Annotated in this window: 42 protein-coding genes and 1 pseudogene (1 of these 43 running past the window's edge); 14 read left to right on the top strand and 29 right to left on the bottom strand. The window is 46.8% G+C overall.

Annotated features, from left to right (window positions below; all coding sequences use genetic code 11):
- Positions 1-196: 196 nt before the first annotated feature.
- The 3 genes and pseudogenes from C8R11_RS15925 to C8R11_RS12185 all read right to left on the bottom strand — a co-directional run bounded on the left by C8R11_RS15925 (position 197) and on the right by C8R11_RS12185 (position 3,552).
- Positions 197-391, bottom strand: coding sequence for a hypothetical protein (locus C8R11_RS15925; RefSeq protein ID WP_146159111.1), 195 nt, complete (start codon positions 389-391; stop codon positions 197-199).
- A gap of 1,198 nt (positions 392-1,589) precedes the next feature.
- Positions 1,590-2,173: pseudogene (gene yqiA, locus C8R11_RS16520) on the bottom strand (esterase YqiA).
- 44 nt (positions 2,174-2,217) lie between these two features.
- The gene (locus tag C8R11_RS12185) at positions 2,218-3,552 is read right to left on the bottom strand and encodes a DEAD/DEAH box helicase (protein WP_107795943.1); all 1,335 of its coding nucleotides are present in this window, start codon (positions 3,550-3,552) and stop codon (positions 2,218-2,220) included.
- 862 nt (positions 3,553-4,414) lie between these two features.
- On the opposite strand from C8R11_RS12185, the gene rnk reads away from it, so the two are divergent.
- From rnk to C8R11_RS12200, 3 genes are all read left to right on the top strand, one after another.
- Positions 4,415-4,828: a nucleoside diphosphate kinase regulator gene (rnk, locus tag C8R11_RS12190; protein WP_090696725.1), complete on the top strand. Its 414-nt coding sequence runs from the start codon at positions 4,415-4,417 to the stop codon at positions 4,826-4,828.
- Positions 4,829-4,944: 116 nt separating this feature from the next.
- A complete protein-coding gene (locus C8R11_RS12195) occupies positions 4,945-5,523 on the top strand; it encodes a uracil-DNA glycosylase family protein (RefSeq protein WP_107795944.1) in 579 nt (192 codons plus the stop codon).
- Between the two features lie 156 nt (positions 5,524-5,679).
- On the top strand, positions 5,680-6,267 hold the full coding sequence (locus C8R11_RS12200) for a VIT1/CCC1 transporter family protein (RefSeq protein WP_107795945.1): 588 nt from the start codon (positions 5,680-5,682) through the stop codon (positions 6,265-6,267).
- Here the strand turns inward: C8R11_RS12200 and C8R11_RS12205 are convergent.
- From C8R11_RS12205 to C8R11_RS12225, 5 genes are all read right to left on the bottom strand, one after another.
- Positions 6,260-10,750, bottom strand: a complete 4,491-nt coding sequence (locus C8R11_RS12205; RefSeq protein WP_107795946.1) for a calcium-binding protein — start codon at positions 10,748-10,750, stop codon at positions 6,260-6,262. The two genes, C8R11_RS12200 and C8R11_RS12205, sit on opposite strands and share 8 nt — an antisense overlap.
- Positions 10,751-11,376: 626 nt before the next feature.
- Positions 11,377-11,706: a quaternary ammonium compound efflux SMR transporter SugE gene (gene sugE, locus C8R11_RS12210; RefSeq protein WP_107795947.1), complete on the bottom strand. Its 330-nt coding sequence runs from the start codon at positions 11,704-11,706 to the stop codon at positions 11,377-11,379.
- A 350-nt stretch (positions 11,707-12,056) separates the two neighbouring features.
- Positions 12,057-12,620, bottom strand: a complete 564-nt coding sequence (locus C8R11_RS12215) for a phosphate-starvation-inducible PsiE family protein (protein ID WP_146159112.1) — start codon at positions 12,618-12,620, stop codon at positions 12,057-12,059.
- A gap of 169 nt (positions 12,621-12,789) precedes the next feature.
- A complete protein-coding gene (locus C8R11_RS12220; protein WP_107795949.1) occupies positions 12,790-13,104 on the bottom strand; it encodes a chaperone modulator CbpM in 315 nt (104 codons plus the stop codon).
- A gap of 2 nt (positions 13,105-13,106) precedes the next feature.
- Entirely contained in the window at positions 13,107-14,060 is a 954-nt protein-coding gene (locus tag C8R11_RS12225) for a DnaJ C-terminal domain-containing protein (protein WP_107795950.1), read from the bottom strand.
- Between the two features lie 228 nt (positions 14,061-14,288).
- On the opposite strand from C8R11_RS12225, the gene C8R11_RS12230 reads away from it, so the two are divergent.
- Positions 14,289-15,158: a formylglycine-generating enzyme family protein gene (locus tag C8R11_RS12230; protein WP_219908599.1), complete on the top strand. Its 870-nt coding sequence runs from the start codon at positions 14,289-14,291 to the stop codon at positions 15,156-15,158.
- A 155-nt stretch (positions 15,159-15,313) separates the two neighbouring features.
- Here C8R11_RS12230 and C8R11_RS12235 read toward each other — a convergent pair whose 3' ends face one another.
- The 8 genes from C8R11_RS12235 to C8R11_RS12270 form a co-directional block, all read right to left on the bottom strand.
- A complete protein-coding gene (locus tag C8R11_RS12235; RefSeq protein ID WP_107795952.1) occupies positions 15,314-16,180 on the bottom strand; it encodes a YicC/YloC family endoribonuclease in 867 nt (288 codons plus the stop codon).
- Positions 16,181-16,209: 29 nt separating this feature from the next.
- A complete protein-coding gene (locus C8R11_RS12240; RefSeq protein WP_107795953.1) occupies positions 16,210-17,811 on the bottom strand; it encodes a peptide chain release factor 3 in 1,602 nt (533 codons plus the stop codon).
- On the bottom strand, positions 17,801-19,870 hold the full coding sequence (locus tag C8R11_RS12245; RefSeq protein ID WP_107795954.1) for an ABC transporter ATP-binding protein: 2,070 nt from the start codon (positions 19,868-19,870) through the stop codon (positions 17,801-17,803). The genes C8R11_RS12240 and C8R11_RS12245 overlap by 11 nt, the downstream gene beginning before the upstream one ends.
- The gene (locus C8R11_RS12250; RefSeq protein ID WP_107795955.1) at positions 19,867-21,408 is read right to left on the bottom strand and encodes an ABC transporter permease; all 1,542 of its coding nucleotides are present in this window, start codon (positions 21,406-21,408) and stop codon (positions 19,867-19,869) included. The genes C8R11_RS12245 and C8R11_RS12250 overlap by 4 nt, the downstream gene beginning before the upstream one ends.
- A gap of 345 nt (positions 21,409-21,753) precedes the next feature.
- A complete protein-coding gene (locus C8R11_RS12255) occupies positions 21,754-22,953 on the bottom strand; it encodes an ABC transporter permease (RefSeq protein WP_107795956.1) in 1,200 nt (399 codons plus the stop codon).
- A 9-nt stretch (positions 22,954-22,962) separates the two neighbouring features.
- Positions 22,963-24,165, bottom strand: a complete 1,203-nt coding sequence (locus C8R11_RS12260) for an ABC transporter permease (protein WP_107795957.1) — start codon at positions 24,163-24,165, stop codon at positions 22,963-22,965.
- Positions 24,162-24,836: an ABC transporter ATP-binding protein gene (locus C8R11_RS12265; RefSeq protein WP_090696756.1), complete on the bottom strand. Its 675-nt coding sequence runs from the start codon at positions 24,834-24,836 to the stop codon at positions 24,162-24,164. The genes C8R11_RS12260 and C8R11_RS12265 overlap by 4 nt, the downstream gene beginning before the upstream one ends.
- A complete protein-coding gene (locus C8R11_RS12270) occupies positions 24,833-26,059 on the bottom strand; it encodes an efflux RND transporter periplasmic adaptor subunit (protein ID WP_342352474.1) in 1,227 nt (408 codons plus the stop codon). The genes C8R11_RS12265 and C8R11_RS12270 overlap by 4 nt, the downstream gene beginning before the upstream one ends.
- Positions 26,060-26,169: 110 nt before the next feature.
- Between C8R11_RS12270 and C8R11_RS12275 the strand changes: the two genes are divergently transcribed.
- From C8R11_RS12275 to C8R11_RS12285, 3 genes are all read left to right on the top strand, one after another.
- The gene (locus C8R11_RS12275; protein ID WP_244907664.1) at positions 26,170-27,843 is read left to right on the top strand and encodes a MutS-related protein; all 1,674 of its coding nucleotides are present in this window, start codon (positions 26,170-26,172) and stop codon (positions 27,841-27,843) included.
- Between the two features lie 250 nt (positions 27,844-28,093).
- Positions 28,094-30,484, top strand: a complete 2,391-nt coding sequence (locus C8R11_RS12280; protein ID WP_107795958.1) for a Lon protease family protein — start codon at positions 28,094-28,096, stop codon at positions 30,482-30,484.
- Entirely contained in the window at positions 30,465-31,301 is an 837-nt protein-coding gene (locus C8R11_RS12285; protein WP_181258246.1) for a universal stress protein, read from the top strand. The genes C8R11_RS12280 and C8R11_RS12285 overlap by 20 nt, the downstream gene beginning before the upstream one ends.
- A gap of 40 nt (positions 31,302-31,341) precedes the next feature.
- Here C8R11_RS12285 and C8R11_RS12290 read toward each other — a convergent pair whose 3' ends face one another.
- Together C8R11_RS12290 and C8R11_RS12300 are read right to left on the bottom strand one after the other, a co-directional pair.
- Positions 31,342-32,394: a hypothetical protein gene (locus C8R11_RS12290; RefSeq protein ID WP_244907665.1), complete on the bottom strand. Its 1,053-nt coding sequence runs from the start codon at positions 32,392-32,394 to the stop codon at positions 31,342-31,344.
- An 868-nt stretch (positions 32,395-33,262) separates the two neighbouring features.
- Positions 33,263-34,285 carry a ketopantoate reductase family protein gene (locus tag C8R11_RS12300; protein ID WP_107795960.1) on the bottom strand — a complete coding sequence of 341 codons (1,023 nt, stop codon included), beginning with the start codon at positions 34,283-34,285 and terminating at the stop codon, positions 33,263-33,265.
- A 343-nt stretch (positions 34,286-34,628) separates the two neighbouring features.
- On the opposite strand from C8R11_RS12300, the gene C8R11_RS12305 reads away from it, so the two are divergent.
- Together C8R11_RS12305 and C8R11_RS12310 are read left to right on the top strand one after the other, a co-directional pair.
- Positions 34,629-35,741 (top strand): zinc-binding metallopeptidase family protein, encoded by a 1,113-nt coding sequence (locus C8R11_RS12305; protein WP_107795961.1) that lies wholly within the window; start codon positions 34,629-34,631, stop codon positions 35,739-35,741.
- 254 nt (positions 35,742-35,995) lie between these two features.
- Entirely contained in the window at positions 35,996-36,817 is an 822-nt protein-coding gene (locus tag C8R11_RS12310) for a transglutaminase family protein (RefSeq protein WP_107795962.1), read from the top strand.
- 128 nt (positions 36,818-36,945) lie between these two features.
- On the opposite strand, the gene C8R11_RS12315 is transcribed toward C8R11_RS12310, so the two are convergent.
- Entirely contained in the window at positions 36,946-37,839 is an 894-nt protein-coding gene (locus C8R11_RS12315) for a hypothetical protein (RefSeq protein ID WP_107795963.1), read from the bottom strand.
- Positions 37,840-38,289: 450 nt separating this feature from the next.
- The gene (locus tag C8R11_RS12320; RefSeq protein ID WP_107795964.1) at positions 38,290-39,048 is read right to left on the bottom strand and encodes a proteasome-type protease; all 759 of its coding nucleotides are present in this window, start codon (positions 39,046-39,048) and stop codon (positions 38,290-38,292) included.
- Between the two features lie 159 nt (positions 39,049-39,207).
- Between C8R11_RS12320 and C8R11_RS12325 the strand changes: the two genes are divergently transcribed.
- The 4 genes from C8R11_RS12325 (at position 39,208) to C8R11_RS12345 (ending at position 44,785) form a co-directional block, all read left to right on the top strand.
- Entirely contained in the window at positions 39,208-40,662 is a 1,455-nt protein-coding gene (locus C8R11_RS12325; protein WP_107795965.1) for a circularly permuted type 2 ATP-grasp protein, read from the top strand.
- Positions 40,659-41,585, top strand: a complete 927-nt coding sequence (locus C8R11_RS12330; protein ID WP_219908600.1) for an alpha-E domain-containing protein — start codon at positions 40,659-40,661, stop codon at positions 41,583-41,585. The genes C8R11_RS12325 and C8R11_RS12330 overlap by 4 nt, the downstream gene beginning before the upstream one ends.
- A gap of 397 nt (positions 41,586-41,982) precedes the next feature.
- Positions 41,983-43,347, top strand: coding sequence for a magnesium transporter (mgtE, locus tag C8R11_RS12340; protein ID WP_090696922.1), 1,365 nt, complete (start codon positions 41,983-41,985; stop codon positions 43,345-43,347).
- Between the two features lie 106 nt (positions 43,348-43,453).
- Positions 43,454-44,785 carry an HD-GYP domain-containing protein gene (locus tag C8R11_RS12345; protein ID WP_107795967.1) on the top strand — a complete coding sequence of 444 codons (1,332 nt, stop codon included), beginning with the start codon at positions 43,454-43,456 and terminating at the stop codon, positions 44,783-44,785.
- Positions 44,786-44,866: 81 nt separating this feature from the next.
- On the opposite strand, the gene C8R11_RS12350 is transcribed toward C8R11_RS12345, so the two are convergent.
- Positions 44,867-45,382 (bottom strand): lipocalin family protein, encoded by a 516-nt coding sequence (locus C8R11_RS12350; RefSeq protein ID WP_107795968.1) that lies wholly within the window; start codon positions 45,380-45,382, stop codon positions 44,867-44,869.
- Positions 45,383-45,761: 379 nt separating this feature from the next.
- On the opposite strand from C8R11_RS12350, the gene C8R11_RS12355 reads away from it, so the two are divergent.
- Positions 45,762-46,835, top strand: coding sequence for a type I restriction endonuclease (locus C8R11_RS12355; RefSeq protein ID WP_090696776.1), 1,074 nt, complete (start codon positions 45,762-45,764; stop codon positions 46,833-46,835).
- 356 nt (positions 46,836-47,191) lie between these two features.
- Here C8R11_RS12355 and C8R11_RS12360 read toward each other — a convergent pair whose 3' ends face one another.
- The 8 genes from C8R11_RS12360 to C8R11_RS12390 all read right to left on the bottom strand — a co-directional run.
- Positions 47,192-48,472 carry an O-acetylhomoserine aminocarboxypropyltransferase/cysteine synthase family protein gene (locus tag C8R11_RS12360; protein WP_107795969.1) on the bottom strand — a complete coding sequence of 427 codons (1,281 nt, stop codon included), beginning with the start codon at positions 48,470-48,472 and terminating at the stop codon, positions 47,192-47,194.
- A 270-nt stretch (positions 48,473-48,742) separates the two neighbouring features.
- Entirely contained in the window at positions 48,743-49,576 is an 834-nt protein-coding gene (locus tag C8R11_RS12365; RefSeq protein ID WP_181258247.1) for an efflux RND transporter permease subunit, read from the bottom strand.
- Positions 49,521-51,860: an efflux RND transporter permease subunit gene (locus C8R11_RS12370; RefSeq protein ID WP_107795971.1), complete on the bottom strand. Its 2,340-nt coding sequence runs from the start codon at positions 51,858-51,860 to the stop codon at positions 49,521-49,523. The genes C8R11_RS12365 and C8R11_RS12370 overlap by 56 nt, the downstream gene beginning before the upstream one ends.
- A complete protein-coding gene (locus C8R11_RS12375; RefSeq protein WP_107795972.1) occupies positions 51,857-53,089 on the bottom strand; it encodes an efflux RND transporter periplasmic adaptor subunit in 1,233 nt (410 codons plus the stop codon). The genes C8R11_RS12370 and C8R11_RS12375 overlap by 4 nt, the downstream gene beginning before the upstream one ends.
- A 38-nt stretch (positions 53,090-53,127) precedes the next feature.
- Positions 53,128-54,516 (bottom strand): efflux transporter outer membrane subunit, encoded by a 1,389-nt coding sequence (locus C8R11_RS12380; protein WP_244907666.1) that lies wholly within the window; start codon positions 54,514-54,516, stop codon positions 53,128-53,130.
- Positions 54,517-54,640: 124 nt separating this feature from the next.
- Positions 54,641-55,408: a MotA/TolQ/ExbB proton channel family protein gene (locus C8R11_RS12385; protein ID WP_107795974.1), complete on the bottom strand. Its 768-nt coding sequence runs from the start codon at positions 55,406-55,408 to the stop codon at positions 54,641-54,643.
- A gap of 105 nt (positions 55,409-55,513) precedes the next feature.
- Complete coding sequence (locus C8R11_RS17020; RefSeq protein ID WP_280523904.1) at positions 55,514-55,645, bottom strand: hypothetical protein; 132 nt, start codon at positions 55,643-55,645, stop codon at positions 55,514-55,516.
- 237 nt (positions 55,646-55,882) lie between these two features.
- Positions 55,883-57,671, bottom strand: the 3' portion of a protein-coding gene (locus C8R11_RS12390) for a TonB-dependent siderophore receptor (RefSeq protein ID WP_244907667.1). The gene runs 665 nt beyond the window's last position; only the last 1,789 of its 2,454 coding nucleotides appear in the window; the start codon falls outside the window, past its right edge; its stop codon occupies positions 55,883-55,885.

The following is a 57,671-nucleotide window of genomic DNA, read 5'->3' on the forward strand; positions in this document are numbered from 1 at the left end:
ATAAAAAAGTAATTGTGGAATGAGGCACGACTTGCTAAAGTGATTATGACAAAGTCGCTCGGTAATTAGACCGACAGTTTCCCTTGGTAATCACAAACCCTCATGACTCATACTAATGATAAAACACAGAATTGGCATGCTCAATTTAGCCGAAGAACTTGGTTACTAAACCTAAATTCCGACGCAGAAACTGCAATTATTGTCTGATGCTGGCACGTCGTTTAAGCCTGGCAGGCTCAGAGCCTATCTTGACAACCGTTCCGATAAGTGCGCGGCTTCTTTTTGTGCGGTCCAACGGCGAGGATAAGGTCTTATGGTAGCTCTCAGCCAGATCATCCCATGACGTGCAAACGCTTAGCTTTACTTGGCGATTGTTGGGATCAAGTATCATGTCTGGTGCGCATCAAACCCTTAGAGGGTAAATTATTTTTGTCGTTTATAGCCACTCAGAGTGCGCAACTTTCGGGGTTATTTCACTGATTTGCGTGCACTATTGTGCCAAAATTCGCAACATTTATCTATACCATCAGTCGATTATACGTTCCGAATAAGCTCTGTTTGCTAAATGTCAGGTGCTACATTCATTTAAATTCTGTTGTTGCCGAATTAATCATCAACTCAGACGGTATATATACCCAACATTTCGCGTGACTGGTTGGTGATGTTAGCATGTGCATGGATGCGACAACTTCTAAGTTTTGCTATGGCTAATATAGAAGCTCATAACTATTTCTTCGCTACCAACAACAGTGCGCAGACAAAAGAAACTAAAAGACCCGACAATATCGGCGCCAATACTATTTCATTATCAGTTACCATGAAATATAGGTAAAGAATCAATGAAAATAACAGTGAAATAGTCATGAAAAGTTTTATCATATTTAAGCATCTTTTTTGGTAATTAATTTGAAACTGTAGCTGTTAAAATTAACCAGATCAATATTTAACCTCATTAATTATTCTTTTATTCTTTAATGATTTTTTCCAGTATTCCTTACCGGTATAAAAATTGTTTTCCGTCTGTGCATAAGGCATTCAAAGAACCCAAATATACGTTTCTTAAAAATCCTGAGTCGCTCTCAGAAACAAAACAACAGCAATTACTGACTCAGGTTATGACAAGAATGTTTTATAGAGCTAATTTGACTAAATTGGGTAACAGTGAAGGCACTGGTGGCGAAGATGATAGTCGAACCCGCAGTGAGAATGTATAATCTATTGTATTACAATAACTTATTATTTTATGTTGCCTGGAAATAAGCATAGATAGGCATCTTTTAGCATAGCCGGTCAGTAAACGGGAAAGCCATTATACAATATCATAGTGCCCACAGGCTACGGTAGGTTTCGTCATCTCCAGTGCTGTTCTATTCAGATAAGTGCCGCTTAATGCGCTTAAGTAGTTCACACCAACCGGTTCAATCCTGTAAACAATAACTTTTCATTTCTTGCACTTTCCAGGCAAGCGTGTCGCTGATTGACACTTCATGTCGGACGTTCCTCTCTTGTCTGGTGGTTGATACACCATCACTTTGGTACCTCGATGCCGTTTTGGGTAGTGAGCGTCCATTCCATTAGAACAGTCCGACCTAGAGTTGCAGGAAATCAATGATCAGGGATGGGTAACGTTCAAACCCAACAAAACTATGGTTGCCGCCGATTTCAATGGTTTGTTTGCTGAGCGCATATTTCTTTACTGCCTCTCGATAATCGAGCACTTCATCTCCTGTTTGTTGCAGCAGCCAGAAATCCTCAGCTTGATTAAGCACCTCTATGTAAAGATCTCTTAGCTCTTGAATGTGTTTTTTTTTAGAATATAGCTCTCCTGGCTATAGGGATTGGTCTGTTCGCCAAGATAATTTGTCAATAATTCAAAGGGCTTGACTGCAGGATTTACCAAGACTGTTTTACCACCATACTTGTAATTGAGCCAAGTTGCTAAATAACCGCCTAGTGAGCTGCCCACTACACCTATTTGACATTCGTGCTGGTGCTGATCGACAAGGCTTTGGGCAAGCAAGGCCGCTTGCAATGGGTAATTAGGTAATTGTGGGATGATTAATTTGATATCAGGTCGGTGCTGCTTACAATACTCGCGCATGACACTCGCTTTATGTGATTGCGATGAACTGTTAAATCCATGAAGATAAAGCAGCAAAGGTGACTTGGGCATCGAAATTATCTCGTTGACATTCACAAAGTCAATTTATTATTTAATTAAGTTGTTGGCGTATTAGCATGGCGCCGCGATGATGAACGATTTGCGGTTGCTCGAGCAAAACCCGCTGTTCTATTGGCTGTTGACTTTGGTACATTATTTCTTCGTTTTTTTGCTTGGCTAGGTACAGGTTTTTCGTCACTTGGTCTGGTACCGCGTCCAGTCCTTATAGGTTCGGCTGTAATGCTTGGGTCGGGTTCGAAACCTGCGACAATTTGGCTAGGCAAAGCGCGTTTGACTAACCGTTCTATATTTGCCATTAACTTGAGTTCATCCACGCACACCAGTGAAACCGCATCACCTTCTGCACCTGCTCGACCAGTACGACCAATACGGTGAACATAGTCTTCAGCCACGTTTGGTAGTTCAAAATTGACGACATGCGGTAAGTCGTTGATATCAATTCCGCGCGCAGCGATATCTGTTGCGACCAGAACCTGCAGAGTACCTGTCTTGAATTTAGCTAATGCTTGAGTGCGTGCCGTTTGACTTTTATTGCCGTGGATAGCAAGTGATGGGATGTCATTTTCTGTCAGAAATTTTGCCAGTTTATTGGCGCCGTGCTTAGTGCGGGTGAAGACCAATACCTGTGACCAGCAGTGTTTCTTTATCAAGTGAGCAAGCAGGTCGCGCTTGCGGTTTCGATCTACCGGATGTACCATATGTGTCACTTTATCGGCAACTGCGTTGCGATGGGCCACTTCAATTAATATCGGTTTGTTGAGAAGATTCTCCGCCAGCTCCTTGATTTCATCAGAGAAGGTGGCCGAAAATAATAAATTCTGTCGCTGCTTTGGCAGTAATGCAAGAATCTTTTTGATATCTCGAATAAATCCCATATCCAACATGCGATCTGCTTCATCTAGGACAAGAATCTCCACTTGCTCAAGAGAGAGCGTTTTTTGCTGTATATGGTCAAGCAGACGTCCAGGTGTAGCAACCAAAATATCCACACGGCTTTTCAAGCGACTGATTTGCGGGTTGATGTTGACACCACCAATCATCATCATTGAATTCAATTTCAGATATCTGCCGTAATTGCGCACGCTTTCTTCTACTTGTGCCGCGAGTTCACGGGTAGGTACAAGAATTAATGCACGTACTGGCGGACGTCCACTGGATGGCCCTTTGACTGTTTTATCAGACAGGCGGTGCAGAATAGGTAGCGTAAAACCAGCGGTTTTACCGGTGCCTGTTTGCGCGCCTGCAAGTAAATCAGCGCCTGCGAGTACTGCTGGGATGGCTTGCATTTGAATTGGGGTAGGTACAGTGTAGCCACATTCTGTGACAGCACGAATAATATTCTCGGACAAGCCGAATGATGAGAAAGACATAAAACTCCAACGGGGATAAGGTCGGTCTGTTCTACTGGTTCAGTATGACAGTCATGGTGAGTAGGTGATGAATAATGCAAAAAACCTAAATCATCTGATAAGAATTATAATATGGATTGATATAAAAAATAACTAACATTGTCTAAACTTACCAGTAAAAAAACAAATAATGAAAAAAATGTTGCCAGTGAATGTTGTAATAGTCGAATAAAAGCCCAAAAAAGATCATGCTCAAAATATCCCTTTCTCGATCAACCTGGTTTTCTTTTGTTCTCGGTCTCGGTCTGTGATTTCTGGTGTTTTCAATGTGGACACAAACGCCGATGTGACTGGTAGAATTCGCTATGCGGCGCATCGTCGTCGATGGCGGTGAATGAATGCTGGCACTCTTTCTCGGTGTTTCGGCTTTGCTGATGGCATTGGCGTGCTTAAGGGTGACGGTGACTCAACGTGCCCGGCGCTCATATCTATCCTGCTCGGTATTCCTTGCAGCACTGGTTCCTCTTTCAGGCTGATTGGTGCTGATTGTGAGAGAGATTCTATGAATATTTGCAGTTGTGCAAATCCTATGGAAGGCAACATTTTGTTCAAAAAACTTTTTTCTGTGTTGTCGCAGACGCTTTTTCGGTGCTAACTGAAACGAGCCAATTATGCAGGTGAACATTCCAGCTTTTCCGGTGACTAATTGTGTTGAATTAACACTGCGTTATTCCTGAGATTCTAAATTCACATTACTTATAGGAAAGTGGTATGGGCGCTATAAGCCTGTATCAGGAGAATAATTCCGCTACGTCTCATTGCCGCCGGCGCGCTTTGCCGTTACACGATAATAAATATAAGATTTTTATAGGTGGAAAACAATATGAACCAAAGACCCGAAATTATTATTTCATCACTTGATGCAGAACGTTTAGACAGAATGCTTGATTCCTTGGGGGATAAACAATTTCCGGGGAAGGATGCGCTTCTTGCTGAACTGAATCGTGCAGATATCGTTGCACCTGAAGAAATGCCGCCTGATATTGTTACGATGAATTCGACGGTTAATTTTAAAGAAATTGCATCCGGTAAAGTGTTTTCTTTAACGCTTGCCTATCCACATGGAAACCATAATAGTGATGCAACCGTTTCTATACTTGCGCCGGTGGGCAGTGCATTACTCGGGCTTAAAGAGGGTGATCAAATAGAATGGCCGAAGCCCGGTGGCGGCTTGTTGTCAGTAGAAATCATTGAAGTCGTGTATCAACCTGAACGTGAAGGTATATTTCACAGGTAATCAAGACGTTTTTACCGTACCAGGAGATGCTGCTATACCGAATAGTTTTTCATTGCTTCGCAATTACAAACTGACGTATGGTGGCAACGTTATCCTGCTTTGCGAGCGTTGAGTTCATGAGGCCATTTTCGTCATTGCTGGCTGAAGTGCGTGCCTGCACCATTTGTGAGTGCCATTTGCCGCTTGGCCCACGGCCTGTGCTTCAATTGCATCCAAAGGCAAAGATTCTGATCGCGGGTCAGGCGCCGGGTAGAAAAGCTCATGACTCGGGTGTACCTTTTGATGATGCCAGCGGTAAACGCTTACGTGAGTGGCTGGGTATGACCTGCGAAGTGTTCTACGACCCGGAGCTGATCGCCATACTGCCAATGAGCTTTTGTTTCCCCGGTACAAGTGATTCAGGAGATGTGCCGCCGCGATCCGAGTGTGCGGCTGCATGGCACAGACAACTTATGGCGCAGCTTTGTCATCTGGAACTCACCTTGGTGCTTGGACAGTACGCACAGGCGCATCATTTCGGTGAAACTGGTTCATCCCTAACCGAACGGGTGAAGTCGTGGCGTACTTATTGGCCGCATATGATACCGCTTCCACATCCTAGTCCGAGAAACAATCTTTGGATACGCCGCAACCCCTGGTTTGAGATCGAACTACTTCCGTCGCTTCGAGAGCGAGTGTCAGAAATTCTTATATGACGAACAGCAACAAAGCATGAAGCTAACGCAGTGTATCTGGATTCACTGAATTGGCTTAAATTATGTGCTGGTTTCGGTATTTTTGCTTAAATTGATTTGCGATTAAATGGGTGTTGACGGACACTGTTGGTTTGGACATTGAGGCTAATCAATATCATGAGTATCACTCATCAACTGCTGTTATTGATACGCATCACAAAATCCCGTAATATCGCGCGCCGTTATTTTGTGGTCAATGGATTTGATGGTGCGCTGACTATGTTGGGGTTACTAACCGGATTCTACGTGAGCGGTCAGAACACATTGCCCGTGGTGATCAGTGTGTGCCTGGGTGCTGCTATTGCATTGGGCATGAGCGGAATGACCAGCGCGTATATCAGTGAAGCGGCGGAAAAAAGGCGCGAGTTGAAGCGACTTGAAAGGGCCATGATTGCAGACCTAGGCGAATCAGCTTATGGGCATGCAGCTCGTTTGATGCCGTTTCTCATCGCTATTGTGAATGGCCTGGCGCCTTTCCTGATAGCATTGCTTATCATATCGCCACTGGCATTAGCGCACTGGCAGCCACAGCTTGTTCCCAATCCATTGGAAACTGCAGCAGTGGTTGCGTTCCTGATCATATTTTTGTTGGGTGTATTTCTTGGCCGTATTAATGGCCGTTTCTGGTTATGGTCAGGATTGCAAACACTAATTGTCGCAGCGATGACTGCGTTGCTGATTTATGTTCTGAGTCCGCTTAAATAGAATATTCAATACCTGTATTCGATAAGCCAATCAGATCAATATTCACTGCATTCAGATCGGTTTCGGCGGCAAGTACGCCGAGTTCCCCCGTTGTCATGCCATTATTCAATACATCGATAAATGGCTGTGCTTGTCCTGCTGTTGGTGGCGATCCTACGAGATTAGTCCACAGCAATGTGACGAATTTTTCAGGTGTGTTGCCACCGGCTATTTTGATTGCCAGTTCTGTAAGTTCTTCATAGGTCATGCCATCGTCCAGCAAATCAAGGCCAACGCCGACGAATTCAGGATTGCGTACATGCTCTCGGCCAAAAGCTGCACCCAGCACTCTGGCAACTTGCCCTGCGCTTGTGTTCAGGTCATATGCGATTCCAATGTCGGAAAACTGCAGTCGCTCAACATTGATCAGTGTATCCTGACCATCATCATTGGTTGTGCTGATGACCTCAAACCGATCACTGCTGCGTGTAATTGTATAACTTGCGATTGGATTTGAAAATATTGCTGTGTCCGATCCACCTTTACCGTCAAAAATATCGTTGCCCTGTAATCCTTCGAATATATTGACGCCGTCATCTCCGTCGAATTGATCATCAGCCGATGAGCCGATAAGTTGAGCAGCGCCAGCAACAAATTGTTCGATGTTGGTAAATGTACCAGCTGCTGACTTTGTATCCGTTATGAAATCAATTTCAAGATCAGTGTCTGTGCCGCTATTGTCTTCAAACACAGAAAAAAATGCGAGATCGTTGGTCGAATTGGCATAAGTTGCTTCTGCCTCAAGGACACCCTGCGGTGTGAGCATGACGTTTCCTGAATTGCGGGGTGCCGTGCCGGAGTCGTCTTTCCAAACGGGCTTGTCAAATTCAAGTTCAGCAACATAAGTACCTGCAACAGTATCAATACGTATTGTGCCGCCTAATGTGCCGAAGTCCAATACATCAATACCGTCACCGCCGTCAATTGTCATGTTACCCAGACCAATCACAAACTGGTCGTTACCTGTTCCGCCGATGGCGTTATCATCGCCGTCGAGTACAAGCACATCATTGCCTGCACGGCCATCAAGCATATCCGCACCCGCGCCACCGGAAAGCATATTGTCAAGATCGTTACCCAGTATCGTATCGTCGCCGTCTCCGCCGATAATATTCTCAATACCTGAAAGTGTGTCATTTTCCTGACCGCCGTCGAACAATCTGAAGCGTGCAATACCATCAACCAGATCAGCAAAAAGATGGCCGAAACTGGCGGTCTCAATTTCACCAAGATTACCACCTGGCGCAGCAAAAGCCCATGTAGCTGTATCAATGCCGGTGCCGCCGTTGATGTCGTCATTGCCCGCGCCGCCATGCAGTAGATCGTCACCGGTATCTCCGAATAATATGTCGTTGCCCGCGCCGCCATAAAGTGCATCCTCGCCGCTGCGGCCATAGATAGTATCGTTGCCACCGGCACCGATAATCCGTTCGCCCGCATTGCCGCCAAGCAGCATATCAGAATGGTTATCTGATCCGATGAGTTCTTCGATACCGGTTACAGTGCCGGAAAAGCGATCGCTGCCGTCGAAGGTGTCGACTGTGCCGGCAAGCAGGTCAACATTCAACCCTGCAAAAATACTGCGCTGGTTAGCTGAAAGGGTGTCGCGATCTGTGCCACCGTCAATTCTGACTTCTCCGCTTCGGAGGATAAAAATATCGTTACCCTGACCGCCCTTTGCCTGTACCAGATGGCTGGAGCCAGAGTCAATTTCAATGCGATCGTCACCTTCACCGCCGTCTACAAGGCCATCATCTTTTATCATGATGGTGTCGTCGCCCAGTTCTCCAAAGAGGTTGAATGAAGGATTGTTATCGCCGCCATTGTTTCCACGGATAAAGTCATTGCCGCCGCCACCGTAAACGGTGATTTCTCCCCGGTCACGCAAATCAAAATGGTCGTCCTGGTCGCCTGAGACATAAACGTCAAAATTTCCCACGTTGCCCGATGCAATTACTGAAGGACCAAATTCATTTTGTAAGCTGCCGTCAGGTGTTGCCAGTTCATCACCTTCCAGCGCATTGAATGCACGAAGCGTGGAACCGATAGAGCCGTCCAGCCGCACCAGCCAGCGCACATCAGGATTTTCCGTTAAATAGAGCGTATCAAAACCGCCGCCACCGTCGTAGTTGGCGCCGCCTGTGCCGGCATAGACAATATCATCGCCACTGCCGCCACCGACAAATCTTCCGGCAAGCTGTCCATATAATGTGTCATTACCGGCGCCACCGTCAATTTCGATATATTTGCCGGGCCCGCCGTATAAAATATCATTAAAATCAGAACCGATAAATTGTTCAATATTAATGGCTGTATCGGTTGCAATAACGGTGTTGCCGTTGGCCGACATGCGTTCAATTTTACCTGTTTCGGCAAATACCTGAACCGGACCGGGGGCTTCCTGAGAACGAGCTTTTGACCTTGTACCATCATTGATATATTCACGCTGGAGTATATCGAAAATATCGGAAGCATAGGTAATCGCATCAAAGTCACCTTCGCCGCCGTCGTAATAATTAATGAGTCCCGGAATTGTCTGGTCACCGGCAACCAGCGTATCGTTGCCTTCGCCGCCAAACAGTGCATCGTTCCCGGGGCCCCCGATCAGAATATCCTGGCTGGGTCCACCATCGAGTATGTCGTTGCCACTGCGGCCGTCCAGTACATCCCGGTCGGACGAAGCTACCAGACGGTTATTGGCGGCATCGCCAAATTGCACGGTCTGGCGGTGATCTTCAACTACGACGTTTTCAACGGAGCTTAACGTGGATGTGTTATTGCTGCCCGCAAAGATGGTGCCACGTTCCATATCGACATCAATCGTTGGGTTGCCGGATTCATTATTAACGGGAAACCGCCAGGTATCACTACCGCTGCCACCGGAGAAAAAATCTTCACCGCCGCTGAAAACGAGCATGTCATCACCTGTGCCGCCGTTCAGAATATCGTTGACGGGGCTGCCGGAAAGCATGTCATTACCACCGAAAGCGTTAATGGTAATGGTTGTGGAACCACCAAACAGAAAGTCTCTGTCCTCGGTACCATCCAGTACATTTTGCCCGGTAAGTGCCCTGAACACACTGTTCAATAATAGTGACGGTGTCAGGCTGAAATCTGCAAAAACAAATAATTCAATGTCTCTGGTTTCATCAACTCCATCAATGACCTTTGGGTTTGTTGGATACAGGTGGTTGAAGGTTAAGGCTTGACCGTCGTCTGATTGAGAATAACCATATTCAAGGAAATTACCACGGAGGACTGCGATATCGGTGCCATTACCGCCATCCAGAAGATCGTTGCCTGAGCTGCCAACCAGTATATCGGTGCCCGCTCCACCGCTTAAGGTATCATCGCCATCGCCCCCATACAATAAGTTATGACTGTCGGTACCTGTTATCGGATCGTCCAGTGGGGTGCCGATGCCAATCGGGCCGGTCTGTGTGTTGCCGACCGGTTCCGTCACCTGTTGTGTCAGACTGTCCAGCCAGGCGGAGATGCCCAGATGGTCTTCAAGCCGACCCAGTGGATCAATTTCCAGGAATGCTGTATCGAAATCATCCAGAATAGTGTCAAAAATGTCAGGATTGGGTAACAGTTTGTTTATTTTGTCTGCAGCCGAATTGATCACTCGGTTAATACCGAGTGTATCCATGATGTATTCGATTACCGGGCCGACAGTAATTTTAAAAATGAATCCGACTGCATCCAGTACGCCTTCAATCGGTTTGAGTACTTTCGAGACGGCATTCAGCGGTCCCCGCAAGAAACCGAGTGATGACGAGATACCATCGAATGCCAGTCTGACACTGAGCACCGGCAGGAAGGTCGCGCTGGGCACCGCGTTATCGAGTACTTGAGTTTTTTCTTTGACTTCAGCGAAAGTATCGTTGATTGCGGATATTGCTGCATTGGGTGGTGTCACTAATGCATCGGCGCCTGCTGCTGCTGGTGCTGCCGGATCGCCGTCAGGATCAAATTCATCCACTTTATCCAGCGCAGTGATTAACTGACTGACAGCGAGGGTGTTTTTGGTCAATATTTGTGCGGTGCCGGCAAGTTTCAAGTCAAAGCTTTCCAGCTTTTCCTGTGCCGCATCCAGCTTTTCTTCCAGCTTGCTGTCATCAATTTTCCTGGCCAGTTCCTTTGCCTTGTCTCTGACTTTTTTGGTGACGTTCTGGACACTGTCGAGCACTTTAGTGCCAACCTTGGCCAGAAACTTCAACGGCCCGGTCTTATCCATCAGTTTTAAGGTAAGTTTAAGCTTGGAGATGGTGTCGCTGAATTCGTCGGCCTTTCGCTGAACAGCATCAACGGCATCTATGGCCATCTCAACTCTGTCTATTTTATTATCAATATCCGCGACAAGTTTGCGAATATCACCAACATTAGTGTTTGCCTGCTTTAGATTATTTCCATACTCGCGTAGTTCTGGTCCTGCTGACATTTGTTCTCCCTGTTTTTTTGATTATGTGAGGCAGCATCAGTCATAATCAATTTTTGGTTTATTTTTTAACAGTATTGATTTTAATCTTTGTTTTCAGATACATTAGCCTGAAAGGCTGAGTGTTTTTTTGCTCGTTCTTGCGTGAGCGATTACCATGAGATCACATTGACTTAATCACATGGTTATTAAAAACTGCCGAGTTATAGTTGTAACTGCAGTTGATTGAATTATTGATTGCTAGCGATGTTGGAAATAACAAGCAAAAAACATGCCTGTATTTCAAATTGTTGAATTGTAATTGTTTTGTATTTTTTGCTGATGATGGGGCGTATTATGTGTAAAAGTTTTTTACACTTTTATAGTGTTTCCAATGTGCGGAGAAACACTATTGTTAAACAATGTAGCCCGGTGTTGGAATGTAGGAAGTTCAGTTGCGGCATTCAACAGGCTGGTGAGAATTTTTATGCGTACAGCAAGTTACAGAAAAAATTGCTGAATAAACGGAATTTACAGCATTTATTAAGCAGTCAGGATTTGTTGTGAATGCCGCAAAGACAACACAGATGTTTTCCCTCAGCCTGCCAGACATACTGTAAACAAGTGAAAAAAGTGTCGACTTGAATGCTTCATGAGACAGGGGAGCCAAGCTTGAGACCCACAATACCCGTCACTATCAAGCCAAGGCAAAATAACCGAAAAACATCTGCGGATTCGCCGAATAAAACAATACCGAATATCACTGTACCGATGATACCCACACCAACCCAAACTGCGTATGCTGTTCCCACAGGCAGTGATTTCATCGCTGTGCCAAGTAAAATGACACTTATTATTATTGCAAGCACTGTCCAGACGGTTGGCCAAAGGCGCGTAAGGCCATCGGAGTACTTAAGGCCAATCGCCCAACCAATTTCGAATAAACCTGCAACAATAAGAATAAACCAATTAGCATTCATAGAAACCTCTCTGATTTGTGGGGCCGTCCCCAATTGAAATAGAGAGGCGAGGTCGTCCTCACTTCTACAAACCTGGCGGATATCATATACGCATTTAAACATGATTATATATTAAGAAAAGAAGCAAAATCTACAATACCGGCCCAGTTGAAGCACTGCATGTTATTCCAAAGCAGAACCTACAGAATTTCGGGGATTAAATTCCGAGTATTTATTCTGAATCAGATTCATACGGTAATAGTCAAGCAGTGTCAGGTGGCACGAAAATCAATAATTTCCTGTTCCAGCACTGTCATATTTATTAACCCCGAACGATCTCTGATATTTTCAACAAAGTAAGGAAACAACAGCTATTTTGCTGTCTGATGGGATGCGACTTGATCCGGTTTTTGTTCTGCTATCAATGAGTCTTCCGCAAATTGTCTATGGATCTGTTTGTGTACATCAACCTGATCACGCTCCCGGAGCATCCAGTGTACAATTCCCAGCGCCAGTACCGCAAAACCTAGGGCGGCAATTTTGCTGGCCTCAGTGTTGACGAAGTCGAGTATGATGAATTTACGGGCCAAGGCCAATTGCGCAATTAAAATGACGGTTTTCACTTGGATGATATGGGCTTGGCGTTCCAGAACCTTGATGATGGAGTGATTGAATTCCATTGCAATTAACAATGTCATTATCATACCGAATATAACCTGGAACACCTGGTGGTTTAGAAGGCCAAACGACCCCAGCATCAACAGGTTAAATACTTCGCGCGCCAGATCCCACAGAGCGATCAAAATAATAATACTGATCAAGCCACTCAAAATCATCGCAACACTGTGTTCGAAACGTTCATAGAAGGTCATGACGTTCCAGTATTTCCAGGTATGGGGAACAGGTTTGCGCTTACGATCCGCAATATTTTTCATGATCATCATTGAGTTATTGAATTCCATTGAACAAGTTTGTCCATAACTGCGGATATGGATGCGGTTCAAAAATTTTCAAATATTCATGTAGAAAAAACTGTCTGAGTATGCGGTACCGGAGTTTTGGACTGGATTCACAGGGATGTGCATAGTGCTGTAAATTCACGCACTAGCTTTCGAAGCGGTGCAGTCGCATGCGCAGCTGTTCGATTTGTTCGAGCAGATCTATTGCTAATGCAGCGCCTGCAGTATTGACGCCGAGATCTCTTTCCAAACGTTGCGCACAACGAATCCGTCGGACACTGACGCCACGGAAACGCCAGCTACCGGGGTTGCGGCCATGCGGTTCAATGACGCCAAATTCCACCAGTGAGAATACTGTCTCCGCGGGTAATTGGCAGGTGTCACATAACTCCGCCAGTGTCAACTCCACATCCTCTTCCAGGATGTCGCCGGACAATAACTTCTGTAATTCTTTACTCATCGTCATATCTCCAGGTGGGCGCGCGGATTGAATTTGAGTGCCTTCTCGAACTGCGTATAAGCAGCTTTTGCCGCATCCGTATCCGCTTTCGGCAGAACAATTTTCAGCACAACATACAGATCGCCCGGTTCACGGGCCGGAATGCCGCGCCCCTTCAGACGCAGTTTGCGATCGCCCGGCGAGTTCGCCGGAATTTTCATGTCCACAGTGCCGGATGGCGTTGGAAGCTGGATGGTCGTGCCAAGTGCCGCTTCCCAGGGCGCTACAGGCAGAGTCAGATAAACATCTTTTCCTTCCACCTTATAAAAAGGATGCGGTTGAAATGCTATCTCCAGATAAAGATCACCTGCATCGCCCTGGCCGACACCGGTGCCACCCTGTTTCGTCAGGCGGATGTTTTGCCCTTGACGTATGCCCCTGGGGATACGCACATTGAGTGTGCGTTCTTTCAGTTGCGGCCTGCCGTCAGGCCCCAGTTCGGTATGCTTCAGGGTGATGGTACGGGTGGTGCCATTATAAGCGTCTTCCAGATCGATCATTATTTTGGCATGGGTATCTTCGCCGCGCGCATGCATCTCGCGCCGTGCACCGTGGGTATATGTCCGGTCGAAGCCGCCACGGCCGAACAGGCTTTCAAAAAAATCGCTGAACTGCTCGGCACCGGCACCGGTAGAGCCGCCGCCATGAAATTCAAAACCCTGATTCCAGTCGGGCGGCGGCCTGAATTCCTGCCCGGTTTTCCAGTTGGCGCCGAGTTGATCGTAGGCGGTTCGTTTCTCCGGGTCCTTCAGTACTTCGTAGGCTTCGCCAATTTCCTTGAACCGTGCTTCTGCATCGGGTTCCTTGCTGACATCCGGATGGTACTTGCGCGCCAGTTTGCGGTAGGCGCGTTTGATTTCATCCTGAGTCGCATCGCGTTTAACGCCTATAATTTGATAATAGTCTTTGAATTCCATGTCTGATCAGTCTCATATAACTTTGGGGCACTGTTGCCCGGCACTACGACAATCGCCTGGTATCAGCGTGTGGCATCTGAATAGTCAGTATAAGCACTAAAATAATATAAACAATAGGTTTGGGTTATTCAATTATTTCATGGTGCGCAGATAATGACGGCCTTGGGAATCTGGAATAAATACTTTATGATTAATTTCGTCAGCTAAAAGCATTTATCCAGAGAATACGTGAGTTCGCCATTCTTAAAAAATGACATGGTTGAGCGCGTAAACAATCTATGTAATTCTAAAAAAATGTATATTCGTAAACACACCATAATTCCTGAAGAATTCCCTGAAGCCTGGGTATCCGACTGGGGCGAGGATGAGTTCGGGTTATGGATGGCGTTTACCTACCAAGGCGTGCGGCAGGTATTCCGCTGGTGTGAGCCGGGGACGTTTTTGATGGGATCACCGGAGGATGAGCCGGAACGATATCACGATGAATTGCAACATGAGGTCACATTGACTAAAGGGTTCTGGATTGCCGACACGCCGGTGACACAGGCATTATGGCAGGTATTAATGGGTAATAATCCTTCTGAATTTAAAGGTGAAGAGCGTCCGGTTGAAAATATTGGGTGGCAGGATGCGCAGGCGTTTATCGCCAAAATGAACGGATTGAAACCTGAACTGAAACTCTGCCTGCCGACTGAAGCGCAATGGGAGTATGCCTGCCGTGCCGGGACGACGACACCATTCAGTTGGGGCGAGCAGATTGATTCAACACTGGTTAATTTTGATGGAACGCGCCCTTATAACAATGGCAGCACAAGCGAATACCGGAAGCAAACCGTCGAAGTGAGCGCACTACCGTGTAATGACTGGGGTTTATATCAGATGCATGGCAATGTATGGGAGTGGTGCCAGGATTGGTATGCGGACTATCCGGCGCAGCCGGTCATTGATCCGCAAGGTCTGGAATCAGGAAAGAGCCGTGTGCTGCGCGGCGGCTCGTGGATCCGCCTCGGCGGGTACTGTCGTTCTGCCCGCCGCCTTCACAACGAGCCGTCTTACCGCAGCTTCAATACTGGCTTTCGTCTTGCCCGAGGTCACTGAGCTCAGGTCAGGTTAAGGAGCAGGCCAGCAGCCGGTTGACCGTAGCGCGACGGAGCGCGACGGAGCGCGCGCAGGCTCAGGCGGGGGATGGGCTGCAAAGCCTGCTATTGAGTCTTTTTTTGATCTTCGGGTTGTCCTGGCTAGGGTATGAAATGTTACTCTATATTCTGCACCTGCTCGCGCATCTGCTCAATCAATACTTTCAGCGCCATAGCGGTTTTAGAGATTTCGATATCAGTGGATTTTGAGCCAACGGTATTGGCTTCCCGGTTCAGTTCCTGCATTAAAAAATCGAGCCGTTTCCCGACGGGGCCGCCTTTGTTGAGAATGCGATCGACTTCATCCAGGTGCGTTTGCAGACGGGTGAGTTCTTCATCAATATCTATTTTTGCCGCAAAAATTGTGATTTCCTGTCGTATCCGGTCATCGTCCGGGTTGTCGAGCGCTTCCTGCAGGCGTGTGTTCAGTTTTTCTTCAAAAGCGGCTATCAGCGCAGGAATTCGCGGTGATGCCGCGGTAAGTTGTTGATGCATTTGTGCTGCACGTTCTAATAATATGGCCTTTAATTTGTCGCCTTCACGCGCGCGTGCCGCCTGAAAATCCTGCAGTGCGTCCTTTAATAATGCCAGGGTGCTGTTGTGTAATTCATCTGTCGAGAGTGTATTGCCGCCAAGCATGCCCGGCCAGTTGAGTATGGTGGCAACAGACAGGCTGTGTGCATCGGGCAGTGCGGATTTGACTGTCCGATCCAGTTCCACCAGCTTTTGCAAAAGCGCTGTATTGAGCTGCTGTGGGTTTTCAGTGCTTGCCAGGGGTGTGAAATTGAGGCGGCATTCTATTTTTCCGCGATTGAGTTTTTGTGCGATCTGTTCCCGCATGACGGGTTCCAGTGCGCGAAAATCATCGGGCAGGCGCAGCTGAATGTCCAGGTAGCGGTTGTTAACGGCGCGCAGTTCCAGGCTAAGGGCACCATAGGGTGTTGTCCGTGATAGTGCGGCATAGCCGGTCATGCTGTTGATCATTGCAGATACCTGTTCCTGTGAATGATTGACTACTGGGTCTGGAAAACCAGTCCGGCATGTTCGCGCATTTTATGAAACTGTATCTTCGGCCAGTTTTCTTCAGCAACACTGATTTCAGCGCCAAATGAGGCAAGAAATGTCGGTGCATCGACTGCGTCATAGGCAATACGATACGCATTGGCTTCAATAAAACGCTGCAGTTCACGGGGGTCATCTGCGGTCACCCAGCGTGCCAGCTGATACTTGGCAGGCGCTATGCGGGCTGCCACAGCATATTCATGCTGCAGGCGATGGGTGACGACTTCAAACTGAAGTATGCCGACAGCGCCCAACAACAGCGTGTTGCCGATATGCGGCCGGAATACCTGGATGGCGCCTTCTTCACCCAATTGGGTGAGCCCCAGTTTAAGTTGCTTGCTGCGCAGCGGATCAGCGATTTCAACTGTACGGAAAATTTCCGGCGCAAAAAAGGGCAGGCCGGTAAATTGCAGCGATTCGCCCTCGGTGAGCGTGTCGCCCAGTTGCAATGTGCCGTGATTGGGAATGCCGATGATATCGCCTGGATAAGCTTCCTCAAGAATGTCCCTGCGTTGTGATAAAAACGAGACGACAGTGCTGGTGCGAATTTCCTTGCCGCTTCGCGCGACTTTTAAATTCATGCCGCGTTTGAACTGGCCCGAACAGATACGCAAAAAAGCGATGCGGTCGCGGTGCGCGGGATTCATGTTGGCTTGTATTTTAAACACCACGCCGGAAAATTTCTGTTCGTCGGGTAGAACTTCGCGCTGCATCGCTTGACGGGATTCGGGAGGGGGGGCCAAATCAACCAGTGCATCCAGTACTTCGCGTACGCCAAAATTATTAATTGCCGAGCCAAAGAATACAGGTGTCTGGTGACCGGCGAGAAATTCATCATGGTCAAAATCAGGTGTGGCGCCCTCAATCAGTTCGATTTCCTGTTGCGCCTCATCCAGACTTGCGCCAAAGCGCGCCTGTACAGACGGATCATTCAGCGCCGTGATCAATTCATCCTGAGAATCAACCCGGTCGGCGCCGGGTTTAAAGACACGCATGCCTTTTTTACGCAAATCAAAAACACCGTGAAACTGACGACCCATGCCAATGGGCCAGGTAAAGGGTATTGCATCCATACCGAGCGTGCGTTCAATTTCATCAATGAGATCAAGCGGTGGCTGTACTTCACGATCCATTTTATTGACAAAGGTCAGGATCGGCGTATTACGCGCACGACACACTTCCAGTAAGCGCAGCGTTTGCGCTTCTACGCCATTGGCGGCATCAATAACCATGAGCGCCGCGTCAACGGCAGTCAGTACACGGTAAGTATCTTCCGAAAAATCCTGGTGACCGGGCGTGTCAAGCAGATTGATAACACAATCGCGGTATTCCATTTGCATGACTGAGCTGGCCACAGAAATACCACGCTGCTTTTCTATCTCCATCCAGTCGGATGTGGCATGGCGGCTTGCTTTTCGCGCTTTGACGCTGCCGGCGATATGTATGGCACCGGCATACATTAACAGTTTTTCTGTTAAAGTTGTTTTGCCTGCATCCGGATGCGAAATGATGGCAAAGGTGCGGCGGCGCGCGACTTCATTTTTAATGCTCATGATGGGTAGAACAATGCTCCTGTGAATAAAGATAACAATGGGTAATATGTGTCGGGCTGATAGCGCTGGCCTGCGGATACGACTGGCGGCAAACTGGCATGGCATGCGGGCAGCGCGGATGAAAGTGACAGCCGGCTGGCGGTGAAGCGGGTGAGGGCAAATCACCTTTAAGCTTTATCATGTCTGGCCTGGATTCTTTGGTGATATGCGGCACGGCAGATAATAAAGCCTGCGTGTAGGGGTGTCTGGGATTGGCGATGACCTCGTCGATATGACCATGTTCGACGATCCGGCCCAGATACATTACCGCGATTTCATCGGCAAGATATTCAACAACCGCGATATTATGGGTGATAAATAAATAAGCGAGTCCCAGGTCGCTTTGCAGCGATTTCAACAGATTTAAAATCTGCGCTTGAACAGAGACATCAAGTGCACTGGTGGGCTCGTCACAAATCAATAGTCGGGGATTAACAGCCAGTGCGCGGGCAATTGCAATACGCTGCCGCTGTCCACCTGAGAATTCATGCGGATAGCGCCACTTTGTTTCTTTAGGCAAACCAACGCATTCCAGCAGGGCGTCGACCGCTTTCACATGTGAATATGAAGGCAATGGTGTTGCCTGGATGTCTGAGGCCGGTATTTGAATATTGAGTGCATCCATGCCTTCCTGGATAATATCGATAATGCGCATGCGCGGATTCAAGGAAGAATAAGGATCCTGAAACACGAACTGAAACTGAGCGCGCATCTGGCGCAATTGCTGGCGTTGCATATCGACCAGTTCATGGTCGTTATACCGAACGCTTCCGGCGGTCGGTTCAATCAACTGTAGAATACTTTTGCCAACCGTGGTTTTACCGCACCCCGATTCGCCGACAAGGGCCAGTGTTTTTCCTTCGGATATTTTCAATGATACACCATCGACCGCCATAACCTGTCCGACTATGCGTTTGAAAAATCCTTTGCGGATCGGAAAATGTACTTTCAGATCAGTAACCTGCAATAGCGGTTTGTCGATTCTATGGGGTTTTGCTGTTGTTGTGTTCCCGGTCGTAATTTCGGACAATGGCTTCTTTTCGACCCACTCGGCGGCAGTATCGTAAAGATGACAGCGTACTTTGTGGTTGGCCGCAATGGTATGCCATTGCGGCACATGCTCATGGCAGTACGCTGTTGCATGATTGCATCGGTCTGCAAATCGGCAGCCGGTAAATTTACGGGCAAGTGAAGGTACGGTGCCGCTGATTACCGCCAGCGCCTGATCGCGTTTTTGTTTCTCGGGTAAAGATGCAAACAGTTGCCGTGAATAAGGATGTGCGGGCTGGCTAAAAAAATTTTCCCGTGATGTTTGCTCGACTATTTCACCGGCATACATCACAGCAACCTGGTGTGCCATTTCACTGACAACCCCGAGATCATGCGTAATCAGCAAAATAGCCATTTGCTGTTGTTGCTGAATTTGACGCATCAGATCAAGTACCTGCGCCTGGATAGTGACATCAAGCGCGGTGGTAGGCTCATCTGCAACCAGTAACTCGGGATTTCCCGCCAGTGCCATGGCAATCATTGCACGTTGCTTCATACCACCTGAGAACTGAAATGAATATTCATGCATTCGCTGGGACGCATCGGGTATGCCTACCTGGTTCAATAGTTCGAGAATACGGTTTTGCGCTGTTTTTTTATCAAGTTTGAAATGATGTCTCAACACTTCATTAATCTGTTCTGCAATTGTCATGACAGGATTGAGGTTCAGCATCGGTTCCTGGAAGATCATGCTGATCAGCTTGCCGCGAATCTGACGCATACTTGCTTCCGGCAACTGGAGTATATCAGTGCCATTCAGCTTGATTGTGCCTGACTGAATTTCTCCTGAGTCGGGCAGCAGCCGCATGATTGACAGCGCAGTCATGGATTTGCCGCAACCCGATTCACCCAGCAAAGCGAACGTTTCGCCTTTTCTGATTTTTAAAGAGAGCCCATCGACCGCCCGCACCGGACTATCACCGGTATGCAATATTGTTTTTAAATGATCAACTTCCAGTAAAACACTCATGGCTGCCGTGTCGGTTTTATGTCGGGAGCGGATGTCAGAGAAGGGACAGCTGATTTTGCTGCAGCATGTGCGGTCGTTATTGTGAAATTGCTATTGTCATCCGCACCTGGGTCGTCATTGTTTTGCGTGAACGTTCTCACACGCGGGTCCAATGCTTTCTGAACTGCATCGGCGAACAGGTTTGCACTCAATACCAGAGTGAGCATAAAGCCGAACGCTGCCAGCAAAGACCACCAGACCATCGGTTCACGCGCCATTTCCATCCGGGCGGCATTAATCATGGTGCCAAAACTGATCATGGATGGATCAACACCCACACCGACATAGGACAGCACGGCTTCAGCGAGTACCAGTCCACTGAAGTCCATTACAGTTGCAATTAAAACAATATACATGACATTCGGTAAAATATGACGGCTGATAATACGCCAGTGCGAGACACCGAAGGCATGAGCCGCCTGAATATATTCCATTTCACGTAACTTGAGCGTCTCGCCGCGTAGTAACCGGCAAAGGCTGGTCCAGCTGGTAATGCCAAGAATGACGCATAAAAACAGCAAGCGCAAATCTGCACGCGCGGCGATTGTTTCAAACAATTCCGGGTGTGTTTCAATATAAACCTGCATCATGAGCACGGTTGCGGCAATAAGCAGGACGCTGGGAATAGAGCTTAGCGTGGTATAAATATACTGGATGACATCGTCAATCCAACCACGGAAATATCCGGCCGTAATGCCCAATAACAGTGCAAAAGGCAGCATAATCAACGTTGTCAATGTGCCAATGATCAGTGCGATGCGTATGCTTTTCAGTGAGAGATAAAGTACATCTTGTCCGACCTTGTCAGTGCCCAGAACATGATAGTGAGTGGAAAGCATGGACAGAATGCCGATAAAAACCGAAATGACGGCCAGGGTAATTAATATGGCGTACCACGGAATTTCGGTGCTGCGCTGCCAGACAGACTGGAAGCACCGGGCGACACGCCGGCCTGAACGATGCGCCATGATAAAGCATAGCGCTACGTGCAATATGCACCATACAAATAACCCTAACGCAAAGCCCAGGGCCGCTCGCCAGCCGATATCGGGCAAATGCTCTGTTTCCGGATTTTGCAGATGCGCACCGCCAAATTCAAGCCTTGAGAAAGCGCGTATCTTGCTGCCGTCAGGCATCTCAATGGTTTCTTTGGCGTATAAATGTGTCGCCAGCGGCGCGGAATAGGTTTTTTCGACATGGGTGCGCAAGGGGGTGACCAGCACATCCAGCACGCTCAATACTTCAACACTGTAAACCGCTTCTCCCTGCAAGTTTTTATGTTCCAATGCAGGTCTGAAATGCAGCGTATCCAGTAAACCGATGGTAATAAAAACAAGTAGAACTGTAAGCGCTGACATACCGCTGGCGCTGTGACCCACTCTTCTCCAGGGCGCTGTCAGGTGTTCATCGTCGCGTACATACCAGATAAAGGCGAGCACGATAACGACCAGCAGAAAAATGAGTGCGTCAGTCCATAGAATAACGGGTTTAAATGACATGTCGGTTAATAATACAAATCGGAGTCAGAAGTAGACGAATATACGCGGCCTGTTTTTATAACATAAATGTAGCGTGGTGTTTATAAAATATTCCAGATAAACCGTGGTGTTAATGTTTTCAAAAAACGTATTGGTTTATATTTTTCTCTGTATAAGATTTAAGTATCGCTGGATTCGTATGATTAGCACAATTTTCCGGGATAACGGATCGGCTGTTATATTTGATCATTTTGTTCGCTTAAGAAAGAAGTCAAGCAAGATAAGATATATACAGTCGATCGCACATGAAAGATATCAGATATACAGCTTAAAGAAACCAGGACATAAAAAACAGGAAATAAAGGTTCATTCAGTACGCAGCGCGTCGACCGGATTAAGCCTGGCAGCGCGCATGGCAGGCAGGACACCGGCAGCAAGTCCTATAAATATTGATATAACCAGTGCACCCAGAACATAGTCCCAGGGGATGTTTACCGGCAGGTTGGCTACAAAAATTTTCAGGATCCAGGCGATGCCTGCACCAAAAATCAACCCAGCAAGTCCGCCAAGCGTGGACAATGTCATGGATTCAATCAGAAATAAAACCCGGATGCGCGCGCGCGTTGTTCCCAACGCGGTCAGCAGACCAATTTCAGCGACGCGCTCGGCAACAGCGATGTGCATCAGCGCTATCATGCCCACTGCGCCAACCAGTAATGAAATGCTGCCTAATGCAGCAACGGCAAACGTCAGCACATTCAGTACGGTTGAGAGTGTGCTTAACATTTGCTGCTGTGGTGTGACGGTGAAGTCCTCACGGCCATGACGTGCAACTAGAATGTTCTGGATGTCGTCAACAACAGCCTCAAGCGGCGCGCCTGCTTTGTAGGAAACATTCACTTCCATGACACCTTCGCGGTTGAATACTTCCAGAGCGCGGGTTGTCGGTATGAATACAGTATCATCCAGGTCAAATCCTAAAACATGGCCTTTTGATGCCATTACACCGATGACGCGAAACCGAGAGCCGCCCACTTGTAAAATTTCACCCAGCGGGTTGGTGTTGCCAAACAATTCGGCGTGCACTTTGGAGCCCAGCACAACATAGGCACGCGGACTGCGTGGGTCATCATCCGGCAAAAACCGGCCAATGGCTACCTGCATGTTAAAGGCACGTGAAAAATCAGGGCCTTGCCCATAGAGTGTGATGCGCCTGCTCAATCCATTTGCGCGGATCTCGGCATTACCTACTACGCTTGCATTGGTATATGCCACATATCGTGAATTTTTAAGTGCCAGGGCGTCATCGATCGTTAGCAGCCTGGCGCTGCCGATTGCACCGAGAGAGCCGCCATGCGTTGTAATTTTGCCTGGTTTGATGGTGATGATGTTAGTCCCAAACTGTGTAAACTCGGATAATACAAAGCGCTGCACGCCATCGCCAATCGCGGTTAACAGGATAACTGCAGCGATGCCGATTGCGATACCGGATGCCGACAAAACAGTACGCAGACGATGCGCGGTCAATGAACGGAATGCAAAATGGAATGTATCAATCGTTTTCAATTGTATACCCTATTTTTTACCCAGTGCCTGAACGGCATCCAGCCGGGCGGCACGATTTGCGGGTAGCATGCTGGCCAGAATGCCGGTTATCAGCGCGACCAGAATACCGGACAGGCTGGCCCAGACGGGTGCCCAGGCCGGTAACTGAGGATAAGCCAGTCGTAGAACAAGGCTGCCTACTTGTCCCAATAAAAAACCGATGACTGCACCAGTCAGCGACAGCCACAGCGCTTCCGCAAAGAACAGGTGGCGTATATCTGCAGAACGCGCACCGATTGCCTTGAGCAGACCGATTTCGGATGTGCGTTGATTGACAGCGACCAGCATCACATTCATCACAAGAATGCCGGCGACAATCAGACTAATGGCGGCAATGCCTGCAACTGCCAGCGTCAGCGCGTGCAATATGCGGTCAAATGTCTCCAGAATTGCATCCTGGGTAATGACGGTGGTATCTTCCTCGCCATCATGGCTTTGCTTGAGCGTTTCCAGCATTGCTTTTTTAGCGGATTCAATTGCGTTGTGACTTTTAGCTTCAACCAGTATGCGAAACAGGGAAGTGGTGTTGAACAGAGACTGCGCATGTTCAACGGGAATGATCACGATTTCGTCAGTATTGTAACCCATCGATTCGCCCTGGGGCGTAAGTACCCCGGACACCAGAAAACGGTTTTCCCCCAGTCTGACACGTTGACCGATTGCGTTGTTGCGCGGAAAGAATTCATGTGCCAGCTTGGCGCCGAGCACGATTTGTGCGCTGTGTGCTGAACCCTGGGTAAGAAAACTGCCTTGTGCCAGTTTCATATGCCGAATGGGTATCAGTTCAGCGTTACTGCCAAGTACCGTTACTTGGCGCAAACGATTGGCGGCGGAAAGTTCGGCTTCACCGACATTAAGCGGGGCGTAGCGTTTGACTTGTGGCAGTCTGCCTAATAATTGCGCGTCTTTTAACGTTAAATCACGGGGTGTTTGCCCTAAAACTGCACCTGGAAATGCGCCGGAAGTTTCCGCACGGCCGGGCATAACAACCAGTAAATTGGTGCCAATTGACGAGAACTGATTGACTACATAAAGACGAGCACCATCTCCCAGTGCGGTCAGGACGACAACGGCTGCCACCCCCAGTGCCATAGCAATGATGATCAACAGTGATCGTATACGGTAACTCATGACGGTCTTGAAGGACAGTTGAATTGTATCGGTCAGCGTCATATGTTTTTGTCAGTTAAAATTTTACCGTCGCGCATAATAAGCTGCCGATGCGCCCGATTGCCAAGTTCACGGTCATGCGTTACAACAAGGAGGGTGGTGCCGGACTCATGCAGATTTTCCAGTAATCCCATCACTTCCGCACCAATTTGATGATCCAGATTTCCTGTCGGTTCATCCGCCAGAATAGCGGTTGGCTGCATGATCGTGGCGCGCGCGATGGCAACACGCTGGCGTTGCCCGCCGGATAATTCGGATGGCCGGTGCTGTGCCCGATCATACAGATCAAATGCATGTAATGCTTCGTCGACGCGCGATTTTCGCGCTTTGGGCGCTACGTCTCCAAGAATTAAAGGCAGTTCGATATTTTCTGCGGCCGTCAGCCGTGGTACCAGATGAAATGATTGAAAAACGAAGCCCACCTTTTCGCGGCGTATCCGTGCTTGTTCCGGTTCGGATAAATCGGTAACCATTTTGCCGTCCAGTTGGTACTGGCCGCTGTCAGGTCTGTCCAGCAGGCCAATTACATTCAGCAAGGTGGATTTTCCGGAACCGGATGGTCCCATGATAGAAACATACTCGCCGTTTTGTATGCTGAGATCAACGTTGTCCAGTGCACGAATCGTTTGGTCACCCATATGAAAAATACGCGTAATACCGGTTAGATGAATCATGATTCAGATGCTTCAGATAGCGTGGGGTGGACGGTAACGCCAGGCTTGATTTCATCCTGATCAAATGAAATCACAACCTGATCGCCGTCCTTCAACCCACTGATTACTTCCGTAAAACTCCAGTTAGCCAATCCGGTTTCCAATTGCCGTTCCACCAGTTTATTATCCACACCCAGCAATAAAACCATATTATTCTGCCGCAGAGCCTGTGTCGGTATGCGCAGTACATCTTCCCGGTTGTCCAGAATCACTTCCACATCAGCGCTGTAACCCGCCAGTAAAATATTATCGGGCGTTTTGTCGAAACTGACTTCAATGTCAACGGTCCTGGCCTGTTTCTCGATTTCGGTCACGTAAGGCGCGATGCGTTTGACTTTGCCATTGAAAACCTTGTCCGGCATGGCATCCAGTGTGACGCGCGCAGGCTGGCCTAGTTCAATTTTGGGCGCATCGACTTCATCCATCGGAGCACTTACATATAGACAGCTGTCATCTATCAGATCGATTACAGGCGGCATGGGGATACCCGGTGGTGAAGGTGTTGCGTATTCACCCACTTCCCCGGTTATTTTTGCAATGATACCGGCAAATGGCGCTTTAAGGACGGTGCGTTCCAGCCCGGCCTGGGTCACCCGTATCTGGGCATTTGCACGTTTAATATCGGCAAGTGCCGCGTCGCAGCTGGCCTGACGGGCACGTGCATTGGCGTCGGCATCTTCAGCCGCCTGGGAACTGATAAACCCTTTGTCGACCAGTTGTTGCGTTCGCTGCGACTCCCGCCAGGCATTCTCGGCAAGAATGCAGGCCTCACGATGACGCTCCTGAGACATGGAAAGCTGGCGCTCGGCCAACTCACGCTGTGCGATCAGGTCTGTATTCCATAATTCAATTAAAATCTGATCTTTTTCAATACGATCGCCTTCTTCGACTAGAATCTTTGTGATTTGACCGCCTAAAGTAGGCGCCAGTTTTGCGCGCTGACAAGCTTTGATGGTACCTGCGCGTGTGTTGACAATGGTTGCTTGCACATTGCCATGTCTGACAACAGTCAGTTCAACTTCGAGAGGAGCGGTGCGGCTAAAATACCAGATCGCAGCAACCATAATGGCAGCACAGCCACCGAACAATAATAGACGAAAAGATTTTTTGGATTGCTGCATAATTAATAATGGGATATTTTGTGAAATAACCGGTAATGTTGAAAAACCAACTGGACGCACCACTACTAAACTGATGGCGTGCCAGGATAATCTGCCAGCGTACTAAACGCTTGCTGTCAAATACTGTATTTTACACATTCAATGAATACTACTTGTGGATGATTAAAAATAATATGAATGATTCCAGTCAAACTACGCGCTATATATCGATCTGGCGCTATCCATTTATCCTGTCTGACAGTGACCGGCCTGCGAGCATGGATGATCTGCGGCCTGTTGAAAACAATTATACGGTGCTGGACCCAAGAACCTATGATGCCATTGAGGCTGAGAAGTTGTTTGCCCAGATAAATCAGACCCGGACTGAGGTCGGTCAAATGTGTCTCTACCGCTCGTTAGTTCGCCCACTGCCGGATGCACAGGTGTTGCAACAAAAACAGGCTGCATTGCTTGAGATTGAATCGAATCCGCAAATGCGCGAAGCGCTTATAGACTATGTGGAAAAAAGAGCCAAAAAAGAGCATGAGCTCAAGTATCTTTTATACGGTGAATTTTCTGGCGGGCTCACAACGGATGTTCCGGCCGAACGAACAGGCAGGCTTGAGTTCGGCGGTTATGGTTATCATCAATATAGAGAAGGCACGGCATTTGTCGTCGATATGGTAGAGGCATCCAAAACATTGCCGCAACCTAAAAGCGGTTATTTGCAGGATCTCATTCAAACGATACAGAATTTTGATCAAACGCGCCTTTATCAGTTGATAAAAGGCCCGGTATTTCTTTCAAACGACAAATTTAAAACGCGGCAGGAAAAGTCAAAATTTTTGCCATTACCGCGGTTTCGCCCGTCCATTTTTAAGTGGGTGCCGGCGTTGGTGTTTATTGTAGCTATCTATACGATCATGCTCTTCTTTGAAATTATGGCGCCCGAATTAGGTGCATCCTATATCGGTTATGGCATTCTGGTTTTAACTGTTCCGGTTTTTCCGATTGTGTTGCTGGCTATGGGCGCATCCGACCGCGACTCGGTGATTTATCCACTGCGTAGACAATACAGGGAAAGTGAAGATTTGGCCAAAACGCTGGATGCACTGGGTATGCTCGATGAATTATTGTCATTTCATCGTTACCGGCAATCGTTGAACAACCGAACTGTGCAGATGATACTGCCCGACGTTCTGGATGAACAACATCATCTGCTGATTGTTGATAATGCAAAAAACCCGTTGCTGGTTAAAGAAAATCCGGATTATGTGCCCAATGAAATCAGACTGGACACTGTTGGCAGACTGCTTATTATCACTGGCCCCAACAGCGGTGGCAAAACAGCCTATTGCAAAACGATTGCGCAAATCCAGCTACTCGGTCAAATAGGGTGCTACATTCCGGCGACGTCCGCGCAACTTGTGCCAGCTGAACATATATATTACCAGGTACCTGATCCGGGACAACTTGAAGCAGGGATGGGACGTTTTGGGCATGAACTGAAGCGTACGCGTGAAATTTTTTTCAACTCAACGCCGCGTAGCCTTGTAGTGCTGGATGAATTGTCGGAAGGCACTACTTTTGAAGAAAAAATGACGCTATCCGAGTATATTTTAAAGGGCTTTCATCAGTTGGGTGCGAGCACCTTGTTGGTAACGCATAATCATGAACTGTGCGAGCGCCTGCAAAGTGAAGGCATCGGCCGTTACCTGCAGGTAGAGTTTGTGGAGCAGGGCCCGACACATCGTATGATTTCTGGTATTTCCCGTATCAGCCATGCCCATCGTGTAGCCAGTGAGATTGGCTTTAGCAAAGCGGATATCGATAAACATCTGGCGAATTCCGGGCACAGGGTTGATTGAAGTATCGCATCTAAATAAGCAAAAGATTGGTAAACAGCAATGTGAAAGAGAACTCTGGTTCGAGTGTGCAGCGCGTGAAAGTGAAATAATCGAATAAATGTTGATGCATAATTAATGTGAAAATGAATTGTTGTTATATTCAGATTAACGAAATTGCGGGTTTTGCAAATATCTGCGTGAATCAGAAATCAGCACGCTTTGTTTCGCCTTACTTCTTGATAATGATAAAAATAAAATTGGAAACCGGATTATGATCAAGCCACTTGCCACCAATCAACTCTACACGGCCTGCGATATCGATCAATTTGATTTTGACACCACAGAGCAATTAGACGATTTGCAGACAGTCATCGGTCAGGACCGTGCGATTAAAGCGTTGCATCTTGGTGTAAATATTCAACATGAAGGCTACAATCTGTTTGTACTTGGGCCGACCGGTCTTGGTAAGCATGCCGTGGTTCGGGAATATCTGGAATCGCAATCCAGGTCACGGGAGACGCCACCGGACTGGGTTTATGTCAACAATTTTGATAAACCTTCCGAGCCGATCGCAATCAGCCTTGCAAGCGAGCACGCGACAATTTTTCGTGATGATATGCATCAACTGGTTGAAGATTTATGCAGTGCCATTCCAAACGCATTCGAAACTGATGAGTACCATTTGCGGCTGCAGGAAATTGATGACGAGCTCAAGAAAACAATTGAATCAGCTTTCAGTACACTGAATGATGAAGCTCAGGTGAATAATATGCGCCTGCTGCGCACGCCGCATGGTTTTGCGTTTGCGCCGGTAAAAAACAACGAAGTGATTAAACCGAAAGAGTTTGATGCATTGCCGGAAAAGGAACGACGGCAAATCGAAGAAACCATTAATGGGCTGGAAGAAAAGCTGGCCACTATTTTGCGAATGCAGCCACAGTGGCAGCGGGAAGCCAGAAATAAAATTAAAGAACTCAATCGTGAAGTTGTCATGTTTGCTTCCGGTCATTTGATCGATGAGTTAAAAAATAAATATCAGCATCACGCGGTTATACGGGTCTATCTTGAAGCTGTGCAGCAGGATGTGATTAATAACCTGCAGAATTTTCGCCGTGAAGAGGACGCTTCGGAGCATATGCAGGTGCCGCTCATGAAAATGCCGGCATTCCGTCGCTACGAGGTTAATATTATTGTGGACCATACGCAGCATGATGGCGGTGTGCCGGTGGTATTCCTTGATTTGCCCAATTATGCCAATCTGATAGGTGCCGTTGAACACACCGTACACATGGGAGCATTACAGACCGACTTTACGTTGATTAAGGCGGGCGCATTGCATCAGGCCAATGGCGGTTATCTGATAATTGATGCCATCAAGTTGTTGATGCAGCCTTATGCCTGGGAAGGTCTCAAGCGTGCGCTCTTGTCACAGCAAATTAAAATTCAATCACTTGGACAGATTTACAGTATTGTCAATACGGCCGGTCTTGAGCCCGAACCTATTCCCTTGCGCATCAAGGTTGTTTTGATTGGGGATAGAATGCTCTATTATCTGTTGCATGCATATGATGCTGAATTCAAGCAACTGTTTAAGGTTGCGGCGGATTTTGATGATCGTATGCAGCGTACGGATGAAAGCCAGCGTGTCTATGCAAAAATGATTGCAGGATTGTTGCATCGTCATAAACTGCGGCCATTTGATCGTTTGGCTGTTGCAAGAACTATCGAGTATGGTGCGAGGCTGGCGGGTGATGCCGAAAAACTGTCCATCAATGTGATGGAAATTGCCGATCTTTTGTGTGAAGCCGACCACTATGCCGGTGAGTTGAATCAATCCGTCGTTAAGCGTGAAGATGTGCAGCGCGCCATTGATGCGCAAATCTATCGCGGCGGCCGGATACGCACACGCCTGCAAGAAGCGATTAATCGCGGCATTTTGATGATCGATACCGGTGGCGCCAAGGTTGGTCAAATCAATGGACTGGCGGTGATGCAACTTGGGGACGTCAGTTTCGCCATACCGTCGCGTATTACGGCTACGACACGTCTTGGCGGCGGAAAAGTAGTCGACATTGAACGTGAAACTAAACTCGGGGGCGCAATTCATTCCAAAGGTGTTCTTATTCTTTCATCCTTTCTCGCCGAGCGCTTCGCAAAAGATTATCAGTTGTCGTTTTCTGCCAGCCTGGTTTTTGAACAATCTTATGGCAGGATCGAAGGTGACAGCGCTTCAATGGCAGAGCTTTGCGGCCTGCTTTCCGCTTTGTCTAACTTGCCTATTCAACAGGGTATAGCGATGACCGGCTCTGTTAACCAGCGTGGTGAAGCGCAGGTAATCGGCGGTGTCAATGAGAAAATTGAAGGTTTTTTCGATATCTGCCGGTTTCGCGGATTTACAGAACAACAGGGTGTGCTTATTCCCGTCAGCAACATGCAGCATCTGATGCTTCGCGATGATGTTATTCAGGCATGCGAAAATGGACAGTTCGCAATCTACGCATACAGTACGGTAGATGAAGCCATGGAAGTTTTAACAGGCGAAACCACCGCACGGATCAATGCCCGAGTTGAGGCCAGACTGCATGAATTGGAACGTATTCGCCAGCGTATGAAAAAAAATGGTAAAGAAACGGCCAACGATAATGAAAAAAACACAGATTAGCCATATTCTGGTTGCTATTGATGCAGGCGTGGCAAGCCGTAACATTCTGCAGGCGGGTATCGTGCTCGCCAATCGTTTTAATGCGCGGCTCAATGCTGTGTTTATTGAAGACATTGATTTGTTTCATGTGGCTGAACTGCCATTTGTGCGAGAATTTATTTATGGATCGCCAGCTGGTCGTTTAGTTAATGTGGCCGGAATGGAGCGGTCAGTGCAGACGCAGACTGCACGATTGCGTAAGTTGGTTGAATCAATTGCACAGCAAAATAAAATTGAAATTACTTTTGATGTTTTACGCGGAAATATTGCCAGTGCATTATGTGATGCGTCTAAACAGACGGATCTGCTGGTTATCGGTAAGAACACACAATTGCGTACTAAGAATCAGAAAATTGGCAATATCACCCGGTTCATCCTGTCAACTGCCAGTTGCAATGTGGTCGTATTACAATATGGCAACATCATTGAACGGCCCGTTGTGGTCAGCTTTACCGGTAGTGAAACCAGCCAGAATGCACTTTCGCTGGCCATTGAACTGGCCTATGAAGATCATAATCAATTAATTGTTTTGTTACCTGCCGTTGATGCGCGTGAATATCAAAAGCTTGGTGAAGCTATCAATAACAGCGTGCAAGGACATTCGTTACAGGTCAGTCTGGTCAAGCTCAGTCATAATACCGCCGAACAGATCCTGCAGGTTATTAGGCAGTTTAATGGCCGTATATTGCTGCTCGAAGGCAGTGACGCATTACTGACAAATGTACAAAAACAAGCGCTTATCGCACAGGCTGATATTCCGGTGATTATGTTGCGGTGAAATCTGTAAAGTTTCGATTGACCTGCTTGAACTCAGTGTTTCAATGGTCTGTCAGCACACGACTCAGGTTTTTTAAATGACTGTCCATTCGGCGGCGCATTTGTTCGCGCCCGACCGGGCGTTTGATGCTGCTGCCAAATCCGGTGATCTGATCGGTAAAAGTCTGGTTGACATAAAAAACAAGAGATCCGTTACGAAAGGGCAAACAAATGAGCATAAGCTGGTTGGAGTTATAAGAGTGTCCCACATAAAATTGTCGTGAAAGAATGATCCCGCCCGTGTCTGCAGTCAAAATGATACGGTGAACGAGATCGACAGTTGGACGGCTTTCCACCTGGCGATTGATCAGGAAAAAGTGTTCATCGACACCTGCTGGTAAAGCAACAGGATAATTTAACCAGATTTTATACAGATCGGGAAAATAATTTACCAATATTTTATTGTTCAGCGATGCAACCAGCAGTTCTTTTGCCGGATCTGCTGTTTTACCGGCGCTACGATCATAAGCTGCAATGCCTTTCAAGCCTTTTTTATGATAATCCTGCCAGCGCTGCCATAGTATTTCTCGATATACTTGTGATGCAAGCGGAATAGGACTGGCATTTATTGGGTTAATAGACCGCACTGTCTGCAACTCCTGGGCAGATAGGTTAAATTGATTGCCAGACTTTGCCGCCAGAAAATTCGTCGCCTCTCTGCTTCCCCCTTCAAAGTTGAATCTGTTGAAAGTTTCAAGCGTTGCATTAAGCGGTATAAAATCTTGTAGCGTTACCTCAACTTCGACCGATGCCATGCCATTGTTCTTGATAAATTCAATTACTTTGTCTGGCGTTACAATCATGTAAATAACTACGCCGGCCGCCAGTTCTTTCTCATGATTTTCTGCAACATTAAAAAAAATGGTTTTATCCTGCTCCAGACCGGCCAGACTTTGATATTGAATTCCAAACTGGTGAATAAGGGATTGCAGATCAGGGATGTTTTCAGCATGTGTGGGAAATGCACCGCTTAATGATAAAACAAGAATTGTTCTGCACCAGAACTGGAATTTCTGAGACAGCATGTGTGTAACGATACTACTGAGTCCGGACATGGTTTTGCAAATTATTCCTCTATTTATGCGCACAAACAAAGAAAAAGTAACTCCTTTTATCTCCTATCATTCAGGCCGTTATTTTGCATAAATAAGAGAGTTTTTAATTAATTAACTTTACTTAAAAATGTTTCAAATATCCAGTGAAATATGATGAGCTTTGCTTTCATTGTGTGAATACATAATGCAAGCATTGAAATTCGTGCAGATTAAAGCCACCCTAACGATCGATACCGGGCGGTGGCATCATGCGAAGCTTCACGAATCGGATGGGGACGCAACTCTAATTCATCGAGACATTTAAAAGAATTGAAGGGCATGTTGCGACGAGTCGAGTTTACCTGACATACGTGTGGGCGGCGTCAGCGAGCGGTCTGCTGTTCCGACCGGAAAGGCCGGACTGATCACGAAAATATAGCGCCGTCATTTAAATAACAACTATGAGAGAAACTGATTCTTGTGCTTGAAACTTACTCAGGCAGCATGAGTCCAGCATTTCTCAGCCTTTGAGACGAAGCTCATCAACAGCACCGCTACTGCATTGCCGAGAGGACAAAATATTTCCGGTTCTGGTATATATGATCCGTTCAGCACCATTATCAAGGGCGGCGCGCAGGATAGGGATGGTCCGGAGGTGGCTGATGCTGTCGAATTCACGACGGTTACGGCGTCAAAGATGAGGGTCGGCGGCCAGATGATAATGCACTGCAGGTTCATCACGTATGTCCGCGTGCACCAGTTCAATTCGATTCAGCGGCAGGATGGTCAGCGCTGAGTCTAGGCTGCTCCGGGGAGGTGTCCCGCAAGTAATTGTGTAACCAGATGGGTGCCCAGAAAACCGGCCAACCGGCACTGCCTGCGACGAGAATCAAGACAAAATGCCTTTCGGCAAATTGTCCGCCAGATATTGTAAATATTGTCGTTGCGGTTTCAGGCCTTCTCCGGTCACCTTTTCCATAAGAGCCAGTGTGGCACGATTTAAGGGACAGGGATATTCGCCTGCCAGGCGAATCATATGACCGGTATAAGCATCGATTTCGGTACGCCCGCAATCGATTCGAATATCGGGTGCCATGGAACAATATGTGCCGCGTAGCGATGAACGAAAAAATCTCGCCATAAAGGTCGATAACCATGGAATGCGCAGAATCAACGAAACTATATCAGGGTGAAACGGACCAATACGGGCGAGGGGGATTCCGGCATGATGGAGAATTGCATAATTTTCAAGTAGCAGTGCAAAAAAAAGCCCCTTGGCCAGTTGATCGGTCAATAATTCCCCGTTATCCACTCCGGCTGCTGCCGCCAGCGGGGAAATGGCGGCATTGTACATGAGCTTGGTTGCTTTATATGGTTGGATGCTGTCCACGACTTTAACCATAAACAATTTGGCTTCTCCCAAAGCTTGTGCCAGTGATGTCAGGTTGCTGCGTTCATCAGCAGTGATTGACCGGCGCCCTCCGATATGCAGGCTGCCTGGGCGGGTAATTCGTGTCACAGGACGGTCGCGCATACATTCCGACACAAAAGAAGCGATGCCCTCGCAGGCATGGCCGCGTTGTTCCAGATTTGGGTCAAAACCGTTTTGAATAGGCACAAGGAAAGTGTCGTCCGTTAGACGTGCAAGCACCTCCGCATTATCATAAGTTTTGGTACAGAGCAGAACAAAGCCTTCTTTCGGCGCCAGCCAGTCATCAAAAGTTGTAAAGGGAATCCGCTGCATACCCAATCCAACGATTGTGACGCCATCTTTTCGGCCTTCAGCCACTTTGCCAGGATGCGCATCCACCAGTATCACAGAATAGCCTTTCAGCGCCAGACTCCAGGCCATAACGGCACCGATGCCACCGGCACCCAGAATGTGAATCGGTTTGTTGATTAAATGGGGCATCTATATATCCAGAAAATGATCAGGGATAGCCGCGCAGGAATTCCATAAAAATCATCAGGAACTCAAACCAAATTCCAATTATCTTAGAGATATAGTTTCAGGTTTTCTATCTGCTTATAAAGTACAAGCAGATAAATTGTACTACTAGAATACAATTATAAGAACAGAATTTTTAGCGGGTTGTTGCCATATAATCATTTAAGTAATGTCAGACGCAGAATATGGACCAAATGAATTTGACTGGCGCTCGTTTTTTCTCACTCATTTCAAACCAGCCTGAAATTAAACCAGTATTAAAGCTATACTGTTATTTGCAATATCGATCAGTCAAAGGAAAAACGCGTTGAAAACATTCCGTTGTCATTGCGGCAATATCCTGCATTTTGAAAACAGTCAGTGTTTTTTATGCAATCGAATGGTGGGCTACCTGCCTGAGGAAAAGCAATTAAGCGCCCTGGAACCATCTGCAGATGGCAACTGGCTGGCTTTGTTCAATAATCAGCCGTATCGTCACTGTAAAAACTCTTCTGATTATAATGTCTGTAACTGGCTGGTGCCGGCTCATGATGATCATGTATTATGTCTCTCTTGCCGCCTGAATCACATTATTCCAAATCTGAATGAAGCCCAGAATATCACGCTCTGGTACCGCGTTGAACAAGCCAAGCGCCGTCTTTTGTATACGCTGTATAGTCTGGATTTGCCGGTAGTGAGCCGGGAGAAAGATCCGTGTAAGGGCATGGGTTTTGAATTCCTGCAGGATGAGGTCACGCTGGATGAATTCAGTAATGAATTGACGATCAGGCAGAGCATTGCAACGGGACATAATTCGGGCATGATTACCATTAATCTGCTGGAAGCAGAACATGGGCCGCGATTGGAAATGCGCGATAAAATGAATGAACGTTATCGCACATTACTCGGTCATTTTAGACACGAATCAGGGCATTATTATTGGGACTGTCTGATTAACAACACGGACAAAATCGATAGCTTTCGTGAATTATTTGGTGATGAACGTCTGGATTACCAGCAAGCCTTGCGTACTTACTACGAACAGGGGCCTCCATCCTTCTGGCAGGATATATGGATCAGCGCTTATGCCAGCGTACATGCCTGGGAAGACTGGGCGGAAACCTGGGCGCATTATTTACATATGGTGGATACCGTGGAAACGGCGCATGATTTCGGTTTCAGAATTCATGGTCATGATGTTTCCGCGCCTGCGATCGATGGTCAAATGACAAACGGTTATATTACACCCGCCTCATTCGATGATTTGTTCGAAGACTGGTGCCGGCTAAGCGTTGCATTGAATGCGCTTAACCGCAGTATGGGCATGGATGATGCTTATCCGTTCGTTATTTCCAATATGTCGCTGAACAAGCTACGGTACGTACATCAAATTGTGACTGAAATCAGTCATCAATCATTTTCTGCTTGTCTTTCCACTTAAACCGCAGCAACCGCACATTGTAATACTGACTGAAAAGTCAGGGTAATTTAGCCGCGATTGCCTTGCCTGTTTTCTTTTTAAGATAACTCGAATGTATGTGAATGGGGTATACTGAACCAATTACGGTGGTGGGGTATTGACGTTTTACAAGTTCGGGATTCTAAGGAATGGAATCCAACAGTCGCCATACATCATTTACCTGCAAAAGCCTTGCGATCCCCACAATTCCTAATTCATGAGTTAAAGATCGTTGAATGAAATTGCGTATACAGCACAAAACCCGCTACACCTATGATGATTTCGTTTTTCTTGAACCTCATTATCTTAATTTTTGCCCCCAACACCGATCTTACTTGCAAGTTGAAGAATTCGATCTCAAGGTAAGTCCTTTACCGGATGGCCTTTTCCCTTTATTAAATATTGAAAATGCATTGCAATATCAATGTTGGTTCGATAGAACTGTAAATAGTCTTGAAATAAATGCGTTTATTAAAGTGAACACTACCAAGTTTAATCCGTTTGGTTTTTTTATAGACATGGATATTCTGCGTATGAATAGTCATGAACACTTTGGCTACTTGGATATAGAACACCCCATTTCATCGGAAATTGAAGATGCACTATTGCCGTTCCTGTCTGTTCCGCCTAATGAATTACTAACACCCGTAAATAAAATTCTTCAATTGATCAACCAGAATTGGAGTTATTCGGCAAGATATACCGAAGATATACATGAACCTTCCGACTGCTTTCAAAAGAAAAGTGGGTCTTGTCGAGATCTGTCGTGGATGATGATCATCATGCTAAGATACTTGAAAATCCCCGCGCGCTTTGTAGGTGGATATGCCTTCAACCCAGAATTGGGAGAGGGGCACGAGCTTCATGCCTGGGTGGAATTTCTGGCTCCAGGCGCTGGCTGGATCGGTGTGGATCCAAGTGCTGGTGTTTTTACCAATGAGACATATATCCCTATTGCGGCAAGTAAGGATCCTAAAAAGACCTTGCCAGTATACGGCTCGTATAGAGGCAGTGTCAGTTCAAGACTGGAAGCCGAAGTGAAAATAATCGAGCTCTGAAAAGCTGTCATTAGCGACTAAATCAGTGAGTATGCCGTGTACTTCGAGCCCTAGTTTACCTGGCTAGTGACAAGGAAATCAACAGCATGAACCACTTTGCTGGTGGTACATCTGCCAAGTTAAGAATATTACATTTTACAGTAAGAAGGAATCCAGCTTTTTTCGATAATGTACCCAGGTAAATAATTAAAATCAAATGATTCGCCGTCCTTAATCATTTGTTTTACGTCAAATAGTATGGCGATTTCTGGGATATCATTAAAGAACATTGTGTAGAATGGTTTTACTAACCATTTAGAGACGCACATTCCGATTGGACCGATAAAATTTCTACGTTGCCCAACATGGGCTACTTCATCAATGATAATTTCGTCGAGCAGTTCTATTAAGCGCTTCTGTACATCAGGTTCATCGACCAATAGTTCATTAATCAGATTATTCAAATGACAATAGTACGTAACGCCCATCAATTCAGTCACAAATGCGGGTGCATTCATCAAGAATCCTGGAAATTTTGGAAATTGTTCATAGACTTTTTCTTTAAATGGGCTTAACGGCATCCACTCTATCTTATCCAGACCGCAAGTACGCAGCATTTCGTCAAACAAACGAACATGGCAAAATTCTTCGGCTAAATGCATGCGACTAATTTTGTCTTCAATCGACTTTGAATTAGCCATATTTGGCACAACATCCCAAGCACCTTTAATGCCAACCCATTCATGTCTGGCAAATTTATATATACCGGTTAACATTAATGTTGTCCGATCCAGAGTTTTGGGATTGTCTTTCATATCAACATAATTGCGATAAAACATATCGGGATTGGGAAGTGGTATTCGTAGTTGTACTGGATTATCTTGAAAAAACTTTAACCGAGTGCGCTTATTTATCAAATCTTTATCATCTTCCAGTATTTTTCCATTGTGCCCCTGAGTAAAAAGCCAATAATTTTCAAAGTTCTCAATTCGTTCTTGTTTGGATGCGGATGTAAAAATAGAACGGAATTTAGGTGTTTTCAAAGATGATTCTCCAAGTTAGTTTTTCTACGAACTTGGAAGTATCATGAATGATACAGACGCACAAAGCAATTGTATTTTTTCAGGACTAAGATCACTTAAATTTGTCTTGAATTCGTATAATAATTTATCCAGATATAAGCATATCCTGGATATGCTGCATGAACTGTTAAAGTTGTGCTGTTCCCGAAATTTACTATAAAACAGGGGGTTGTTATGATTGTTTGGCTGAATCCATCAGTCATTCTATCGCCATATGGTTATAGATAATGTTTTCGCACCAGCAATCGGATAGTCAGATGGTAAATGGTTACGTTACACTCGCCTCATTCGATGGCTGATGCCGATTGACTGTTGTTTTGAATGCGCTTAACCGTAGTGGACATGATGATGCCTATCCCTTTGTTATTTCAAATATGTCGCTTCAACACGTGCACCAGATTGTGTCTGAAATCAGTCATCAGCCTTTGTCTGCTTGAGTTCCCATTCAAACCGCGGTAACCGGCCGAGGGCGCGATGCATGCCTTCATTCCATTGTTTTTGCATCGATTTGTACATCGGTGAATTGAATGTCAGTTTCTGATGATAAGGTGTTTTGATAACGTCACTGGTATGAATTGCCAGCTCCAGAGGCGGTCCTACTGAAATATTACTGCGGATAGTGGATTCCAAGGATACCAGTGCGCAACGTGCTGCATCTTCAAGAGAAGTGGCGGGCGTAATAATGCGGTCCAGAATAGGTTTGCCGTATTTATTTTCACCAATCTGCAGATACGGGGTCTCTGGTGAAGCGCTGATATAGTTTCCCTGCGGATAAATTAAGTAAATTTCCGGGGATTGCCCCGCTATCTGCCCGCCCAGAATGAAACTGGCTTCAGCTCCGCCACTACCGCTTTTTTCCAGCGCATCAGCATGTTGGCGTTGTTCTACCTGGCTGAGGTGACCAACATAATGTGCTACTTCATGCAAATGCTTGCCTTTACGTAAACTGATTTTGCTATCCGGTTTTTCAAGATCGGTCCTGATATTATTCATGACAGCCTGCGAGGTCGCCAGATTGCCGGCTGTCAACAAGATACAGATGCGTTCGCCAGGCCAAACAAAAGTATGCATTTTGCTGTAGGTCGTAACGTAATCAACACCCGCATTGGTTCTGGAATCAGAAGCAAATACAAGTCCTTTGTTAACGCTGATTGCAAGGCAATAAGTCATGGATTTTTAGCGATTGTGCAGTTTGTTTGATGGGTCGTAGTCGGTTGATCAGTAAAAAATTTAATAATTATAAAGGTTTGTGTTGTACTTTAAAATTATGTTATAAAAATAGGCATAATCTCCTCTCTTTCGATCGCATCATAACGCACAAAGGACACCATGGCTATTCGCTGGGGAAGTTACAAGGTAAAAAATCTGTATGATGAATTGCTGCGCGCAACCGGACGCCCGAGACCTGCTGCACAGGTTTTGTGCAGTTATTTGCGTGCCTTGAAAGACACCGAGATTGAAGAATATAAAGTTGCGGCAGAATCCGCTATCCATGTAATGGGCATTTCATTCACTGTCTATACCGAAGAAGAAGGTTCCATAGATCGTGTCTGGCCATTTGACATTATTCCACGCATTATTGATAAGCGTGAATGGTTGCAGGTTGAGGCAGGACTTAAGCAGCGCGTTCAAGCACTCAATTTATTCATTAATGATCTCTATCATCAACAACGCATCGTTAAAGATGGTATTTTCCCGGCAGAATTACTGGAAGATTCGAAAAACTTTCGTCCGGAATGCGTAGGTGTTAACCCGCCGTATGGCATCTGGGCGCATATCTGCGGTTCTGATCTGGTGCGCGATAAGGACGGTACGTTCTATGTGCTGGAAGACAATTTGCGCGTGCCCTCGGGTGTGTCTTATATGCTTGAGAACCGTCAGGTGATGAAACGGTTGTTTTCCGAGATGTTCGAACAATACAACATCCTGCCGGTCGACGATTATGCATCACAGCTTTATGACACCCTGGCTGCTTTGTCGCCACGTCCCGGTGATCAACCTGAAATTGTTGTGTTGACGCCTGGCATCTATAATTCAGCCTATTTTGAACATGCTTATCTGGCGCAGCAAATGGGTGCAGAACTGGTTGAAGGGAGCGATTTGACGGTCGACAAAAACAATGTTGTACACATGCGCACCATTGAAGGGCTGACACGTGTCGATGTTATTTACCGCCGTGTCGATGATTTGTTTCTCGATCCCGAAGCGTTTAGTCCAGATTCTTTGCTGGGCGTGCCTGGGTTAATGCGTGCCTGGAAGTCCGGCAAGGTGGCCTTGGCGAATGCACCGGGTGCCGGTGTTGCAGACGATAAGGTGGTTTATGCCTTTGTGCCCGAGATCATAAAATATTATCTGGATCAGGATCCCATACTGCCTAATGTGCCCACTTATAAATGTATCGATAAACAGGAACGCCAGCATGTCATCGAGCATATTCATGAAATGGTCGTGAAACCAGCGAATGAATCCGGTGGATACGGCATGTTGATTGGACCCCAGGCCAGCAAAGAAGAGCGTGAAAAATTTGTGCGACTGATACGCCGTGATCCGCGTAATTATGTCGCGCAGCCGATGCTGACGCTCTCAACCGCACCCACCCTGATAGGGAATCGTGTTGAGCCGCGCCATCTGGATTTGCGTCCCTTTATTCTGAGTGGAGAACAAATCAGTGTGACAACCGGTGGCCTGACACGCGTGGCATTACGCAAAGGCTCCACAGTGGTTAATTCGTCACAAGGCGGCGGCAGCAAAGATACCTGGATTGTAGATATGGAGGCGACATGACAATGCTTTCCCGCGTTGCCAACAGGATTTACTGGATGGCGCGTTATCTGGAACGGGCCGAAAATACTGCGCGGTTGATCAATGTCAATACGCACTTGTTGTTGGATTTACCCAAAAAAGTGCGGTTGGGCTGGGAGCCGATTGTAGATATTACAAGTCACCGTGATTACTTTTATAATCTGTATGAAGAAGCCGACGAACGCAACGTGATACGTTTTATGGTATCGGATATGCGTAATCACGGCTCGATACTCAATTCCTTGCATATGGCGCGTGAAAATACCCGCACCATTCGCGATATTATTCCACGCGAAGTATGGGAACAGGTTAATACACTTCATCTGACTACAAAAACCAATGCCAAAAGCGTTATTACACAACGCCATCGATATGACTACCTGCGCTCTGTCATTTTAGGCGTGCAGACTATCAGTGGTATGCTGGCGGGCACCATGACGCACAATGAAGGTTATGATTTTCTACGTATGGGGCGCAATCTGGAACGTGCGGATATGACGACGCGCATTATTGATGTGCGCTCTGCCACGTTGTTGCCGGATATGCCTGAGGATTTGACGCCGTTTGAGAATTTACAGTGGGTGAGTGTGCTCAAGTCACTGACTGCTTATCAGATGTATCGGCGTGAAATACGGCAACGTATTCGAAGAGCGGATGTTTTGAAATTTTTACTCCAGGAAGAACGCTTTCCCCGTTCATTTTATCATGCCTTATGCCAGGTAAGCACTTGCCTGAATAATCTGCCACGCAACGAAAAAACATTGCAAATGCTTACAAAACTGCAAACAAAACTGCTGCAAACAAAATTACAGGAATTCGACCAGCAAAAACTGCACGTGTTTATTGATGGACTTCAGCTTGGGGTAATCAGGATCAACAACAGCATCAGTGAAAACTATTTTTAGCAGATTGTGACATATTCATATTCAGTATTCTGAGACAATCAATGTAAGGCGGAGCTGGCGGTAAAATTCCGCAAATAGATTTTGTAAAAGACTGAGAGTTGAACCAAAGGGTGGGGCACATGAAGTGCCAAGCGGAATGTCGGGTTAATGCATCAGAATGCGCATTTTAAACCATATGTTAGCTCCGATATTGTCAGTGCAGCTGAGTGTTAGTTTGCTTTCAAAGCTCCTCAGTGACAGTTTCAGGGAATATTCACCTGTAAGCATATTTTTGAAAAAGCATACTTTTTTCTCTATCGATTCTTTTTTCTGGCATTTTTGCATTATCAGATCAAAGTCATCCAAGTCTGTATCTAAAATCACTTTTTTCTATCTAATTACCAGGATTACACACAAAATGACAGAGCAGGAAAAGGCAGCACCCGAAGCGTCGAAACTTTCCTTGGATCAGGTTTTTATTCTGCTTGAACAACAGGATTACGATCAATTAAGGTTGCTATTGGATCAAACACACCCGGGACAGTTGGCGGATCTCCTGGAGGCCATGCCGCCTAAGAAACGCAGGCAATTGTGGGATTTGATATCCGAATCCCAGGAAGCTGAAACGCTGGCGTTTTTGCATGATGAAGTACGCAATAGCTTGATTGAGGAAATGCAGCCAGAGGAGGTGGTTGCGGCTGCAGAACAGATGGATGTTAATGATCTGGCATATATGATTGAAGAATTGCCGGAGCATATCCGCCAATCCATCGAGGAAAAATTATCTGATGAAATTCGTGAACACCTGGAAACCAACCTGTCTTTTGAAGAGGGTACCGCAGGCCGTTTGATGAGTCAGGATGTGATTACTGTCAGAAATGATGTCACGCTTGAAGTGGTATTGCGTTATCTAAAGCTGCACGAAGATCTGCCGGAATATACCGACGGATTAATGGTGATTGATAGAGAAGGGTTTTATCAGGGAAAGCTGCTATTGAACACAGTACTGACGAGAAATAAGAATCTGCTGGTCAAAGAAGTCATGAACTCACAGCATCAGGCTATTTTAGCGACGACTGATGAACATGATGTCACACTTTTTTTTGAACAGTTTCATTTTATTTCTGCAGCGGTTGTAGACGAAAACAATCTTTTGCTGGGTCGAATCAAACTGGATGATGTCATTCAAATTTTACGTGCAGAAGCCGATCATGCTCTGATGGGGAGAGAAGGTCTTGACGAAGAGGAAGATTTGTTTGCGCCCGTTATCAATAGCACCAAACGCCGCACCGTGTGGCTGGGTATCAACCTGATCACGGCATTTCTGGCTGCCTGGGTCATTGGTATGTATACCGATACGCTGGATAAAATCGTTGCACTGGCAGTATTGATGCCTATTGTCGCCAGCATGGGCGGTATAGCCGGCAGCCAGACGCTGACATTAACCATCAGAGGATTGGCGCTTGACCAGATTACCAGTGGTAACCGTTTCTGGCTGGCGCGTAAAGAAGTTATGATCGGTATTTTGAACGGTATGTTATGGGCAGTGGTGATAGCATTTTTATCCTGGGTCTGGTTTCAGGATGCCGGTATCAGTCTGGTTATAGCCGCTGCAATAACCATTAATCTGATTGCGGCGGCGGCCTCAGGCATTGCGATTCCATTGATCCTGGAACGCATGCGCATAGATCCTGCGCTCTCCGGAGCGGTTATTTTAACGACTGTGACAGATGTGGTTGGTTTTATGAGTTTCCTGGGGTTGGCGACCTATTTTCTGTTATAAAGGACCGCGAGGGCCGATCCACTGCATGGACGGTTTATAGATTCATGGAAATGAATAGTCGGCCATAATTATTTATCATTTAACGAATAAGCAGTGAATAGTCACCATGTCCGGATCAGGCACACAAATAGCTGCTGATGGCAAAGCGGATTCTCTGGCGGCGCTTGCGACCAGCAAATCTATACACCAAAAAATTTTAATTCGCTTGTTTTGGGGGTGGCTGTTACTTTGTGTCTTTATAGGCGGTGCGGTTTTTTGGTTAGAAGTCAACCGCTTTCAACAATTTGTGCATGAACTTGCATTGAAAGAATCGGCATTATTAAGCAGTCAATTCTCCTCAGATCTGCAGGAACGCGATAACTTTACCGAACAATCCCTGACAGATTTGGCGCAACAGCTTGTAGATCAGCATTTTCTCATTGTCGAACTGTATGATCTCAATAAACAGCTTAGAATTGAAGCCATTCGATCAGGTGAGGAAGCGACCGAGCGCTGGATTGATCGTTATCGCCATCAATTTCCCCGGCAGGGTGAGTTTTCCCGTGAATTTCATTTTACAGATGGCAGGCTGTTGTTGGTCATGCTGGTTCCGCTGACAGGGGGCGGCAATATCCCTGTGGGCTATTTTGAAGGTATTTATCAAGTTGATCAACGAACAATGGATTCGATCAAGTATGAATTGCTGCGAACATTGTTTTTTGTGACCATCAGTATTACTTTTACAACAATATTGATGTATCCGGTTATTCTGGTGTTGAATCGCGGATTGATCCGGCTGTCCGACGATCTGTTGAAGGGGAATCTTGAGCTGATGAATGTACTGGGTTGCGCTATTGCCGAGCGCGATGCGGATACCAATAGCCACAATTACAGGGTAACCTGCTATGCACTGCGGTTGGGCGAAGCAATCGGATTGCCGCATGCGGCAATGCGCAATCTGATTATGGGTGCTTTTTTACATGATGTCGGCAAGATTGGCATCCGTGATCCGATTTTGCTTAAACCCGGAAAATTGACGCCGCAGGAATATGAAATCATGAAAACGCATATTTCGCTGGGTGTGGACATCCTGAACCAGTCAAGCTGGATCAGCGGGGCACGGGATGTTGTCGAGTCTCATCATGAAAAATACGATGGCAGTGGCTACCCGCAAGGACTGAAAGGTGAGGCGATTCCTTTGAATGCACGAATATTCGCTATCGCCGATGTATTTGATGCGCTGACTTCCAGACGTCCTTATAAAACGCCGTGGCCGGTAGAACAAGCGATTCATTTTTTAGTGCAAAAAAGCAGCCAGCATTTTGATCCAGAATTAGTTGATATTTTTGTAGTTATTGTGCCGGCAATATACGATGAGTTACATAGCGTGCCGGAAAAACAAATGGTGTCTATGCTGCAACAGCGTATTGCCCGTCATTTTGTGACGATTGTCACTTGACTAGTAGACTTGAATCCAATGATTAATTCAGATACTTTAAAGCGTTGGTTTTTTCTTCCCATCAACTCTGCACATTTGAACCTAATTGTGCTTGGTAAATATGAGCGAATTTGTATCAAAGCCGAGATCGCTTGATTTTTGAATAAATCGTTCTTTCAGCGTTTGACTGACTGTTGGCGTTCTCGATAACAACCACAGGTATGAAGTGTTATAGCCGGATACAAAGGCGTATTGATAATTTTCATGATCCAGATCAAATATTACATAAGACCCATAAAATGGGCCAAAGAATGAGACTTTCAGATGCCCCTCATTACGTGTTCCAAGGAAATAAGCTTTGCCTTCCACTTCTTTCCATTTGTTTTCTTCAGTCGAAAATCCGCGATTTATCACGCTAATGCCGCCGTCATTTTTTAATGCATATTCAGCTGTCACATGACTCAAGCCGCGTTCAAATGAATGATCCAGCCGGGCAATTTCATACCATTTACCCAGATACCGATTTTCATCAAAATTTGTGACTGGCGTAACGCCATCCGGTATGCCCGTGCAACTGATTAAAGAAAATATTAAAAGTAATAATAAGCTTATACGCATGTGATTGCTCGCAATCTTTATTCAGTTAAGTAAAGATAATTTTTCCAATCCGGTCATCCCGTTATAGAAACTGTTCAACCCCGTCTCCAGTTCTTTTCGATTGCAATGAAATACTGCATAAAAAAATTGTTTGTGTTAATGCATAGAGATCCGGGTACAGCCCAATGATTAATATAGCACCTAAAGGGGAAGTGGATCAATTTGTCGTAAAAGTAAAAATAATAGATACGAATTTTAATACTTCAACCACTCATTCGAGAAGCGGTGAGATCAAATAACCATATGAAGTATAGGCTTAAAATGGCATTCAATAAACGAAAAGCGCATGCTATTATTCATCATCAATCATTTTAATAAAAATTGAAAAAGGAGATGGTCTGTGGATTTGATCGATAAGATTAAGGAGCTTTCGTCGAGAATTCAGAAACAAAAGATTCACATTCAAACAGAAGAAGCAACAAAAAATGCCTTTGTAATGCCTTTTATTAGCGCACTTGGCTACGATGTTTTTAATCCTATGGAAGTTATTCCTGAATTTATTGCTGATTCAGGAATAAAAAAGGGTGAAAAGGTTGATTATGCAATAAAGAAAGATAATGACATTATCATTCTCATTGAATGTAAATGGGCAGGGGCGAATTTACAAAATGAACATTCATCTCAATTATATCGATATTTTTCAGTAACAGAAGCGCGCTTTGCGATACTGACAAACGGTATTGAATATCTTTTTTATTCCGATATTGATGAACCGAATAGAATGGATTCAAAACCCTTCTTTGAATTTAATATTCTGCATTTTGAAGATCATCAAATTAATGAATTAAAAAAATTTACGAAAACAGCATTTTCATTGAACGATATATTAACAACAGCAAGTACTCTCAAATATACAAGTGCAATCAAGAAAATCCTTGAAGAGGAACTTAAAAATCCTACAGAACAATTTGTTCGGTTTTTTGCGTCACAAATATATGATGGGCGACTTACACAGCAGGTTATTGAGCAATTTACGCAGATAGTTAAGAACGCAAGAAATCAATTTATAAATGAACGCTTGAATGAAAGATTAAAATCTGCTTTAGCGGCCAACGAAGTAGATTCTTCTGTAGATTCAAATGCGTTGAATGGTTCATATGAAGCAAACTCTTCAGAAAAAAATGAGATAGAAACAACACAGGAAGAAATAGACGGGTTCAATATAGTTAAAGCTATTTTACGAGAAGATATTGATGTTACACGTATAGCTATGCGTGATAATAAAAGCTATTGTGCGATACTGCTTGATGATAACAATCGCAAGCCGATTTGCAGATTGCATTTTAATTTTTCACAAAAGTATCTGGGGGTGTTTGAAAATAAAAATGAAGAGCGGTTACCTATAGCAAAAATTGATGACATATTTAAACATGCAAGTCGCTTAAAGACGGCATTAAAAGAATATGCTTCATAAATTATCCAATATACTCCCAAATTTTATTGGAAAAAGATAAGCTCATAAATATAAATGAACAACCCGTCTCTATTAGATGGGTTTTTGACGGTCAAAATGATAAATCTGCTCTACAATTTTACGCAACAGCATCAACCAAGCGAAATTTTTCAAAAAGCCTCATATCAAACCAGATCCATTGTAATAATTGCATTTCTGACTGTCTGCGCATTTCAATTGGTCGTTTGATATTTTTTTACATGTTAACAATTGGATACCATTATTGCTGCAGATAAAGCTAAAACAAAGGATAAGTCAGACTTAATACTGAAGGATCTGGGCTTAGCGATTGTTCAGAGTTTGTCGATCACAGCAATTTACGCTTTCGCCAAGGCTTGTTCGAGATCAGACTTGATGTCATCAATATGTTCGATACCTATCGACAATCGAACGAGGTCTTCGCTCACACCTGCGCTTTCCAGTTCTTTTGCCGTGAGTTGGCGGTGTGTGGTTGTTGCGGGATGGCATGCCAGCGATTTTGCGTCGCCAATATTCACCAGCCGCGTTACCAGGTTCAGTGCGTCAATAAAACGAGCACCTGCGGCTTTCGCATCACCGGAGCCTTTGATACCAAAACTCAGTATGCCTGAAGCGCGTCCATTCATGTATTTATCCACTAGCTTCTTATCGGCATGGTCAGGCAGACCGGCGTAACGTACCCAGCTGACTTTGTCGTGTGCTTGCAAGTACTTCGCCACTGCAAGCGTATTGTCGCAAATACGATCCATGCGCACAGCGAGCGTCTCGATACCCTGTAAAATAAGGAATGCGTTAAACGGTGACAGCGCTGCACCCATATTGCGTAATGGCACTACGCGTGCACGGCCGATATAGGCGGCAGGCCCCAGTGTTTCGGTATAGACCACACCATGGTACGACACATCAGGCTCGTTCAGTCGCTTAAACTTTTGCTTGTGTTCAGCCCAGGGAAATTTACCTGAATCCACAACCACGCCGCCTATAGAGTTGCCGTGCCCACCCAGATATTTGGTTAATGAATGCACCACAATATCCGCGCCATGTTCAAAAGGCCGGCACAGATATGGTGTCGGCACAGTGTTATCAACAATGATGGGTACGCCGCGTGCGTGTGCGATGTCGGCCAGTGCGCCGAAGTCCACCACATTACCCAGCGGATTACCCACGGTTTCACAGAATACCGCCTTGGTATTTGCGTCGATCAGTTTTTCCCATGCTTTGGGTTCGCGGTAGTCGGCAAAACGTATTTCAATGCCGTATTGGGGCAATGTATGCGCAAAGAGATTGTATGTGCCACCATATAGAGCGCTCGAGGTGACGATATTATCGCCCGCTTCGGCGATGGTCATTAATGCGCAGCTGACTGCTGCCATCCCGGATGCAAGACCCAGTGCACCGACACCACCCTCAAGTTCTGTAATGCGCTTTTCCAGTACATCGGTAGTCGGATTCATGATGCGCGTGTAGATATTGCCCTGTTCCTTGAGATCAAACAGGTCGGCACCATGCTGCGTTGAGTCGAATGCGTACGATGTCGTCTGGTAAATCGGCACCGCAACAGCTTTGGTGGTCGGATCGGGGGTATACCCGCCATGCACGGCGATAGTTTCGATTTTCATGGAACTCCTTCGTTGAATGAGAGTCGGGTCAGTATAAGCGCTCTCATGGTTGAATATTACTTTGCCATGGCGCAGTTGTTTACAGCAGAATGAACACTGTGTGATTCGATGAAATATACTAAAGGCCCAGGGGTTAGTCAAACACACATTTGAACGACTGCAGCGGGCAAGCAGACCATCTTATCTTTTATAGATCAGCACTTAAAATCACGGAATTGACGGCGTTTTTGAAATGTTTTTGGAGCGAAGCCTGATATCGTTTCGATACAATCAGCGACTGATATTTTTGAGATCATGCTTACTGAATGTAACGTAAACAGCAGGTACCAGAAATAACGTGACAAAGAATGCAAACAGCACGCCAAATGCAATGGTTACGGCCATCGGCATAATTTTCTCAGCATCGTAACCTTGTGTGCTGAGCAGCGGCAACAGACCGGCAAAAGTTGTAATGGTTGTCAGAAATATTGCCCGAAATCGCGATTTTCCAGCGAGCATTACGGCTTCAATTGCCGGAATACCCTGTTGCATGTTCTTATTGCTCTGCGCGATCAGAATCAGACTGTCATTAATGACGATTCCGCCCACAGCAAACAGCGCGAAATAGGATTCCAGTGACAACGGAATGCACAGCAACAGATGGCCTGCAACTGCACCGATAAAGCCGAATGGAATAACCAGCATGATGATGAACGGCTGTGTATAAGAACGCAGCGGCACGGCAAGCAATGCATAAATGCCGAGCAAGGCCATTGCGCCGTAAAGCCATAATTGGGACATCGTTTCCTCCTGTTTCTGCCGTGACTGGCCGGGTTTCACCGTTAACCCGGGGAACTGGACTTCCAACTGTGGAATAACGTTGTTGCGCATATCGGTCAGGATTGTTTCAACATCGGCTTCGTCCTGATAGACTTCGGCACCGATCACATGAATGCGTTCGCGATCCGTGCGTTTAATGACTGCGTAGCCTGGTGTGTATACTGCCTCAGCGACTGTGCTAAACGGTACACTGCGGCCATTGTCAAGCGTGATCGGCATGGCATGTAAATTATCCAGTGCTTGTTTGTCCACGGGCGGAAAACGCAACATGACACGCAATTTCATTGCGCCCTTGATAGTAGCGTTGTACCTCCAGTCCGAAAAAACTATGCCGCACCTGTTCATTAAGGCTGCGCATTGTCAGACCATAATGTTTGGCTGCCGGTTTGAGCTTGAGGTGCAGTTCTGGTTTGCCGGGCTGCATCGAGCTGGTCACACTATGCACGCCGGTATAAGCGGCCAGTTTGTTTTTCAGTATTTCTCCGGCGGCGCTCTGTTGCGCGCTATCTGTTGCAATCAACACCCATTCGATGGCTTTAGGCGCTTCATCGGAAGGTACCCCGAGATTGCGTGGCCAGAAACTCTGAATCGTCAATGTCGTATCCGCCGGCAGCGCACCAAATCGTTCACGCCATTGTTTTTTGATGTCTTCCATTCGGGTGCGGACACGTTCGTCGACAGCCAGTTCAAGATTGACAAATCCCCGGTTATCATTAACCAGCGTCAGAATATGGCGCATACTGTCATAATCTGGTTCGGAAGAATCCTGATAGAGTAGCGTATTTATATCCGTACGGATTTCGTTGGCGATACTTTCCAGGCGTAGAATCTGCCGGTCGACTTCTTCAAAAGTGGTGCCGGCTGGGAACATGAGATCGGCATGCAGATAATAATCGTCTACCGGTGCATCCAGTACGCTGGTAATACGTCCGGAAATCACCAGGGCTGCCATCATCAAGAGCAATACCGCAAATGCTGCGATAGTGATATAACGCAATCTCAGGGTCATATGCAATATGCGGACATATAATTGATTGATCAGCCACTGTAACGTTTGATCCACGCGCATTTGCAGCGATTGTATCCATGAAGCGCCGGCTAAACGTTGATTAACCGGCGCATGACTGCCTGCTAAATGTGCAGGCAAGATCAACAAAGCTTCGACAATGGAAAATGTCAACGCTAGAATGACTACGATGGAGACGTTATACAACAAGTGTCCTGTTAATCCCTGTATTAACAGCCCCGGTATAAACGCAACCATCGTGGATAACACCATTAATACTACAAGCGGCGCCATTTCGCGTGCTCCGGTGATTGCACCGGAGAGACCGGGATTACCCTGCTGCTGATGGGTATGAATATGTTCCCCGACAATAATGGCGTCATCCACCACCACACCGAGAATCAGGATCACTGCAGCGATGGTATAGGTGTTCAGTGAAATACCGAGTATCGGGATAAACCAGAATGTACCAAAAACAGCAACTAGAATACCGCTGCTGACCCACAATGCCAGCCGTAGTCGCAGCGTGAGCGAGAGGATGATAAATATCAGAATAAAGCCGACAATCGCATTGCTCGTCAACATCGACATATTCTGATTGTAATATTTCGACCAGTCATCCCAGGTGATCACTTCGATACCGGCGGGCAATTCGGATTGAAAAGCGGCAACAATTTCATGAACGGCATTCACTGTCGCACCGATTTGATTTTTGGGCCAGATCAGAATTTCCATTGCCGGAACGCCATCTGATCTGACCCGTATATCCTGATCACGTACTGTCTCATAGATTTGCGCTATGTCGCCAAGTCGCAGTTGCATACCCTCTCGCTCCGGACGCAGCGCTATTGCGGCAAAATCATCCGCTGTTAAGGCCTGCGTCTGGCTTCTGATCAGCAGTTTACCATCGTTGCTTTTCAGTTCTCCGGCTGGGATGTTTTTGGAAACTGCGCGGATCGACTCAGCGATTTCATCGAGACTGAGTGCGTAACGCCGCAAATTCGACTCGGAAACCTCAATCGATATTTCGTACGGTATTTTCGGAAAAGCGAGCATGGGGCCAATATCCGGGTGCGTACTTAGTTTGCCTTGTAGCTGATCACGATAATGCTGGAGAATATGCATGTCGGCTGCACCGCGTACCACGACAATGAGTGCCTGTACACCTGTTTTAAGTTCCTGAATCACAAATTTTTCGGCATTGTGGGGGAATGTGGTGACGGCCTCCACACGTGCCTGTACTTCGGTCTGAAACCGTGCTGCATCGATGGCCGGATCGAAATCCACGGTAACATGACAAAAAGCCTGCTGAGCGATTGTATAGATGTGCCGCAGTCCCTGCAGATCATGTATCGCTTCTTCAGTCGGGATGCATACGGCCTGTTCCACTTCACTGGGGCTGGCGCCGTCGTAGACCGTATTAATCATGAATTGATGCTGTGGTTCAGGCGGGTAAACATAGCGTTGGGCGACTGAAATGCCCACGATTCCACCGGCAATAATCAGCAGCATCAACAAATTGGCCGCAATCGGGTTTTTGGCAAACCAGATAATCAGTTTCATGGGATTTTAAAATTTTCTGCTTTGCTGGTACTGTTTAATATTACAGGCGTCACCTGCATACCTTCTACCGGTTGCAGCAGCCCCGATATCAATACTTGTTCATTTGCATTGAGTCCGGCTTGAATGATGACCTGTTTGCGCTCACTTTTGAATATCTTGACGGTGCGCAGACGCAAGCGATTGTCCTGGTCCAGAACGGCGACGTGGTTATTATTAAACAGCGCACTGGCTGGTAGAATTATCAGCCGGTCAAATCGACGGCCCTGTATAAGCGCTTCCACGAATAAGCCGATAGGCAGTTCAACAGCATTAACCTGTTTCGAGCGGACTGTTTTATCGGGCTCCGGCAATGGTCGTGCGCGTTTAAACGGATCGTAAACCTCGGCCACCAGCATTACCATGCCGGTCTCGCGATCGACAGTGCCTTCGCTGCGTACAACTCGACCGAGCCATGTTTGCTTTAGACCCTGGTAATCCGCAGTCAGTATAACCCGCGGCATTTTTCCAGGATTAACAGAATCGGTTGCGTCCGGTAAATCTACAAAGGCCAAATCCCGGGTATTGACCGGTAGCCGGATTTCGGCGCGGTCACTACTGTAGAGGATTCCCAGGATGGTATTTCCTGTGACATACTGGCCGATACCAGTTTTTCTGCTGCGTACACGTCCGTCAAAAGGCGCGCGGACCTGGGTGCGCTGCCTGAGGCGGTTGGCATGTCTGAATGCAGCCTCTGCAGCGGCCAGTTTTGCGCGCATTTCTGCCAGTTGTGGAATGCGCTGGTTCAGGGGGCTGGGATCGCCCTGACCCGGATGTTCCCATTCATCGCGTGCCTGAACCGCTTCTGCTTCCTCGCGCGCCAGTAGATGACGTGCTTCCTTGACTTGCGCGCGCGCCTGCGAAACACGCAAGTCATAATCTGCCGGGTCAATAGTAACCAGCACGTCACCTTTGCGAAAGAAGCCGCCATTGACAAAAGCAGGTGAGAGGTCAATGACATGACCCGATACTTCCGTCATCAGTTCAATTTCCGTATGGGCAGCAACCTGTCCCTGTGAATGGACATGCAGCCGTTTGGATTGAAAGCCTGTTTGCAGAACTTTTACAATCGGTGGTGCGATCGTTTCTTCCTGTTTATCGCTTTGTGGTGGAAATTGAATAAGGATTAATGACGTCAGCCCTCCAACCAGAAAAATCAAGGTTGCAATAAAAATCTGGTGACGCGGTTTCATTAATATTTTTTGATAGATTTATGAAGAATGGGTTGGCCTCACACCCCGCCGCCCAATGCCAGATAAAGATTGATGCGATTACTGAGCAATTGTCTTTTGACGGCAAGATGGGCGCTTTGCGCACTGAAAGTGCTGCGATAGCTGTCGAGTAATGTCAGAATCTGAATAAACCCGTGGCGATAGGCATACAATGCGAGTTCCTGGCTCGCTTCGGTTTGTACTACTGCCTCACGCAATACTTTTTCCTGCTCACGCAACCACTCTTCTGCAGCCAGAGCCTGTTCGACTTCCCTGAAGGCATTCAAGGCAACAGACTGATAGTGGTTGAAGGATTCTTCTACACGCGCTGCATTTAAATGAATACTGCCCTGGATGCGTCCGCCAGTAAACAGCGGTTGTGCCATTCCGGCAAATACATTCCAGACGACCGAGCGCGGATCGATCAAATCCGTCAGCGCACTGTCGCGGGTACCGCCTGCCGCTGTCAAAGTGATGCGTGGCAACAGCAGTTTTTTTGTGCTCTTTAGACGCGCATCGGCGGCACGCAAACGTGTGAAGGCAGCGATAAGATCAGGGCGTCGGGACAATAATTCAGCAGGTAATCCGGCGGCAAGCGCCATTGGCGGATCGGGTAATGCGTTTAGGAATGTTATGGCATCCTGTAGTGGCGTACCGGTGTGCGTTACTTTCAGTAATGAACCCTCAGGATAGCGTCCCAGCAAAATCTCTAATTGCCGGGTGACCAGCTGCATCCGGTTTTGCGCCTGAGCAAGCTGTGATCGGGCGTTGGCCAGGTCGGTCAGTGCCAGTCGCACATCAAGACCGCGTGCCAGTCCACGGGTGAAGCGCCCTTGCACCAAATTTGCAATGACACCACGGTCTTCTACCGAGTGCGCGGCGACCTGCGTCTGTAATTTTGCTTCTTGCAGCATAAAATAGTGCTGCGCGATACGCGCAGCAAGAGATAGCCGTACCGTTTCAAAATCGGCATGCACCGCATCCGCTTCCCGGGCTGCCGCTTGCCTGAAATCGCGGATACGACCCCAGACATCCAGTTCCCAGCTCAGATTAAACAATCCCTCAAACACACTGAATTGTGCCGCACCAAAGCCTGCGCTGCGCACCTGTGTATGCTGGTATCCCGGCGCAAATGTTAACTGCGGCCACAAACCGGAGCTATCTATGCGTGCTTGTGCTACCGCTGCTTCCACCCGCGCGGCTGCTGACTTCAGATCGAAGTTGTGCACTAGCGCGTTTTCGATTAATTCATTTAGTACAGGGTCGTCAAATGAATCAACCCAGTTTTGCCAGCTGGATTGATCGAAATCAGATAAACTGCGCCACTCAAGTGGTATCTGCACATTAAGGTCGCGTTCCGATCGCTCCGGTAGGGTATTGCACCCACTGATCAATATCAGCAAACACAATATTTTTATCCATATGGTATGACAGCGTATCATTTAAGCACTGGGTCGCTCAAGCATCCGGTATAACTGCCAAAATGGTACGCTGTTGATTCGGGGTATAGTTGATTGCCCCTGATCATCCAGGTCATGACTGTTTTCCTTCCAAAGCTGTAGGTATTTCCAGTGCGGGTGACAATTGCTGCGGTTGATCTGGAATAACGGATGCTTCGATGTTGATCCCGTTTTTGCCGCCCATGGTCACGATGATAAATAATTCATGCGCAAATGCATCCAGTTTTGCCATCCACAGCCGGTTGCGCCGGAAGAAAGCGTTATAAGCCAGCACCGCAGGAATTGCAACGGCCAGTCCAAGCGCGGTCATTATCAGCGCTTCGCCGACCGGGCCGGCTACTTTATCCAGCGTTCCCTGTCCCGTAAAACCAATTTGTATCAGTGCATGGTAAATTCCCCATACAGTGCCGAATAATCCGATATAAGGCGCTGCTGAACCTGCCGATGCGATGAGCGTCAGGCCATGCTCAACACGCGCGGCTTCTTGTTCGATGCCATTGCGCAGTGTGCGTGTCAATAATCCATCTGTTCCACCGTTTGCAGCCGGTTTGTCGACGCTGCTCTGTTGTGAGCCATATTCGGTATCGGCGGCCAATTGTGCCAGGCGCGCAAATGCGTTGTCGGCATAAGCGTCTTTCAAGTTCATATCCCGTAAAGAACGGGCCTCCCAGAATTGTTTCAGAAAAGCCTCTGCGCGGCGGGTGGCGATAAAGTTGCCAATGCTTTTGGTAATAATCAGATACCAGCTGGCTGCAGAGAGTGAAAACAATAAAATGGCAACACTCATGCCAACATGATCAAAGTGATCCAGAAAACAGGCCAGGCCCAGATGATTTCCCATAAAATTAATTTCCTTAAATGGCAAATTTGAAAAGATTGCAGTGCGACAGGACGTACAGGTGCTCCGTTACGTGTCGCGGGGGTGCAGTTCAGGTTGTTTGAATTGTCAGCGCTGCGTTCTCAGGTTGGCTGCAACCGCAGCTTTGAATGATACGGCTGCGGCAATACGGTCTGACTCGTCAAGCTTAATCTGCAGCATGCGTCCGCCTTCTTCGCTAAAGTAGAATAAATATTTCACCCGTTATTGTTTTTTGTCTTATATCTACTAAGACGTTTGAGCGAACCAAAACCGGACATGCATTTAAAAAAATTTAAATATCCTGCTTACAGGATGAACACTATTATTTCCAAACTCTTTCATTTGTCACGTGTTTATGGAGTTTTCTCCAACACTCTGTCTATCTTGTCAAAAATCCGGTTAAGAAATTACAAGTCAGTCCCTTACACATCGCTATTGCTGTAATACCTCAAAGCATTACATCGCATAATGAATCGAACCGACAAACATGCGCGGAATGCCGATATTTATTGAATTTCGATCACCTAACGTACCGCCAAAAAGCGTACTGTCTGCCAGATTGTACGCATTGAGCTGCAGGCTCAAGCGTGATTTCATCAGCTTTGGCCGGTAGCGCACCATCGCGTCGACACGCGCCTGCGATGGCATAATAAAGGTATTCGCCGGATCACCCGGACGTTTGTCCTGCACGAAAACACCGGCGCCGAAACTGAGGCCGTGCAGTGGTTCAACCGGCACATCGTAGCGCGCCCATACACTTCCCGAGTGCTTGGGCACGTTCCACAGCCGGTTGCCTTTGTTGTCGCCTTCCAGCACCTCGGCGTCCGTATACGCATAGGTCAGAATCAGGCTCAATCCATCGGTGACCTGCCCCGATACGTCTACTTCCACGCCCTGGCTGCGCGCTTCGCCGACTGCAACTGAAAATGGTTGTCCGGGAACACTCACTGCGAGGTTTTTCCTGGTCAGATGATAATATGCCACGTTGGAATTCAGTCGTCCGTCAAACAGCGAAGTTTTGAATCCACCCTCGAACTGCTCGCCGATTTGTGGTTTGAGCACGTTACCGTTAATATCGAAGGCCGTATTGGCGGAACCCAGCGACTGCACGTAGTTGCCGTAAAACGACAGCCATTCCAACGGCTGGTACACGATCCCCGCGCGCGGACTGAAGCGTGCATTATTGACTTTATTAACCGCCGCTTTGGCATCGGCCAGCGATTGATCTTCACCAAAAGCCAGGCCTACCGCATTCGTAGCCCAGTCATATCGCCCGCCGCCCATCAGATGCAGCTTGTCAAACAACGTGATTTGATCCTGAAAAAATACGCCGTTCCACTCGTTCGTCTGATCGATGAAAAAATTTCTGGGCAATAATTCCAGATTCTGACGACTGTACTGCGGACGGAATATATTGATCGGGCTGGCATCGACCGAAATTGATTGAACTCCGCCAAATGACCCGTAGTACTCCCATCCCGCCAGCACATTATGCTCAATACCTACGGTATTGAAACGGCCCGTGACATCAACCGTACCCTGATAGGCATCGGTGGATGCATCGCCTCTGTAGTACCCCCGTTGCAACACGCCCGTCATTTCATCGAGATCGAATCCAGTGGTTTGCGGATCTCTAACATTCCGGTGAAAATAACTGAAGCGCGCACGCGCACGCCAATCGTCGTTAAACGCATGCGTTAATGTCGCGGCGGTATTGTAGATGTTTTCATGCGTTTTATCCGCCGGCTCGCCCAGGAAGCGCGATCGCGGCAATTTGGCCGGGCGGTTTCCGAGCGCGACAATACCAAAATCTTCACGCGTCTCCAGATCTTTGTACGTAAAATCCACATCGAACTGAGTGCTCGGTGCAATTTTCCAGGTGACCGACGGTGCGACGAAAATCCGGTCGGTAAAACCGAAATCGCGGAATGAATTCTGGTTGAGGTACTCGAAATTTAAGCGGTACAGCAGCGTGCCGCTTTCGTTGATTGCACCGGTGGCATCAGCCAGTGTCTGAAACTGGCCGTACGACCCGAACTGCTGGTTTAACGCGTAATAGCGTTCCGCCTGCGGCCGTTTGGTAACCAGATTGACCATGCCGCCCGGTTCGATCCGGCCGTATAAATTTGTCGTGGCGCCTTTCAACACCTCCACCCGCGCGATGTTCGCCAATGAAAATTTGGTGGCGAGCGGAAACCGGAATCCGTCGCGAAAACTGGCAAAACCCGTCTCAAAACCCCGAACC

The sequence above is a fragment of the Nitrosomonas aestuarii genome (genome assembly GCF_003046585.1).
GTDB classification, from domain to species: domain Bacteria; phylum Pseudomonadota; class Gammaproteobacteria; order Burkholderiales; family Nitrosomonadaceae; genus Nitrosomonas; species Nitrosomonas aestuarii.

Bases quoted from the DNA above. Each gene is read 5' to 3' on its own strand.
- C8R11_RS15925 (WP_146159111.1), bottom strand. From the start codon at position 391: ATGATACTTGATCCCAACAATCGCCAAGTAAAGCTAAGCGTTTGCACG.
- C8R11_RS12185 (WP_107795943.1), bottom strand. From the start codon at position 3,552: ATGTCTTTCTCATCATTCGGCTTGTCCGAGAATATTATTCGTGCTGTC.
- rnk (WP_090696725.1), top strand. From the start codon at position 4,415: ATGAACCAAAGACCCGAAATTATTATTTCATCACTTGATGCAGAACGT.
- C8R11_RS12195 (WP_107795944.1), top strand. From the start codon at position 4,945: ATGAGGCCATTTTCGTCATTGCTGGCTGAAGTGCGTGCCTGCACCATT.
- C8R11_RS12200 (WP_107795945.1), top strand. From the start codon at position 5,680: ATGAGTATCACTCATCAACTGCTGTTATTGATACGCATCACAAAATCC.
- C8R11_RS12205 (WP_107795946.1), bottom strand. From the start codon at position 10,750: ATGTCAGCAGGACCAGAACTACGCGAGTATGGAAATAATCTAAAGCAG.
- sugE (WP_107795947.1), bottom strand. From the start codon at position 11,706: ATGAATGCTAATTGGTTTATTCTTATTGTTGCAGGTTTATTCGAAATT.
- C8R11_RS12215 (WP_146159112.1), bottom strand. From the start codon at position 12,620: ATGAAAAATATTGCGGATCGTAAGCGCAAACCTGTTCCCCATACCTGG.
- C8R11_RS12220 (WP_107795949.1), bottom strand. From the start codon at position 13,104: ATGAGTAAAGAATTACAGAAGTTATTGTCCGGCGACATCCTGGAAGAG.
- C8R11_RS12225 (WP_107795950.1), bottom strand. From the start codon at position 14,060: ATGGAATTCAAAGACTATTATCAAATTATAGGCGTTAAACGCGATGCG.
- C8R11_RS12235 (WP_107795952.1), bottom strand. From the start codon at position 16,180: ATGATCAACAGCATGACCGGCTATGCCGCACTATCACGGACAACACCC.
- C8R11_RS12240 (WP_107795953.1), bottom strand. From the start codon at position 17,811: ATGAGCATTAAAAATGAAGTCGCGCGCCGCCGCACCTTTGCCATCATT.
- C8R11_RS12245 (WP_107795954.1), bottom strand. From the start codon at position 19,870: ATGAGTGTTTTACTGGAAGTTGATCATTTAAAAACAATATTGCATACC.
- C8R11_RS12250 (WP_107795955.1), bottom strand. From the start codon at position 21,408: ATGTCATTTAAACCCGTTATTCTATGGACTGACGCACTCATTTTTCTG.
- C8R11_RS12260 (WP_107795957.1), bottom strand. From the start codon at position 24,165: ATGACGCTGACCGATACAATTCAACTGTCCTTCAAGACCGTCATGAGT.
- C8R11_RS12265 (WP_090696756.1), bottom strand. From the start codon at position 24,836: ATGATTCATCTAACCGGTATTACGCGTATTTTTCATATGGGTGACCAA.
- C8R11_RS12275 (WP_244907664.1), top strand. From the start codon at position 26,170: ATGAATGATTCCAGTCAAACTACGCGCTATATATCGATCTGGCGCTAT.
- C8R11_RS12280 (WP_107795958.1), top strand. From the start codon at position 28,094: ATGATCAAGCCACTTGCCACCAATCAACTCTACACGGCCTGCGATATC.
- C8R11_RS12285 (WP_181258246.1), top strand. From the start codon at position 30,465: ATGAAAAAAACACAGATTAGCCATATTCTGGTTGCTATTGATGCAGGC.
- C8R11_RS12290 (WP_244907665.1), bottom strand. From the start codon at position 32,394: ATGTCCGGACTCAGTAGTATCGTTACACACATGCTGTCTCAGAAATTC.
- C8R11_RS12300 (WP_107795960.1), bottom strand. From the start codon at position 34,285: ATGCCCCATTTAATCAACAAACCGATTCACATTCTGGGTGCCGGTGGC.
- C8R11_RS12310 (WP_107795962.1), top strand. From the start codon at position 35,996: ATGAAATTGCGTATACAGCACAAAACCCGCTACACCTATGATGATTTC.
- C8R11_RS12320 (WP_107795964.1), bottom strand. From the start codon at position 39,048: ATGACTTATTGCCTTGCAATCAGCGTTAACAAAGGACTTGTATTTGCT.
- C8R11_RS12325 (WP_107795965.1), top strand. From the start codon at position 39,208: ATGGCTATTCGCTGGGGAAGTTACAAGGTAAAAAATCTGTATGATGAA.
- C8R11_RS12330 (WP_219908600.1), top strand. From the start codon at position 40,659: ATGACAATGCTTTCCCGCGTTGCCAACAGGATTTACTGGATGGCGCGT.
- mgtE (WP_090696922.1), top strand. From the start codon at position 41,983: ATGACAGAGCAGGAAAAGGCAGCACCCGAAGCGTCGAAACTTTCCTTG.
- C8R11_RS12345 (WP_107795967.1), top strand. From the start codon at position 43,454: ATGTCCGGATCAGGCACACAAATAGCTGCTGATGGCAAAGCGGATTCT.
- C8R11_RS12350 (WP_107795968.1), bottom strand. From the start codon at position 45,382: ATGCGTATAAGCTTATTATTACTTTTAATATTTTCTTTAATCAGTTGC.
- C8R11_RS12360 (WP_107795969.1), bottom strand. From the start codon at position 48,472: ATGAAAATCGAAACTATCGCCGTGCATGGCGGGTATACCCCCGATCCG.
- C8R11_RS12365 (WP_181258247.1), bottom strand. From the start codon at position 49,576: ATGAAATTGCGTGTCATGTTGCGTTTTCCGCCCGTGGACAAACAAGCA.
- C8R11_RS12370 (WP_107795971.1), bottom strand. From the start codon at position 51,860: ATGAAACTGATTATCTGGTTTGCCAAAAACCCGATTGCGGCCAATTTG.
- C8R11_RS12375 (WP_107795972.1), bottom strand. From the start codon at position 53,089: ATGAAACCGCGTCACCAGATTTTTATTGCAACCTTGATTTTTCTGGTT.
- C8R11_RS12385 (WP_107795974.1), bottom strand. From the start codon at position 55,408: ATGGGAAATCATCTGGGCCTGGCCTGTTTTCTGGATCACTTTGATCAT.